Origin of the sequence: Hyunsoonleella pacifica (assembly GCF_004310335.1) — a bacterium.
GTDB classification, from domain to species: domain Bacteria; phylum Bacteroidota; class Bacteroidia; order Flavobacteriales; family Flavobacteriaceae; genus Jejuia; species Jejuia pacifica.
The window spans coordinates 1-57,671 of sequence record NZ_SIRS01000004.1 but is presented as its reverse complement, the minus strand read 5'-3'; the positions used below and the strand labels follow the sequence as shown (position 1 = coordinate 57,671).

50 protein-coding genes and 1 tRNA gene (1 of these 51 running past the window's edge) are annotated in these 57,671 nt (G+C 32.9%); 19 read left to right on the top strand and 32 right to left on the bottom strand.

The genetic code is table 11. The features are described 5' to 3' along the window. The 4 genes from cysS to EYD46_RS18060 all read right to left on the bottom strand — a co-directional run. On the bottom strand, positions 1 to 932 hold the 5' portion of the coding sequence (gene cysS, locus EYD46_RS09435; protein ID WP_130936842.1) for a cysteine--tRNA ligase. The gene continues 550 nt to the left of window position 1, outside the view; the window shows 932 of its 1,482 coding nt (coding positions 1-932); its start codon is at positions 930 to 932; its stop codon lies off the left edge, out of view. 43 nt (positions 933 to 975) lie between these two features. Further along, complete coding sequence (gene folE / locus EYD46_RS09430; RefSeq protein ID WP_130936841.1) at positions 976 to 1,650, bottom strand: GTP cyclohydrolase I FolE; 675 nt, start codon at positions 1,648 to 1,650, stop codon at positions 976 to 978. Between the two features lie 316 nt (positions 1,651 to 1,966). Then, complete coding sequence (locus tag EYD46_RS09425; RefSeq protein ID WP_130936840.1) at positions 1,967 to 3,490, bottom strand: OmpP1/FadL family transporter; 1,524 nt, start codon at positions 3,488 to 3,490, stop codon at positions 1,967 to 1,969. Between the two features lie 133 nt (positions 3,491 to 3,623). After that, positions 3,624 to 4,880: a hypothetical protein gene (locus EYD46_RS18060; protein ID WP_130936839.1), complete on the bottom strand. Its 1,257-nt coding sequence runs from the start codon at positions 4,878 to 4,880 to the stop codon at positions 3,624 to 3,626. 129 nt (positions 4,881 to 5,009) lie between these two features. On the opposite strand from EYD46_RS18060, the gene proS reads away from it, so the two are divergent. The 3 genes from proS (at position 5,010) to rpsT (ending at position 6,946) form a co-directional block, all read left to right on the top strand. After that, positions 5,010 to 6,488: a proline--tRNA ligase gene (gene proS / locus EYD46_RS09415; RefSeq protein WP_130936838.1), complete on the top strand. Its 1,479-nt coding sequence runs from the start codon at positions 5,010 to 5,012 to the stop codon at positions 6,486 to 6,488. Positions 6,489 to 6,601: 113 nt separating this feature from the next. After that, positions 6,602 to 6,673: transfer RNA gene (locus tag EYD46_RS09410), tRNA-Glu, on the top strand. A gap of 21 nt (positions 6,674 to 6,694) precedes the next feature. Further along, on the top strand, positions 6,695 to 6,946 hold the full coding sequence (gene rpsT, locus EYD46_RS09405; RefSeq protein WP_130936837.1) for a 30S ribosomal protein S20: 252 nt from the start codon (positions 6,695 to 6,697) through the stop codon (positions 6,944 to 6,946). A gap of 91 nt (positions 6,947 to 7,037) precedes the next feature. Here the strand turns inward: rpsT and EYD46_RS09400 are convergent, their stop codons facing one another. From EYD46_RS09400 to EYD46_RS09355, 10 genes are all read right to left on the bottom strand, one after another. Beyond that, the gene (locus EYD46_RS09400) at positions 7,038 to 8,015 is read right to left on the bottom strand and encodes an MBL fold metallo-hydrolase (RefSeq protein WP_130936836.1); all 978 of its coding nucleotides are present in this window, start codon (positions 8,013 to 8,015) and stop codon (positions 7,038 to 7,040) included. 22 nt (positions 8,016 to 8,037) lie between these two features. Beyond that, positions 8,038 to 9,060: a M28 family metallopeptidase gene (locus EYD46_RS09395; protein WP_130936835.1), complete on the bottom strand. Its 1,023-nt coding sequence runs from the start codon at positions 9,058 to 9,060 to the stop codon at positions 8,038 to 8,040. A 26-nt stretch (positions 9,061 to 9,086) separates the two neighbouring features. Then, the gene (locus EYD46_RS09390; RefSeq protein WP_130936834.1) at positions 9,087 to 10,139 is read right to left on the bottom strand and encodes a M28 family peptidase; all 1,053 of its coding nucleotides are present in this window, start codon (positions 10,137 to 10,139) and stop codon (positions 9,087 to 9,089) included. Between the two features lie 117 nt (positions 10,140 to 10,256). Continuing rightward, positions 10,257 to 10,592 carry an FUSC family protein gene (locus EYD46_RS09385; protein ID WP_130936833.1) on the bottom strand — a complete coding sequence of 112 codons (336 nt, stop codon included), beginning with the start codon at positions 10,590 to 10,592 and terminating at the stop codon, positions 10,257 to 10,259. 11 nt (positions 10,593 to 10,603) lie between these two features. Further along, positions 10,604 to 11,371 carry a DUF3108 domain-containing protein gene (locus EYD46_RS09380; protein WP_130936832.1) on the bottom strand — a complete coding sequence of 256 codons (768 nt, stop codon included), beginning with the start codon at positions 11,369 to 11,371 and terminating at the stop codon, positions 10,604 to 10,606. Between the two features lie 187 nt (positions 11,372 to 11,558). Then, on the bottom strand, positions 11,559 to 14,972 hold the full coding sequence (locus EYD46_RS09375) for a 4Fe-4S binding protein (RefSeq protein ID WP_206662891.1): 3,414 nt from the start codon (positions 14,970 to 14,972) through the stop codon (positions 11,559 to 11,561). Between the two features lie 97 nt (positions 14,973 to 15,069). Further along, positions 15,070 to 15,624: an OsmC family protein gene (locus tag EYD46_RS09370; protein WP_130936830.1), complete on the bottom strand. Its 555-nt coding sequence runs from the start codon at positions 15,622 to 15,624 to the stop codon at positions 15,070 to 15,072. A 222-nt stretch (positions 15,625 to 15,846) separates the two neighbouring features. Next, a complete protein-coding gene (locus EYD46_RS09365; RefSeq protein ID WP_130936829.1) occupies positions 15,847 to 16,404 on the bottom strand; it encodes a hypothetical protein in 558 nt (185 codons plus the stop codon). Between the two features lie 124 nt (positions 16,405 to 16,528). Beyond that, entirely contained in the window at positions 16,529 to 17,398 is an 870-nt protein-coding gene (locus tag EYD46_RS09360) for a helix-turn-helix domain-containing protein (protein WP_130936828.1), read from the bottom strand. 14 nt (positions 17,399 to 17,412) lie between these two features. Continuing rightward, the gene (locus tag EYD46_RS09355; protein WP_130936827.1) at positions 17,413 to 19,245 is read right to left on the bottom strand and encodes a sigma 54-interacting transcriptional regulator; all 1,833 of its coding nucleotides are present in this window, start codon (positions 19,243 to 19,245) and stop codon (positions 17,413 to 17,415) included. Positions 19,246 to 19,336: 91 nt separating this feature from the next. On the opposite strand from EYD46_RS09355, the gene EYD46_RS09350 reads away from it, so the two are divergent. The 3 genes from EYD46_RS09350 to EYD46_RS09340 all read left to right on the top strand — a co-directional run bounded on the left by EYD46_RS09350 (position 19,337) and on the right by EYD46_RS09340 (position 22,405). Continuing rightward, positions 19,337 to 21,382: an adenylate/guanylate cyclase domain-containing protein gene (locus EYD46_RS09350; RefSeq protein WP_130936826.1), complete on the top strand. Its 2,046-nt coding sequence runs from the start codon at positions 19,337 to 19,339 to the stop codon at positions 21,380 to 21,382. Positions 21,383 to 21,453: 71 nt separating this feature from the next. Continuing rightward, the gene (locus EYD46_RS09345) at positions 21,454 to 21,795 is read left to right on the top strand and encodes a DUF4870 domain-containing protein (protein WP_130936825.1); all 342 of its coding nucleotides are present in this window, start codon (positions 21,454 to 21,456) and stop codon (positions 21,793 to 21,795) included. A gap of 202 nt (positions 21,796 to 21,997) precedes the next feature. Further along, positions 21,998 to 22,405: a hypothetical protein gene (locus EYD46_RS09340; protein WP_130936824.1), complete on the top strand. Its 408-nt coding sequence runs from the start codon at positions 21,998 to 22,000 to the stop codon at positions 22,403 to 22,405. Positions 22,406 to 22,675: 270 nt separating this feature from the next. On the opposite strand, the gene EYD46_RS09335 is transcribed toward EYD46_RS09340, so the two are convergent. The 5 genes from EYD46_RS09335 to EYD46_RS09315 all read right to left on the bottom strand — a co-directional run bounded on the left by EYD46_RS09335 (position 22,676) and on the right by EYD46_RS09315 (position 28,909). Further along, the gene (locus tag EYD46_RS09335) at positions 22,676 to 23,779 is read right to left on the bottom strand and encodes a hypothetical protein (protein ID WP_165454364.1); all 1,104 of its coding nucleotides are present in this window, start codon (positions 23,777 to 23,779) and stop codon (positions 22,676 to 22,678) included. Between the two features lie 158 nt (positions 23,780 to 23,937). Further along, positions 23,938 to 25,056, bottom strand: a complete 1,119-nt coding sequence (gene dnaN / locus EYD46_RS09330; protein WP_130936822.1) for a DNA polymerase III subunit beta — start codon at positions 25,054 to 25,056, stop codon at positions 23,938 to 23,940. A gap of 165 nt (positions 25,057 to 25,221) precedes the next feature. Then, on the bottom strand, positions 25,222 to 27,606 hold the full coding sequence (gene gldG, locus EYD46_RS09325; protein ID WP_130936821.1) for a gliding motility-associated ABC transporter substrate-binding protein GldG: 2,385 nt from the start codon (positions 27,604 to 27,606) through the stop codon (positions 25,222 to 25,224). 133 nt (positions 27,607 to 27,739) lie between these two features. Continuing rightward, entirely contained in the window at positions 27,740 to 28,036 is a 297-nt protein-coding gene (locus tag EYD46_RS09320) for a putative quinol monooxygenase (protein WP_130936820.1), read from the bottom strand. A 6-nt stretch (positions 28,037 to 28,042) separates the two neighbouring features. Further along, on the bottom strand, positions 28,043 to 28,909 hold the full coding sequence (locus EYD46_RS09315) for an SAM hydrolase/SAM-dependent halogenase family protein (RefSeq protein WP_130936819.1): 867 nt from the start codon (positions 28,907 to 28,909) through the stop codon (positions 28,043 to 28,045). Between the two features lie 156 nt (positions 28,910 to 29,065). On the opposite strand from EYD46_RS09315, the gene EYD46_RS09310 reads away from it, so the two are divergent. After that, positions 29,066 to 30,019 carry a PhoH family protein gene (locus tag EYD46_RS09310; protein WP_130936818.1) on the top strand — a complete coding sequence of 318 codons (954 nt, stop codon included), beginning with the start codon at positions 29,066 to 29,068 and terminating at the stop codon, positions 30,017 to 30,019. Between the two features lie 150 nt (positions 30,020 to 30,169). Beyond that, the gene (locus EYD46_RS09305; protein ID WP_130936817.1) at positions 30,170 to 31,117 is read left to right on the top strand and encodes a phosphoribosylaminoimidazolesuccinocarboxamide synthase; all 948 of its coding nucleotides are present in this window, start codon (positions 30,170 to 30,172) and stop codon (positions 31,115 to 31,117) included. 5 nt (positions 31,118 to 31,122) lie between these two features. On the opposite strand, the gene EYD46_RS09300 is transcribed toward EYD46_RS09305, so the two are convergent. Continuing rightward, positions 31,123 to 31,770, bottom strand: coding sequence for an HAD family hydrolase (locus tag EYD46_RS09300; RefSeq protein WP_130936816.1), 648 nt, complete (start codon positions 31,768 to 31,770; stop codon positions 31,123 to 31,125). 334 nt (positions 31,771 to 32,104) lie between these two features. Here EYD46_RS09300 and EYD46_RS09295 point away from each other — a divergent pair, with 334 nt between their 5' ends. The 3 genes from EYD46_RS09295 (at position 32,105) to acs (ending at position 36,241) form a co-directional block, all read left to right on the top strand. Further along, the gene (locus EYD46_RS09295) at positions 32,105 to 32,362 is read left to right on the top strand and encodes a DUF4212 domain-containing protein (protein WP_130936815.1); all 258 of its coding nucleotides are present in this window, start codon (positions 32,105 to 32,107) and stop codon (positions 32,360 to 32,362) included. Further along, positions 32,352 to 34,133: a sodium:solute symporter family protein gene (locus tag EYD46_RS09290; protein ID WP_371870117.1), complete on the top strand. Its 1,782-nt coding sequence runs from the start codon at positions 32,352 to 32,354 to the stop codon at positions 34,131 to 34,133. Before EYD46_RS09295 ends, EYD46_RS09290 begins: the two co-directional genes overlap by 11 nt. A gap of 200 nt (positions 34,134 to 34,333) precedes the next feature. After that, positions 34,334 to 36,241 (top strand): acetate--CoA ligase, encoded by a 1,908-nt coding sequence (acs, locus tag EYD46_RS09285; protein ID WP_130936814.1) that lies wholly within the window; start codon positions 34,334 to 34,336, stop codon positions 36,239 to 36,241. Positions 36,242 to 36,244: 3 nt separating this feature from the next. Here the strand turns inward: acs and EYD46_RS09280 are convergent, their stop codons facing one another. Next, positions 36,245 to 36,859, bottom strand: a complete 615-nt coding sequence (locus EYD46_RS09280) for a fumarylacetoacetate hydrolase family protein (protein WP_130936813.1) — start codon at positions 36,857 to 36,859, stop codon at positions 36,245 to 36,247. Between the two features lie 121 nt (positions 36,860 to 36,980). Here EYD46_RS09280 and EYD46_RS09275 point away from each other — a divergent pair, with 121 nt between their 5' ends. Further along, positions 36,981 to 37,499 (top strand): DinB family protein, encoded by a 519-nt coding sequence (locus EYD46_RS09275; RefSeq protein ID WP_130936812.1) that lies wholly within the window; start codon positions 36,981 to 36,983, stop codon positions 37,497 to 37,499. 13 nt (positions 37,500 to 37,512) lie between these two features. On the opposite strand, the gene EYD46_RS09270 is transcribed toward EYD46_RS09275, so the two are convergent. Next, entirely contained in the window at positions 37,513 to 38,709 is a 1,197-nt protein-coding gene (locus tag EYD46_RS09270) for a multidrug effflux MFS transporter (protein ID WP_130936811.1), read from the bottom strand. A gap of 232 nt (positions 38,710 to 38,941) precedes the next feature. Here EYD46_RS09270 and EYD46_RS09265 point away from each other — a divergent pair, with 232 nt between their 5' ends. Then, positions 38,942 to 40,546, top strand: a complete 1,605-nt coding sequence (locus tag EYD46_RS09265) for a tetratricopeptide repeat protein (protein WP_130936810.1) — start codon at positions 38,942 to 38,944, stop codon at positions 40,544 to 40,546. 320 nt (positions 40,547 to 40,866) lie between these two features. Here EYD46_RS09265 and EYD46_RS09260 read toward each other — a convergent pair whose 3' ends face one another. The 4 genes from EYD46_RS09260 to EYD46_RS09245 are packed head-to-tail and all read right to left on the bottom strand — an operon-like array spanning position 40,867 to position 44,964. Continuing rightward, entirely contained in the window at positions 40,867 to 42,417 is a 1,551-nt protein-coding gene (locus EYD46_RS09260; protein ID WP_130936809.1) for an acyl-CoA carboxylase subunit beta, read from the bottom strand. Positions 42,418 to 42,424: 7 nt separating this feature from the next. Beyond that, a complete protein-coding gene (gene accC, locus EYD46_RS09255; RefSeq protein ID WP_130936808.1) occupies positions 42,425 to 43,867 on the bottom strand; it encodes an acetyl-CoA carboxylase biotin carboxylase subunit in 1,443 nt (480 codons plus the stop codon). A gap of 2 nt (positions 43,868 to 43,869) precedes the next feature. Further along, positions 43,870 to 44,355 (bottom strand): acetyl-CoA carboxylase biotin carboxyl carrier protein subunit, encoded by a 486-nt coding sequence (locus EYD46_RS09250; protein WP_130936807.1) that lies wholly within the window; start codon positions 44,353 to 44,355, stop codon positions 43,870 to 43,872. A gap of 57 nt (positions 44,356 to 44,412) precedes the next feature. Next, on the bottom strand, positions 44,413 to 44,964 hold the full coding sequence (locus tag EYD46_RS09245) for an NUDIX hydrolase (protein WP_130936806.1): 552 nt from the start codon (positions 44,962 to 44,964) through the stop codon (positions 44,413 to 44,415). A gap of 149 nt (positions 44,965 to 45,113) precedes the next feature. Between EYD46_RS09245 and pyrR the strand changes: the two genes are divergently transcribed. Genes pyrR through EYD46_RS09225 form a run of 4 tightly spaced genes read left to right on the top strand, consistent with a single transcriptional unit; the run spans position 45,114 to position 47,841 of the window. After that, positions 45,114 to 45,653 carry a bifunctional pyr operon transcriptional regulator/uracil phosphoribosyltransferase PyrR gene (pyrR, locus tag EYD46_RS09240; protein WP_130936805.1) on the top strand — a complete coding sequence of 180 codons (540 nt, stop codon included), beginning with the start codon at positions 45,114 to 45,116 and terminating at the stop codon, positions 45,651 to 45,653. 7 nt (positions 45,654 to 45,660) lie between these two features. Beyond that, on the top strand, positions 45,661 to 46,590 hold the full coding sequence (locus EYD46_RS09235; RefSeq protein WP_130936804.1) for an aspartate carbamoyltransferase catalytic subunit: 930 nt from the start codon (positions 45,661 to 45,663) through the stop codon (positions 46,588 to 46,590). Positions 46,591 to 46,593: 3 nt separating this feature from the next. Then, positions 46,594 to 46,926, top strand: a complete 333-nt coding sequence (locus EYD46_RS09230) for a ribonuclease Z (RefSeq protein WP_130936803.1) — start codon at positions 46,594 to 46,596, stop codon at positions 46,924 to 46,926. Positions 46,927 to 46,932: 6 nt separating this feature from the next. Further along, on the top strand, positions 46,933 to 47,841 hold the full coding sequence (locus EYD46_RS09225) for a ribonuclease Z (protein ID WP_130936802.1): 909 nt from the start codon (positions 46,933 to 46,935) through the stop codon (positions 47,839 to 47,841). Here EYD46_RS09225 and EYD46_RS09220 read toward each other — a convergent pair. Continuing rightward, positions 47,834 to 48,247, bottom strand: a complete 414-nt coding sequence (locus EYD46_RS09220; RefSeq protein WP_130936801.1) for a hypothetical protein — start codon at positions 48,245 to 48,247, stop codon at positions 47,834 to 47,836. The two genes, EYD46_RS09225 and EYD46_RS09220, sit on opposite strands and share 8 nt — an antisense overlap. Before the next feature lie 108 nt (positions 48,248 to 48,355). Here EYD46_RS09220 and pdxH point away from each other — a divergent pair, with 108 nt between their 5' ends. Together pdxH and EYD46_RS09210 are read left to right on the top strand one after the other, a co-directional pair. Continuing rightward, positions 48,356 to 49,003 (top strand): pyridoxamine 5'-phosphate oxidase, encoded by a 648-nt coding sequence (gene pdxH, locus EYD46_RS09215; protein WP_130936800.1) that lies wholly within the window; start codon positions 48,356 to 48,358, stop codon positions 49,001 to 49,003. A gap of 166 nt (positions 49,004 to 49,169) precedes the next feature. Then, complete coding sequence (locus EYD46_RS09210) at positions 49,170 to 49,664, top strand: CAP domain-containing protein (RefSeq protein ID WP_130936799.1); 495 nt, start codon at positions 49,170 to 49,172, stop codon at positions 49,662 to 49,664. 193 nt (positions 49,665 to 49,857) lie between these two features. Here EYD46_RS09210 and EYD46_RS09205 read toward each other — a convergent pair whose 3' ends face one another. The 5 genes from EYD46_RS09205 to EYD46_RS09185 form a co-directional block, all read right to left on the bottom strand. Then, the gene (locus EYD46_RS09205; RefSeq protein WP_130936798.1) at positions 49,858 to 50,355 is read right to left on the bottom strand and encodes a DUF5063 domain-containing protein; all 498 of its coding nucleotides are present in this window, start codon (positions 50,353 to 50,355) and stop codon (positions 49,858 to 49,860) included. 50 nt (positions 50,356 to 50,405) lie between these two features. Then, positions 50,406 to 52,346: an OmpA family protein gene (locus EYD46_RS09200; protein WP_229731344.1), complete on the bottom strand. Its 1,941-nt coding sequence runs from the start codon at positions 52,344 to 52,346 to the stop codon at positions 50,406 to 50,408. Between the two features lie 65 nt (positions 52,347 to 52,411). Then, positions 52,412 to 54,334 carry an OmpA family protein gene (locus EYD46_RS09195; RefSeq protein WP_229731343.1) on the bottom strand — a complete coding sequence of 641 codons (1,923 nt, stop codon included), beginning with the start codon at positions 54,332 to 54,334 and terminating at the stop codon, positions 52,412 to 52,414. An 18-nt stretch (positions 54,335 to 54,352) separates the two neighbouring features. Continuing rightward, entirely contained in the window at positions 54,353 to 55,273 is a 921-nt protein-coding gene (locus EYD46_RS09190) for a PorP/SprF family type IX secretion system membrane protein (RefSeq protein WP_130936797.1), read from the bottom strand. A 10-nt stretch (positions 55,274 to 55,283) separates the two neighbouring features. Beyond that, a partial coding sequence (locus EYD46_RS09185) for an HYR domain-containing protein (RefSeq protein ID WP_130936796.1) occupies positions 55,284 to 57,671 on the bottom strand: 2,388 nt, incomplete at its 5' end.

The window sequence follows — 57,671 nt, the reverse complement described above, 5'->3', positions numbered from 1 at the left end:
TTACTAAAGAATTTATTATCTCCTGAAAGCAATTCATTAGGATTAACGGTGTTTCCTGTAGATTTAGACATTCTTGCACCATTTAATTCTAACATATTAGCGTGCATCCAATAGTTAACAGGAGAGCACCCTTTTGCAGCCTCATTTTGTGCAATTTCACACTCATGGTGCGGAAACTTTAAATCCATACCTCCACCATGTATATCAAACTTGTCTCCTAAATATTTAGTACTCATTGCAGTACACTCTAAATGCCAACCTGGGAAACCATCACTCCAGGGTGACGACCATCGCATAATATGTTGCGGTTCAGCTTTCTTCCAAAGTGCAAAATCTTGAGGATTCTTTTTATCACTTTGTCCATCCAAAGTGCGAGTATTGTGTATTAAGTCTTCAAGAACTCTTTTGCTAAGTTTCCCATATTTACTGGTTTCATTAAACTTGTGTACATCAAAATATACAGAACCATTTACTTCATACGCAAAACCATTATCTATAATTTTACTTATCAATTCAATTTGTTCAATAATATGTCCTGTAGCTGTAGGTTCTATACTTGGAGGGAGAAAATTAAACGTTTGTAATACATTATGGAAATCTACAGTATATTTTTGTACAACTTCCATTGGTTCAATTTGCTCTAAACGTGCTTTTTTAGATACTTTATCCTCTCCAGCATCTTCATCGTTTTCTAGATGACCAGCATCTGTAATGTTTCTAACATAACGCACTTTATAGCCTAAATGCTTAAGGTAACGAAACACCATGTCAAAAGACATAAAAGTTCTTACGTTCCCCAAATGCACATTACTGTAAACTGTGGGACCGCAAACATACATGCCAACGTGGCCATCATTTATAGGTTTAAAAACTTCTTTTTGTCCAGTAAGAGAATTGTATATTTTGATTTGGTTTGTTAGATATAACTGCATTTTTTTGGTTGAATGATGAGTTATTATTTGGAGCTAGTATTGGTTAAAACTGAGTATCTAATTGAATGTAGTCTAAAAACTCACGACGCGTTGCCATATCCTTAAACTTTCCGCCAAATTCAGAAGTTACCGTGCTGCTTTCAATATCACGTATACCTCTAGAATTTACACATAAGTGTTTCGCATCAATAACACAAGCAACATCTTTAGTATTTAAAACGCTCTGAAGTTCTTTTACAATTTGAATCGTTAAACGTTCCTGCACTTGTGGGCGTTTAGCAAAATAATCTACAATACGATTCATTTTAGACAAGCCAACAACTGTACCGTTAGAAATATAAGCAACATGTGCTCTACCAACAATAGGTAATAAGTGGTGCTCACAAGTTGAATACACTGTAATATTTTTTTCAACCAGCATTTCGCCATATTTATATTTGTTGTCAAAAGTAGAGGCATTAGGTTTTTTCTTAGGGTCTAAACCACCAAAAATCTCATTAACAAACATTTTAGCTACACGGTTAGGCGTACCGCTTAAGCTATCGTCCGTTAAATCTAAACCAAGTGTTTCCATAATATGGCGCACATCGTCCTTTATAATGTCAATCTTCTCTTCGCTTGTAAGCTTAAAGGCATCACTACGCATTGGTGTATCCTCCGAAGTACCAATGTGTTCGTCTCCTAAAGCATCAAACTCTTCTAAATTGTCAAATTTCATAATAAATAACTGAAAATTTAATTTGCAAAGATAAGCATTTCTCAATTTTAGCTTATACACGCAATGTTAATAATAAGTGATAAGAAATAATCTATATATCTCTTATAATTTGGGCGTTACCATAAGGGTCAGGCTTTCACTAGTCGCTCCTCCTTAGGTCGGGAGCTCCACATACCGTTCAATCCTTAACGCAGCTCCGTTTGTTTATACTATATTGTACTACTATGGTAAGTCCCTTTTTGTTTAAAACAATTACAAAAAAGCCTGAACTTTAAAGAGTTCAAGCTTTCAATTTATAGTATCTAAAATTTAGAATTTAAATATTAAATCCTAAAGTTAATGTGATGTTGGAATTTTCTCTGTTAATAGTTGCAGCGTCAATTAAGCCAACATTAAAAAGCGGAGTTTGGTCTGTACGCTCCCACTTGTCGTATGTAATGTCTAATCTTGTGTTTCCAAAATTGTATCCAAAACCTAAAGAAAAACCAGTTAAGTCTCCAACAGTAACACCATCTACATAAGGGCTTTCTTCAAATCTGTAACCACCTCTAAAGCTAAATTGTTTATGTTTGTACTCACCACCAAGTCTATAAGTAGAGGCAGTAGTTAATAGGTCACTTATGTCAGCATTTAAACCTGTAAAATCATTTTCTGGTCTAAACTTAGTAGCACCATAATTTTTAGTAGAATAATCAAAACTTATTAGACCCTTTTGTCCAAATATATAAGCAGCACTACCAGTAATTCTAGCAGGTGTTTGTAATCTGTAAGACGGGAAAATATTGGTAACTTGTGGATTAATAGTAACGCTAAATGGTTCTCCATCGTTTCCAACCGTACCTAAAAATTGCGAAGTTTCCTCTTCAATAGTATACCAAACAGGTGAGTCATAAGTAAACCCTACTCTAAATTCATTGGTTAATTTTAAAATTCCACCCAATTGAAATGAAAACCCAGACCCTCTTGTAGATAAATTATTTTCAAACTCTACATCCGAGATTATGGACCCCGCATTATTATTATCTTCAAATAGTAAGGTAGAACGATCATAATCAATAAAATGAGAATTAAAATTTGCTCCTAGATATAAATCGTCTCCATATTGTGCAGCAACATTTACCCCAATTTTACCGTTATAGCCAGTAGATACAAATGTATAGTCGTGATTAAAATTACCTTCTGCTACATTAAGTAAGTAGTTTGTATTATTATCGGCATTATTTTCTGGATCTAATATAAAAGATTCAAACCCTAAAAAGCCTTGTTGATGCGCAAAGCCAAGATCATTACCAATATTAATGTAAGCATCATCTAGCGATTCATTTGGAAATGCTGAGATTTCATCTAAACGTAATCCATTTGCGTAATCAAAGAAATAGCTTCCAATAGTATTATTAAAGTTGTTACTATTGGTATTAGTTCCTACTGCAAACCAACTATCGTCAAAATTGTTTGTTCTATCATAAGCTACACCAATGGTAAACTTCTTCCAAGGCGAGTTACTTGTACTTTTAAAAACAAAAGCAGCACCACCTTGCGTTAAATCAAAATTAGAATCGTTGGTGTTTCCTGAGCCATTAAAGTACTGTGTACTATTATTTAACTCAGAATTAGTTAATGAAAATGATGCGTGACTTTGACTAAATACAGCAGAACTCGCAGGATTTATGCTTACTGCACTCATATCTCCTCCTAAGGCACCAAAAGCACCGCTTAAAGCTCTAAAACGAGCTGTTCCTTGAATATTATCTTGAGAATAACGTAAAGCATCGCTTATATCTTGACTATAAATAGTAGAGATAGATAAAAGTGCTATGCAAAATAATTGGAGCTTTTTCATATGTTCAATTTTTTGTTATTTGTTGAGCAAAAGTAACCTAAGTATGTTTAAAATAATCACTGCTTTATAGGCAATAAGATTATTTTAAACATATCTTTAGATCATATTAAATTCTATTGATTTTTACAGCGTATTAACGTCTTCTTCCGCCAGAAGAGCCTCGTGAACTTCCAGAACTTCTAGAGCCTCCTGATGATCTAGAGTAAGACCCTGAACTTCTTGATGAAGATGACCTTGAATATGAGCCACTGCTACTTCTACTACTTGAAGAACTTCTACTATAATTAGAGCTTCTGCTAGAGCTACTTCTTGACGATGTAGCTGATGAGTTTCTTCTAATAGGAGTAGAGTATCTACTATTACTTCTAGAGTTAGATGATGATCTATTAGGAGAATAAGAAGGCTGTCTTGAGCTACTTCTTCTCACTGTTGAATTTCTATTTATAGTATTAGGAGCATTAGAACGTCTTACTTGAGATGATGTTCCATTGTTTACTCGAGCACTACTATTTCTTCTAGCTGTACTATATCTTGATGTAGCATTATTGTTACCTGTAACATTGGTTCTACGAGATGTATTATTATTGCTCGCAATACTGGTTCTACGAGACGTGCTGTTGTATCTTCTATTAGCTGTCGATGTTCTCGCTGTAGTAGAAGAAGAACGTCTTGTGCTAGCAATGCTACTTCTTCTCAAAGTATTATTACTTCCAGTTGTATTTCTACCATATACTATGTTGCCTCTTCTTGAGTTATTAAAGGCTAAGTTGTTGCCAAACCTGCTTCCAGCATAAAAACGATTACCATAAAACCCTGGAGGGCACCATGCATTCCAACCCCAACCGAAGCCACCGCCCCAGCCAAAGCCGCCATTAAACCATGGGTCGTTCCATCCCCATCCGAAGCCACCGCCCCAACGGTTCCAGCGATTCCAACCCCAGTTATTCCAACCCCAACCGAAGCCGCCGCCCCAGCCAAAGCCACCATTAAACCAAGGGTCATTCCACCCCCAACCCCAGTTGTTCCAACCATTGTCGATGTAGTTTATAGTAACGTTATCATTAGTTTGTCCCCATCCAGCATAACCCTGGTAATCATTATAAATAGTATCATTTACAGCAAGGTTTTCATTACCACTGCTATAGCTATCTATATCTGTGAAGATTGCACCATTATCCGTAGCAATTTCGTATTCTTGAGCTTTGTTTTTAAAGTAATTCTCATAGTAATCATTACCTTCTGCATTTTTGCTTGCATCAACAACTCTTACTTGATTCTGCTTATTATCATTAGTTCCACCATAAATACCATCATTGTCAACACCCACATATTGGTAAGAACCGCAAGATGCTAATCCGAATAACAACCCAAGGATTGCAACGAATTGCATTTTCGATTTTAAGTAATTATTAATTTGCATATCTCTATAATTTAATTGTTGAACATAACAAAAATAGTTAGTTTTGCGCAACTATTTTTTTATTTAACATAGTCACAATATTTGTGCCAAAAAAGCGATATGGGAAAAAAATTGACGAGTAGGGCAGAAGATTATTCAAAATGGTATAACGAATTGGTTGTCAAGGCAGATTTGGCGGAGAATTCGGCAGTAAGAGGTTGTATGGTTATTAAACCGTATGGTTATGCTATTTGGGAAAAAATGCAGGCAGAATTAGATAAAATGTTTAAAGAAACAGGACATCAAAATGCCTATTTTCCATTATTTGTGCCCAAAAGTTTGTTTGAAGCTGAAGAGAAAAATGCAGAGGGTTTTGCCAAAGAATGTGCTGTTGTAACGCATTACAGGTTACAATCTGATCCTGATAAAGAAGGAAAGTTACGAGTAGACCCACAAGCAAAACTAGAGGAAGAGTTAGTTGTGCGTCCAACAAGTGAAGCTATTATTTGGAATACATATAGAAACTGGATTCAATCTTACAGAGATTTACCTTTATTGATAAACCAATGGGCTAATGTTGTACGTTGGGAAATGCGTACACGTTTGTTTTTACGTACTGCAGAGTTTTTATGGCAAGAAGGGCATACGGCGCACGCAACTAAAGCGGAAGCAATTGAGGAAACGAAATTGATGAACGGTGTGTATGCGAAGTTTGTAGAGAATTTTATGGCTATTCCTGTGGTACAAGGTGTAAAATCTGAAAGTGAGCGATTTGCAGGAGCTGAAGACACCTATTGCATAGAAGCACTCATGCAAGATGGAAAAGCATTACAAGCTGGAACCTCACATTTTTTAGGACAGAATTTTGCAAAAGCATTTGATGTAAAGTATGCTAATAAAGAAGGTAAACAAGATTATGTTTGGGCTACCTCGTGGGGGGTTTCTACTCGCTTGATGGGAGCTTTAATAATGACTCATAGTGATGATAATGGTTTGGTATTACCTCCAAATTTAGCACCATATCAAGTAGTTATAGTTCCTATTTATAAAAATGAAGAACAATTTGATGCCATAGCTAAAGTAGCTGATGACATTATTAGTGATTTAAGAGATAGAGGTATCTCAGTTAAGTTTGATAAAAGAGATACGCTTCGTCCAGGGGCTAAATTTGCACAACATGAGTTGCAAGGTGTGCCTGTGCGTATTGCAATAGGACCAAAAGATTTAGAAAACGAAACTGTTGAGGTTGCTAGAAGAGATACTTTAAGTAAGCAAACTGTAATTTTAGATAGAGTTTCAGTAGTTATTGAAGATTTATTAGAAGACATTCAAAAAAGTCTTTTTGATAAGGCTTTAGCATTTAGAGAATCTCATACTACAACTGTTGACACGTTTGGTGAATTCAAAAATGTTTTAGAAGCCAAAGGCGGATTTATTTCTGCGCATTGGGATGGTACCAGTGAAACTGAAGATAAAATAAAAGAGTTAACTAAGGCTACAATTCGTTGTATTCCTTTAGAAAGTAAGGAAGAGAATGGTGTTTGTGTTTATTCAGGAAAACCATCTAACAAACGTGTTTTATTTGCAAAAGCATATTAGATTAAATTTTTTTGAAAAAAGTTTCATCTACTGTTGCAACATTTAAAAATAGTTGTATTTTTGCATCCGCAATGGAAACGTTGTAGGTTCATTTAAATAATAAATAACCAAATGGCCCGTTCGTCTATCGGCTAGGACGCCAGGTTTTCATCCTGGTAAGAGGGGTTCGATTCCCCTACGGGCTACAATTAAATTAAGAAAAATAAATGGCAAATCATAAGTCAGCTTTAAAAAGAATTAGAAGTAACGAATCTAAGCGTGTGTTGAATAGATATCAACACAAAACTACGCGAGGTGCAATTAAAAGGTTACGTGAGTTAACAGACAAGAAAGAAGCAGAAGCGATGTTTCCTTCAGTTGTTTCAATGTTAGATAAGTTAGCTAAGAAAAATGTTATTCATGCTAACAAAGCAGCTAACATTAAATCTGGTTTAGCAAAACATATTGCTGCTCTATAGTAGTAAAACAATAGTTATATAATATTAAGACCACTCTACTTAGAGTGGTTTTTTATTGGAATAAACTTTTTATTGAATTGTTTATTATCGCTTAAAGTTCAAATATATCTAGCTGTTTAGCAATCTTAAACCCTGCTTTTAAAACAAGATTACTTTCTTTACTTTCTGGATTTAGAAGAGGGTTTGTATGATTAAAATGAATAAAAATAATTCTGTTTTTGTCTTGTATGTCTAGATTCTCAAACTTTTTTAGACTTTCAATTACAAAAGGGTGCGGAATCTCAGAAATATCTCTATTATTTATTTCTTTACCACTATAAAATGTAGCGTCTAAAAAAGCATAATCTACTTTTTTAATTTCTTCTACGATATCTTTACTCCATTTTTCCCATTTGTCTATATCTGGAATAAATAAAGCTGTTCTATTAGGGCCTTTTATTTTATAACCAACAGTTTCTGAAAATTCATCTCTATGTGGTACTAAAAACGGAGTTACTGCTATACTGCTTGATAATTCTATAGACTCTTCATGTTTTATGTTGTGTAATGTAATATTTTTATTTTCTACTAATTGAGACCAGGGTCCATTCTCTTCTAAAAATAGTTTCATTTTTGGCATCACATAAGTAGGTGTTTTGTAAGTGTTTGTAGCTTCCTTTCCTAAAAACATTAAACCAGTATAATGTCCAATATGTGCATGCGTAATAAAAATACCATCTATCAAAGTGTTGTGTTTACCAATTTTTAATTGATCCAATATTCTAGTTTGATCTCCAATATCAGGAGTGGCTTCGAAAAGATAAGTTTTATTGTTTTTAGTATCCAATAACCCCAGAGATACTACATTTTTAACATTATTCTTAGGGTTATTAAATAAATTGGAGCAACATGTTTTGTTGCATCCTATTTGAGGAGCTCCAGCATCTTGAGTTGTTCCTAATACAACAATTGAAGGAGTATTGATGGCAGGAGTATTTTGAGTTGTTGTTGGGGAAGAAGAATTTTTTTCTACACAACTAAAGGTGGAGAGTAGAATAAGCGTTAGGTAAAAGATTTTAGAATATATCATGCCAATAAGGAATTCAATGCTTCTAGTCTAATTCAATTCTTTCTTTACGATTTGCTAATTCCCAGGCTGTGTAAAAAATTAGTTGAGTTCTAGCTTCTAAAAACTCGTAGTTTATTTTATCTGGAGTATCACTAGGTTTATGATAATCAGCATGGGTTCCGTTAAAATAAAAAATAACAGGAATATTATGCTTAGCAAAATTGTAATGATCAGACCGGTAGTAAAATCGATTTGGGTCATTTTTTCTATTAAATGTATAATCAAATTCTAAATTCAAGGTGGCTTTATTTATAGAGTCCGAAACAGTATGTAATTCTTTACTTAACCTATCAGAACCTATTAAATATAAGTAATTAGACTTACCTTCATGTTTTTCATCCACACGGCCAATCATATCAATATTTAAATTAGCAACAGTATTCTTTAAAGGAAAAATAGGATCTTCATCAGCATAATATCTAGATCCAAATAACCCTATTTCTTCTCCCGTAACATGTAGGAATGCAATGGATCGTCTTGGTGCAAATCCATCTTTTTCAGCAGCTTTAAAAGCTTCAGCTATTTCTAAAATGCCTACAGTGCCAGAGCCATCATCGTCAGCACCGTTATTAATTTCTCCGTCTTTTGAAATTCCTATATGATCTAGGTGAGCTGATATTACTAAAACTTCATCAGGCTTTTCATAACCCTTAATATATGCTATTACGTTTTCAGAAGCATGATTTGCTCTATTTTTAAAATATTCCATAGGAATTTCTTGGAAATAGTCGCCTTCAGCGATAGGGGATAAGATGCCATTGTTAATATACTGTTGTTTAATGAAATTAACTGCTTTTTTTTGTCCAACCTCTCCTGTTTTTCTGCCTTCAAATTCATCTGAAGCATATGTGTAAAGCATTTCCTTTAGTTCGCTGGCAGTTATTGTTTTTGCATAAATTTCTGGATTAACAGTTCTTCTGGTACTGGTACTTTTATTAGCTTTTTTACAGTTAATTACTAGAAATATTAAACACACTGATATTATGAAGAAATTTATCTTTTTCATGATTTATAATTTTAGAGCAGCTAAAATTAATTTAAAAATATACTATTTTCATCAATTGCAACACGTTTATCTTGATTTACCAATTGCCATGTTGTTGCAAAAATTAGTTTAGTTCGTTTTGCTAATAACTCATAATTTATTTTATCTGGAGTATCTGTAGGCTCAGAATAATCTTCATGTACACCACTAAAATAGAAAATTACAGGAATACCTTTTTTAGCAAAGTTGTATTGATCTGATCTGGTGTAATAATTATTGTGGTCGTTTATTGCATTAAACTTATAATCTAAGTTAATGTCTACATAGGCTTTTTGAACAGCTTCAGAGGTATAATGTAATTCTTTACTCAGTCGGTCAGAGCCTATTAAATAGATGTAGTTATCATCTTCTTCAGAGTGTCTGTCATCAACTCTACCAATCATATCAATATTTAAATTGGTAATGGTATTTTCTAAAGGAAAAACAGGGTTTTCAGTATAAAATTCTGAACCGTATTTACCAATTTCTTCAGCAGTAAAATGGGCAAATAGGATACTTCGCTTTGGTCGGTAGCCATTTTTGGCGGCCATTTTAAAAGCTTCAGCTATTTCAAGTAGAGCTACAGTTCCAGAACCGTTATCATCTGCTCCATAATATATTTTGCCTTTTTGAATTCCTTCATGATCTAAATGAGCTGATAAAACTAAGATTTCTTCTGGTTTTTCAGATCCCTCTATATAAGCCAAAACATTTTCAGATGCTTTTATGTCTTTAGGAAAATAAGATTCTGGAATTCCTTGATAATAATTGTCGCTTACAAAAGGGGAGGGAATACCTAAGTTAATGTAGTAAGATTTTACAAACTCAGCAGCTAACTTATGGCCAGGTTCCCCTGTCATTCTACCTTCAAATTCTTTTGAAGCAAATTTGTATAGGTGTTCTTTAAGTTCTTCAGAAGTAATAGTCTTTGAATATTTCGTGACCAAACTACTGTCTATAATTTTGATACTAGACTTTAAATTTTCAATCCTAGCTGTATATTTTGGAGTGGCACAAGTACCAACAAGTGTTAATAGAGAGAGGGTAATAATAAATTTCATGCTTTTTCTTTACCAAAAACGAATGCCTCTATAAAACTCTATGAGAGAAAAACTACATATTTGCATTGTTTTAAAACAATGCAAATATACTAAATTGTAAAAATTTAACTACCATTCTTATTCGATATCTTCTATATCTAATTCTTCTAGTTCTCCAATAGCTTCTTCTTTAGATTCTGCTTCTTTTTCAACTAGAGCTTCAGTATTCCCTACTTCGGTAGTACTAAAGATAGCTTTGTAAGTAGTAATGCCTAGAGCCATGACTGTGAGTAAAAATGAAAATTGAATAATTTTTTTAACCTGTCCAGCTTTTTTTGATAAATAAAAAGCTATAAGTCCAAAAATTAATGCTGATACACTTGGGAAAATGGATAAATTTGAGGCAGGTAAAACAGATAGAATAATAGCAATAAAAGAAGCGATAACTGCTAGGATAGTAAATAAGCGTTTCATGATGATTTTATTTAATTTTTTAACCCGGTTGCAGACTGTATTTTTAGTTCTCCACTACCTACTGGGATTTTAAATTTGCCGTAAACCATTATTTTATTGGTATCAGCTGTGAGCCATACTAGATTATCTCTATTGTTTTTTATCACATTAGACTCATTACTACCTATAGCAATTTTATAACAAGTTTTATTGCCAATAGCGGTGTTTATAGTTTCTTTTCCTAAGTAAGTAATTTGAGCATTTATTTCCTTTCTGTCAAAAATAACCGTAAATGATTTTTTTGTTCCCTCATTCATAGACTCATAATCAAAAAGTCTAATTTTATATAATGTAGAAACAATATCCTTAGTTCCAGAATTAATTTTTATACTTTTCTTCTCAACCCAATCATTCTTTTTTGTCTGTACAGATTTTACAGTGTTAGTTTTATGACTAAAGGTGTATTTCATATTTTTAAAATAGCCGCCTTCATTTATGTCACGTTTATACAAGTACGGGGTTAATGTTTTTGGATTAACATAACTTTCGTATAAGTCTCTTATTTTAAAGAAATTATCCCATTTTTTATAAGTTACTGCTTTGCATTTTAAATGTAGAAGTGTGGCTTTTGACGTCTTTACATTACTAGTTTCTAATGTTACTTGGGCAATATTATTAAGTACACCAGACATGTTATAGGATGCCGTGTATACCAGTTTTTCGCCAGCAGCAATTGCTGTATTTTGTGCAGAGGATATAAAAGTCCCTAAACATAGTAGAAGAATAAGGAGTTGTTTCATTTACTTGATTTTAGTATTTATAACGAAAACGTTATCATTTATTGTGCCGAAAATACAATGCCAAAAATTATTATGCTAATTTGAGATTAACAATTAGTTCTTTTCTGTAAAATGATAAGGTAAATTCCGGTTCCTTTATAAAGCTTTTTTAATCGTTTTGTCTAAACTGCGATATGCTTTTAGTGTTTTACCCTGAATAGGTTTTATGAGGTATATTATTTGAAAGTGTCTTATACTTTTTTAATCTAATATTAATTTGTTTTTGAATATCATCTATGTTAGTATTTACCTCATTAGAATTTATATGTTTTACAAATCGTTGTTCTAATTTCATATAATCCTTAATTTTAATTGAAGGTGTATTTGAATCTAACTGTAAAGGAGGTAAATTTTTCTTTAAGCGTCTAGGATCGTTTCTATATAACAACCATTGTCCAGAGTTTACTGCCGCTTTATGATACTTGCTTGGATGTTTCATATCAATACCATGAGAGTCACTGTGGCAATATGCTATAATTATTGAAGGTCCATTAAAACTTTCAGCTTCATTAAATACTTGCAATGTTTGTTCTTGATTTGCTCCAATAGCAACCGATGCCACATAAACATTATTATAGGTCATTGCTAAAGCGCCCAAATCTTTTTTTTGTTTATGTTTACCATTGAAAGCAAATTTTGCTTCCGCTCCAAACGGCGTAGATTTCGATGCTTGCGCACCTGTATTGTCATAAACCTCATTATCTAAAACTAAAATGTTTACGTTTACTCCTAAAGCTATGACGTGATCTAAGCCTCCAAATCCAATATCATAAGCCCAACCGTCACCACCAACAATCCATACACTTTTTTTAATAAGATACTCTGATAAATTTAAAAGCTGTTTGGCTTCTTTGGAATTGATTTTAGATAATTTATCATTTAGCAGTTCAATATTTTTCCGTTGTTCGTCTATTTCAGTTTCGTTACATTGTTTTGCATTTAAAATTGAATTAACTAAATCAGGGCTTAGTTTAGGGTTTAAAGTTTTTAGGAGATGTTTAGCATATTTTTCCTTTTGATTTAAAGACATTCTAAAACCTAAACCAAACTCAGCATTATCTTCAAATAGTGAGTTTGACCAAGCAGGACCTTGTCCATTTTTATTTTTTGCCCAAGGTGTTGTGGGTAAAGCGCCTCCAAAAATTGAGCTGGCTCCAGTTGCATTAGCTATTAATAGTCTGTCTCCAAATAGTTGAGACATCAATTTAAGATAAGGCGCCTCTCCACAACCTTCAACACCACTTGAATATTTAAATAGAGGTTCTTGTAATTGTTGTTGACTAACTTTTGAAACATCGATTTTTACTCGGTTAAATTCAGGTATGGTTGCAAAGTAATTCCAGTTATTTTTTTCGTCTTGAGTATTTTCTCTTTTGATAAGTTTCAATGCTTTTACAGAACATGCATCTACACAGTTATTGCACCCATTACATTGTTCTGGATGTATTTGAATAGTGTAATTCATTAAATTGAAATCTTTAGAAATTATGGATTTTAAAGTTTTTGGAGCATCATTCTTATATGTGCTGTCGTAAACTTTAATTCGTAATGCCGCTTGAGGACAAGCCATGCTACATGCACCGCATTGTGAGCATAAATCTGTATTCCAATTTGGTACGTATGTATTACTTTGAATTGGGTTATATTGTGATGTGTCCGTTGGAAAAGTACCATCTACAGGAAGTAGACTTACAGGAATATCATTGCTTTTATTTGATAGTAATTTTCCTAGTAGACCATTATTTAAAGTATTCTCAAATGGTATTTTTTTATGTACCGCTTTGGATGTAGTAGTGTTTACTTTATGAATGAATTCATTTAAATGTGTGAAATCATTGTCTGTATGGATATCTTTTGTTAAGGCTAAAAAGCAAGCATGAAATTCAGATATAGAATGATTTGTTATAACTCGATTTGCCTTGAGTTCGTTTATATTTACTATAAATACATCAATATGTTTGTTAATTATAAGTTTTTGGTGTTCAGCTGATAAAGACTTCCAAAAAGCTTTAGGTGTTTGTGAAGAATTAATTAATAATTTTCCCTTAACACTCAGTTTATTTAATATATCGTCGTTTAAAGTAGAGTATGCGTTTTGAAAACCTATAAAATCAGCTTGGGTTATAAGATATGGTGCTTTAATAGGCTGATTATCTATTCTTAAATGAACAATATGATATGAATTTGATTTTTTATAATTGCATTCGGTATATCCTTGAATATAAGTGTTTTCTTTGCTGCCAATATGTTCTAGGGTATTAGAAAAGCTATCATTAACTTCTTTTTCCTGATAAAAAATAGCTTGATACATATTGTTTTTTAAGTTGAGGTTTTCAGTGTACTCTAAGCTTAAATGGTTTACATCATCGTTAATACCGATAGTGAAGTTGTTTTTAGGATGGTCTAGTTTTAGATTATTGAATATGGCATTAACCATTGCAGGCGTGAATTCTTTTGAAGATAAGCCATATCTACCACCAATAACTTTAGGAAAAATGGCTAGTTGGTTATTTTGAAATGCCTCTGAAATAGATTTAAGTACATCTAAATATAAAGGCTCTCCTGCAGAACCTGGTTCTTTTGTTCTGTCTAAAACGGCTATGGATTTTACTGATTTTGGTAAAGCAGCAAGAAGGTGTTTTGTGCTAAAAGGCCTAAATAGTCTAACTTTTATAAGCCCTAGTCTTTCTCCTTGTGTATTGAGTTGATTTATGGTGGTTTCAATTGTTTCAGTTGAGGATGCTATTGAGATGATTATCTGTTCAGCTTTTAAATGACCAACATAGTCAAATAGCCTATAATGCCTTCCTGTTAATGTGGCGAACTGATTCATAATATTTTCAACAGTATCAGCGCATACGTCATAAAAAGGATTGATAGCTTCTCTACTTTGAAAGAACACGTCTGGTCCTTGGGAAGTTCCTCTTAAAACAGGAGTATTTGGATTTAAAGCCCTATCTCTATGCTGTTTAATTTTATTTTGACTTATTATAGATTGAATCAGGTCGTCATTGATAATTTCAATATTGTTGATTTCATGAGAAGTTCTAAAACCATCAAAAAAATGAATAAAAGGAATTGAAGATTCTAAAGAAGTTGCTTGTGAGATTAAAGCAAAATCATGAGCTTCTTGAACTGATGCGCTACCTAACATCGCGTAACCTGATTGTCTTACTGCCATGATATCACTATGGTCACCAAAGACAGATAGCGCATGTGTTGCAATACTTCTTGTAGTTACATGAATAACGTTTGGCGTGAGTTCTCCTGCAATTTTATACATGTTTGGGAGCATTAATAGTAAGCCTTGGGATGCAGTAAAAGTTGATGATAAACTTCCTGTTTGTAATGCGCCATGCATTGCGCCAGCAACACCAGCTTCGCTTTGCATTTGAAATACAGAAGTGTTACTGCCAAAGATATTCTTCTTGTTTTCAGCACTCCATTGTTCTACCAACTCACTCATTTCTGAAGTAGGTGTGATTGGGTAAATAGGAAAAACCTCATTTGTTTTGTATGCAATTTGAGCTACAGCCTGGTTTGCGTTTAGGGTACTTTTCATGAAAGCTTTCATTATTTAGGTGGTGTTGTTAATGAAATATTTGAAATGAAAAAAGGCTACTTCCATAACTTTGGAGTAGCCTTTTCTAAATGAGACTCTACTGTTTTACTATTTCAATTGAAATAGGAGTAGGGTTGCTAATCATATCAAATACAGGAGAGAACTTAGCAAAGTTTTCTAATTGCTCTGCTGTAGCATCAGATTTTACACGTAATTTGAATTTGATGCCATCAAACCCCATACGTACTTCAGGATCAAGTCCTAAGAAGCCATGTAAATCCGCGTTACCTTGAATGCTAGATTCTGCTCCCTCAATATCAACACCGTTTGCAGCGGCATGATATACCATTGCCCCAGTTAAACAAGAGCTTAATGCGTGTAATAAAACTTCTGGTGGAGTTGCAGCTTCGTCAGCTCCTAGTAATACTTGTGGGTGGCTGCATTCCATAGTAAAGGTCTCTTCTCTAGTGGTGTCTTCTTGTCCTGCACCATAAAAACTTTTAATACTAGATACACAATGCCCTCCATCAATCCAGTTATTTTTAGCTCTAAATTCAAATTTTGCTAATTCTGGTTGCTCTTGAATGTGGTTGATAGTTTCAACTAATTGATCTACGTTTACTCCGTTTTTTACATTTGCTGTTGTAATCATGTTTTCTAATTTTTAAATTGATTAATATTTGATTTTTTTAAATGTTTGACTTGTATAATGCTATTGGCGTGCCAAAAACTATAAGTTACTGAATTTCATGTGTTTAATTTTTCATTTATGATGTTTTTAAGTAACTATTATTCGTGTATTAACGAGATGTCGTTAGTTTTTTAATGAGATCTCGTAAATGTTTATACGAGGTATATGTTCTATCTGTAATTCTTAATGGGATATGAGGTTTCCGTTATATTTTATAGACTTTCTATACTTGCCGTTGTCGATTTGTACAATGTAATAGTCTTTCGAAACACCAGTCTTATAGTTGTATTTAGTATGATAAGTGTTTTTTACAAATGCGTAATTTGGATACATTTTTGATATGCGAATTCTAAGTGCTAGAGGTAGTTTGATGTTTTTATAGGTTTCCTTAGTAGATAGCAGCTTACCATTATTGTTGTAAATAGCTAAAATATTTACCTGTTTGTTTTTATAAGTAATTTGATAAGTAGATTTCTCAGAATCATCAAATACGACACTGGTTTTTAAATTATAGTTAACTAATCGAGATTTCCATGATTTAACAATATAGGGTAATTCTCTAGAAGAAGATTTTTTTAGGTAATCTGAATTAATAGGAATTAACTTGGGAGTATCATCACTAAATGAAGTGTTCTTAAATACAGTTGCTTCTAAATCAAAAAGTGCTAATTTGCTTTGTTGAGCACTTAAAAAATTAAAGGTAATTAAGAAGGATACAATTGATACAATTAAAGTTCTCATAATATTTTGATGTTTAATTATTATGAGCCAAAAGTATTATGCTTTTAGAGTAATGAATTGCCGCTAAAGTTCAACTTTATTGCTAGAAAGTTCAAGAGGCGTATTAAGTCTAAAAAGTTGAAAATTATTTATTTATAAATAGTTTACGATATTGATTTGGAGGATATTGGTATTTCTCCTTGAAACTGCGATTAAAATGAGCAACATTTTTAAATCCACTTTCAAAGCATACATCATTAATGTTGAGTTCTGGATTTTCAAGTAGGGTTTTAGCGTATTCTAGACGTTTTGTGTTTAGCCATTTTCTGGGAGTTTCGTTATAATAATTTTGGAAATCTCTCTTGAAAGTTGATAGGCTTTTTCCGTAGATACGCGCATAGTCTTCAAGTTTTAAATCGCAATGAAAATTCTTCATCATAACATCATTTAATAATGTTTTTTCTGTATGCGTAAGAGATTTAAAAAAGCTTATTAAATTTTGGTTGCTAGGGTTTAAGGCAATATTAAATAGTAACTCCCTGAATTTTATTTCTACTAAGTCTTTAGGAATATTATTGCCTTGATTCATGTAATTAAAAACAGAAAGGAATAATGAATTTAATGAATCTTCTACTTGTATCGGGAATATTTGCGCCTTAGGATTATTTGTAATAGGTGTTTTTAGAACATCTTTATTGGTTTTAACAAAACGTCTGATAAAATCATCTGTAATAAAAAATAGCATAACGCAATAATCTACTTCAAAATATTGTTTGGTATTATACACCCCTTTATTAATAAATAAGGCTTCTCCTTTTTTTATAGTATAAGTACCTTCTAGTGCTGTCCAATCTTTTTGTCCACTAATAACGTAAGTAATAAAAGGCGTATCTGTCCATAATTTAAAATTCTCTACTTCCAATGGGCATTTATACTCAACCAACAAAAAGTCATTACCTACAAGCTTGTTATAACGTGGATGTTTTAAAAAATGATTGTAAACATCAATAGCCATTTTAAGAGTTCGTTTTAAATTGGTCGTTCTATTTTTAGTGCTTTAATTCTAGAAGCTAATGTAGTTGGAGGAAGCTGTAACAATTCAGCAGCTCCATTTGAGCCAGAGATTTTCCATTTGGTTTGTCTTAGAGCCTTTAAGATATTCTCTTTTTCTAAAGAAGCTAATTCTTTAGAAGTCAATATTCTATCTTTTTGAGCTTCTCTTTGCATAAAGTTAGTCTCAGAATTATCAGGAATTATAGTCTGCCAATTAGTTTTTCCATGTTTGGATACAATTACAGCACGTTCCACTAAATTTTGAAGCTCTCTAACATTTCCTGGCCATTTGTAGTTATTTAATAAGGATTTATCATTGTCTGTTAAAGCAATAATTTGTTTATTAAGTTTTTTAGAAAACTGTTGTATCATTTCTTGAGCTATCGAACAAATATCACTCCCTCGTTCTCTGAGCGCAGGGACTTCTATCGGAAATACGTTTAATCTATAATATAAATCTTCTCTAAACTTTCCTTCTTTAGAAAATTTAAAAAGATTTCTGTGAGTAGCAGCAATAATTCTCACATCAACTTTAATAGTTTCCGAACTTCCAACAGGATCAAATTCCCCTTCTTGAATAATGCGCAATAATTTAGGCTGTAACTCTAAAGGCATTTCCCCAATTTCATCTAAAAATATAGTGCCCTTATCAGCTAATAAAAATCGTCCTTTTCTGTCTACGTTAGCACCAGTGAAAGCTCCTTTTTTGTGGCCAAATAATTCACTTTCAATGAGATTAGATGGAATTGCGCCACAGTTAATGCGAATTAATGGCTTGTTGTTTCTATTACTTTCCTTATGTATAGCTCGAGCAACTAATTCTTTACCAGTCCCCGTCTCTCCATGAATTAAAACAGTAGCGTCAGTTTTAGCTACTTGATGGATAAGATTTAAAGTAGCTTTCATTTTTTTGTTTTCAGCTATAATGCCATAACTACTGGTAAGCTCATTAATTTCTTTCTCCAGATATTCTGTTTGCTTGGTAAGTAAACTAATTTTATTCTCCGCAATCAGGCGCTCTTCAATATTTCTTAAAATTAATGTGTAAAATGGATTAGTATCTAAACCGTATTTACTAATTGTACCTTCGTTTAAAGTCTCAGTATTATTAGAACCAATAACCTTAATGATATTCGGTAAATACGTGTTTACTGTATTGTTGTTGTCCTCTGCATTTACAATCCTTTCAATTATATCAGCACTTTCAGCATCAAAAAAGAAAAGTACATTACGTTGTAATACATCTTCATTTTCTAATAGTTTATTTGCTGAAGGGTTAGTGAGTATAATTCTAAAATTAGTATTAAACATAATAATAGCATCCATAGCGCCATTAACTAGACCGCTTAATTTACTATTGGCATTTTCAATTTCAATTTTAGAGGAAGCGAGTCGTTCTTGTATGGTATCTAATTCACGATGTCTCTTTATCATTACAGATAAAATACCTTGAGCAAAACCGCTGTCATGTTGTAGCAAATCCAAAAAATCATCACGTTCAATTTTTAAAACTTTGGTTTTTTCTAAAGCAGTTACAGAGGCAGAACGTGTGTCATTATCAATAAGTGCATATTCTCCAAAGCAGTCCCCTTTAGATAGTGTATCGTAAATGTGATTTTTATAGTGCACTTTTACCTTGCCTTCTAAAACAGCATACATTGAATTTCCAATGGTGTTTTTCTCAAAAATAATTTCACTTTTCAGAAAAATTTCTTCGGTAGTATTATCACATAAATGTTGAAGCGATTCTTTTGAAACTTCAGAGAAAAATGGAATATCAGATAAGAATTCTATAAGGCTTTCTGTCACTTTCAATATAAGATTTACTATTCAAAGCTAAAGATATTAATTATTTTAAGAGATATTTATTTAATTTAGTGCACCTAACGCTATTATCAAAATGTCATCCAACCGGCAACTCGCAGCAATTATGTTTACCGATATAGAGGGCTATACCTCTTTGATGCAACATAACGAAAAGGAAGCTGTAGCAATACGAAAACGACATAGAAATACTTTTGAAATTACTACTGAGGCGTATAATGGCAAAATTATTCAATATTTTGGAGATGGTACTTTAAGCATTTTTAAAAGTACGGTAGAGGCTGTAGACTGTGCTATAGAACTTCAGCAAGCATTTCTGCAAGAACCCAAAATTCCCGTTCGTATAGGTATTCATGTTGGGGATATCATTCAATCTGAAGATGATATTATTGGAGATGCTGTTAATGTAACTTCTAGGATAGAATCTTGTGCAGTTTCCGGTAGTGTTTTAATTTCTGATAAGGTACATGACCAAATAAGGAGTCATCAACATATTAAAACTAAATTTTTAGATGCTTATGAGCTTAAAAATGTTGATGACGCTATGCCTCTTTTTGCTATTGCTAACGATGGGTTAGTTGTGCCTAAAAAAGAAGAGATAAAGGGTAAGCTTAAGTTAAAAAAAGAAAAATCTAAAACACCATTCTTTAAGAAGAAACGAAATGTTGCTATTATAGTAGCACTTGTTGTCTTTTTAGCATTTGTGCTAAATATAGATTCTGTAAAATTCACGGTTAACGATAATACTCCTAAAGACCTATCTATTGCTGTATTACCTTTTGATAATTTAAGTTCAGAGAAAGATTCAGAATTTTTTAGGGATGGGGTTACTGAAGATATACTCACGCAACTCTCTAAATTAAAAAACCTGCGTGTTATTTCTAGAACCTCTGTAATGCAGTATAAAAATACTCAAAAAACAATTCCGGAAATAGCCAAAGAACTTGATGTATCTTATATTCTAGAGGGTAGTATTCGTAAATATGGAGACGATATTAGAATAACTGCACAGTTAATTGATGCATCTAACGACGAACACCTTTGGGCCGAAAACTATGATAAAACACTTACAAGTATATTTGGGTTACAAACAGAAGTTTCTAAGGAAATTGTAGATGCACTTCAAATTAATTTATCCTTTGAAGAGCAGCAAGAATTGGCAGAAATACCAACTAAAAACATTGAAGCATACAAACTGTTTTTAGAGGGTAGAAATGAAGCAGATAAGCGAAATAAAGAAAGTTTAGCAAAAAGCATTATACTTTACAAGGAAGCCATTACGTTAGATCCAAATTATGCTGAAGCCTATGCAGAAATTGCAAATTCCATATATCTAGAAACATATTATTCACGTAGAAACCCTAATGAAGCTTCACAATCTGCTAGGGAATACCTTGCTAAAGCAGAAGCTATAACCGACAAAATCTCTAGAATTTACTCAGTTAAGGGACTTATAAATAATATTGAAGGGAACTATGAAGCAGCCGAAACAGCATTTCAAAGAGCAATTCAACTCTCCCCCAACGATTTAACAGCAAGGCATCAATACTCCACATTTTTTATGTATACCAGTCAACATGAAAAGCAACTTGAGCAAGCAGAAATAGCATATAGGTTAGACCCACTGTCTTTTCCAACAGCCAATAGTTATGTTAGAGCATTAATGGCAAATAAGGAATACGATAGAGCAAAAGCAATACTAGATAAAACCCAAAAGCAACATGGTAAAAGCAATCAATTTGTTATAGATAGATCCTATTTTAATTTGTACATCTCACAAGAAAAATATAGTAAAGCTATACCTTATTTAAAAGAAATGGTAAAAAAGCAAAACGTGTTTAATCGCTTCTTGGGATATAGTTATGTTAAGGTGGGCGATACGCTTTTAGCATACAGAATATTAGATTCCATTCGTAAAAATGCACACCCAAGAGAGAAAAGCCATCAATTAGCAGTTGTTTTTTCAGCCTTAAAACAAACAGATAGCGTATTATTTCATTTAGATACTATTAGAAATAAACAAACCCGAACCTTTAGAAGGGAACAGTACGATTTTTTTGGTTATTTAAAAGATAATCCAGACTTTAAAAAAACACTTGAAGCCCATGGTATTTCAGATTAAATATTTTTATCTGTAACAATTCTTCAAAAGATGCGTCATATAAATATCAATCAAAATATTTAGTTACCATCATGAAACGACAAGACAATCAATTAATTGTTATTACCCATTTAAGCCAGTTAATATCATTGGTAACAGGTTTTGGTAGTTTAATAGTACCATTAATTTTATGGGTAACACAAAAAGAAAAAGTACACCAAATGGACGAGCATGGCAAAAATATCATAAACTTTCAGCTAAGTTTAATCGTGTATTGCCTTATCTGTATCCCATTAATTTTATTATTTGGTTTGGGCATTGTAGGTTTAATAGTTTTAGGAATAATATCAATACTTTTTCCTATTATAAATGCAATTAGGGCTAATAATGGCGAATCTCCAAAATACCCTTTATCTCTTAATTTTATTAGTTAGTGAATTCCTGTCTCTCGACTACGCTCGAGATAAACTCCACAGGAATCTTTTAAGGGTAACCTTATTAGAAGTATGAGATAAAATTAACGCTCACTTTACAGTGGGCGTTTTTTTATGGCTTATCATAACATTCTTATAACAAAACTCTAACTTTTAAAATAAGTATGCTATCTATTTTTATGTTGTAATGAAATCAATACACATGAAACATATTTTACTTCTTCTAGGATTCTTTTCAATTATCATTATTCATGCCTTTTCAAGTATAAAAATTCCAAACAAAACCAATAAAGATATTTTGTTGGGAAAATGGGAACTATGGGAAAAAGGATATGGAAACATAGAACCTCCCATAAATTACTGCTGCGAGTTTATCGAGTTTAAAAAGTTAAACAATTCAGAAGGTATAGCTTTCAATTATCTTGTTGAAGAGGCCGTTAACACTAGTGGTATGTTTTTCTTAAATACTTCTAAAAATGAAATGATACTTAAGAACGATAACGGTAAATCCAGTGCTTACAATTACGATGTAACTTCTAATGTTCTTGAGATATCCTACACGTTGGATAACAATGTAAGGCATTGGATCAGGTTCAAAAAAGCAGATTAGGTTAAATATTTTCCTTTGTTGAACATTAATATTTTGAGCGCCTGCATGCCGGCAGGCAGGCTACCCTCGATTTAACTTTTTAATGTTTTAGGACACAGCCATACTCGGGTCGGGCTTTACGCTATATCTTTTTAAAAACTACGGTCATTGCGAGGCGTTTACGACGTAGCAATCTTAAACACCCATTATAAACTTAAGCTTTTCAATGTTTTAAAAAGGATGCCACTGCAATCCCTAACGCTAACGCGGTAAACTATTAAAACCCATCTTCTAACTTAATTTACGCCTGATCAACCTAAATAATTTTGGTAGATTAATATTAAAACCTTTACCATCAAACTCTTTTATGGTTACTATTTCGTTAAGAACTTTTTCTTCATTTGAAGGGTTGTTCTCTGCGTCTGATAATAAAAGTTTTTGTTGAAAATTTAGAAGCTGTAGATTCTCAATTGTAGTATTTTTTGCTTGTATTATAGATTGACTTAGTAATAATTGAGATTTTAAAAAATGAACATTCGATATCAGTTGATTTACTCCCAAATCTTGTAATCCAATTGCATAGTTGTCTAAATTATTTATTGTAGGTATTTTAAGATATATGTCTAGAGCATCACGAATCTGAGATAAAGCTGTAGAAGGCTCTTTTGGTGTAACAGTAAATAATACGCTCTTTGCTTCTTCTTCAATAGTAGTTAAAGCTTCAATGCCAATGTCTGCTAAAAACTTGGAAAAATACACTAAATATTGCTCACAAGGTTCTTTAATTTCTTCAGGGAATTTAAAAACGCTTCTAACCGAATTTTTTCTTAATTCTATTTGACAATTTTGTATGGTATTGATAATAATTTCTGTGAATTTATCAATAGTTTCATTATATATCTCATCTATCTTCACATTAGGTTCAAAAGTTATTGAAATACCAAAACCAGAGCTTATAAAGTCAAAATCATTTCTAATGCAATTTACATTTTCTAGGCTCTTACAAAAACTTTCTAAATGGCTAGCAAAATTTTTTAATGAAAACTTTTTGAGCCAATTGTCCATATCGGGATGGATAATGACTTGACTGATGACTCCGTTGACATTTTCATATTCTTTTCTAACTATTATATTAACAGATAAAGGTTTGAACATCCAAGAAGAGTCTAATTTTTCATCTAATTCAAAAGAACATAATATATTGAAAATACTATCAGGAAAATCCGAGATTGTATAATTCAAAATCTTTTCTAAATGCTTCTTGTAAGGTTTGAATTGATAATTATGACCATGTCCATTAAACCCTATTATTTCTGCTTCACCGATTTGTTCATCATTAATAAATGCTCCATAAATTAGTGAGTTCGTATTCATCATTTTTATAGTTATTCCCATTGGTGTTTAATTGTGTCTCTAATTTATGTTAATAAGCGATTTTAATATAAATTCAAAATGAATTAAAAAAGCAGCAACCCGAAAAAAATAGATTACTGCTTCTTCAATATATCTAGATGCTGAAACAAGTTCAGCATGACAAGACCTTTTGTCTATGACTAGCTATTCAACATTACTGGCATTACCAGCATTGTAATTTGCTCCCCTTCATCTAAACCATCCACAGGTGTTAAAATACCTGCACGATTAGGCATGCTCATTTCTAATTGTACATCTGTAGACCCTAGATTATTTAACATCTCAGTTAAGAAACGAGAATTAAAGCCTATTTGCATATCATCTCCTTGATAGTCACAAGTTAAACGCTCTTCGGCTTTGTTGCTGTAATCCACATCTTCCGCTGAAATATTTAACTCAGCACCAGCAATTTTTAAACGTATTTGGTGCGTGGTTTTGTTAGAGAAAATACTAACACGACGTACAGAGTTTAAAAACTGAGTTCTATCAATCGATAGTTTGTTAGGGTTTTCTTTTGGTATTACAGCCTCATAATTTGGATATTTCCCATCTATTAAGCGGCAAATTAATTCAGAATTTTCAAAAGTAAACTTAGCGTTAGAATCGTTGTACTCAATAGTAACCTCATCCTCGCTAGCAGCTAGAATACCTTTTAATAAATTTAAAGGCTTTTTAGGCATAATAAATTCTGCTACTTGGCTAGCATTAACATCTTCTCTTGTGTATTTTACTAACTTATGCGCGTCAGTAGCTACAAAAGTTAAGCCTTCTGTAGAAAATTGAAAAAACACACCACTCATTACTGGGCGTAAATCGTCATTTCCAGCAGCAAATATGGTTTTGCTGATAGCAGTAGCTAAAATATCTCCTAAAATTACTGTTTTACTTGGATTTTCCAAAGCAACAGCTTTAGGGAACTCTTCTCCACTGGCATAGGCCAAGGCGTATTTACCATGGTTAGAGCTAATTTCAACTGTATTGTTATCTTCAACAACAAAAGTTAATGGTTGCTCTGGGAATGTTTTTAAAGTATCTAATAATAAACGTGCAGGAATAGCAACGCTACCTTCGCTATCACTTTCCACATCTAGTGTAGAAGACATAGTGGTTTCTAAATCACTAGCTGAAACCGTAAGCTTAGTATGATCTAACTCAAATAAAAAATTATCTAAAATAGGCAAAGTGTTAGAACTATTGATAACACCACCCAATACCTGTAATTGTTTTAAAAGGTAAGTACTTGATACAATAAATTTCATTCGTTTTTTATGTTTTAAAAGTCTGGAGTTGTTTACGATTAGCGTGTTAGTTGGTTTATTCTAACCCATCGTAAAAAAACCATGTTTAATGTCTTATAATTTAGAAAATCGTTACCTACAAATATATCTTAAAGCAACGTTTTATCGAAACAAACTTATTAACAGTTAACTAGCGTATTTTCTCTTTCTAAAGTAGTTAAAGCTAAAACCAAATAGTGTAAGTAAAGCTATTGGTAATCCAATGTTTAGCAGTTGCCAACGCGTTTTTTCTTTGGCTATTTTTTCTTGATTTAAAAAGGCAACTTTAATTTCTTTACTTCGAATGTTTATAAGTCCATTATCGTCAAGTAGATAATTTACCGAATTGAGTAAAAATTCCTTGTTACCATATAATTTTCCAGTCCATCTATCAAACCCTAGTTCTTGAGGTCTGTTACGTACTACATCATTTTTAATCAGATCGCCATCAGCAATTACAATCATTTTTGTGTTTGTACTACTTTCTTTTTTGTTAGTGATTTTAAATGGTTTAATACGATTTGCAAAAGCCGATTTAAATTTACCTTCCAGCAACACAGCAAGTGTTTGCTTTTCATTTTTAAAAGTTTTGGGATCTATAGGTTTAGTTACTAAATCCAAACTTATTTCTCGTGGTGTACCTTCTAACCTTGAGATTGGAGCAGTTTCTAAAAGAATAGTCTTTTTTGTATTGTTTTTAAGTGTATCAATAGGGTTTGCAAAATCAAAACGTACTAGGTTTAAATTATTAGTAATTGGGTGGTTGCTATCAGAATTTGATAGAGGCGAGTAAGGCCAATTTAAATGTTGAAATTGGGAGTTGCTTCCATCTCCTATGGCTAGAGTAATAGGAGCAGAGTATGGTGTTGCCACCATTACGGGATTGATGCGAACACCATAGTTAAAAAAGAAATCCGTCAGGTTTAAATCTCTACTTATGGCATAATTTTTACCAGCGTCGTTATACAAGCTATCCTTTTCTATAGCTACAGCATCAATTAACCACAAGCTTTTACCACCTTTCATGTTGTATTGGTCTAAAACATACTTTTCTTCCTCAGTGAAAGTCTCAGTAGGTTTTGCAGAAATAACTAAATCGTAATTGTTTAAATCTTGTAATGTTTTTTGAGGGTTACTAGAAACACTATCCAATGTAAATGGCGCAATAAAATAGTATTCGCCTAAGGTTTTAGCGAAATCTGCAATGTATTTATCTTCCAATTGCGAATTGCCTTTTAAAACAGCTATTTTTTGATGTTTAGGCGTTACAAGTTTTTTAAAACCGTTAGCAAATGCATACTCTAGGTGTTGTACAGAATTGGTTACTAATTCTTGTTGAGAGGCTCCAATTTTTGTTTTTACTAAAGGGATAATTACGGTTTGCTCGTTATAACTTGCCAAAGCCCATGGAAAAATAACTTCTTGAGTAGATTTTCCGTTTTCTTTTACTTCCAGTTGCATGGGAGTTAAACCACGCTGCGTCATTATTTGTATTGTTTGTTCGCGAGATGCTTCGTTTTCTAAAGGGTTAATAAAAGCAAAGTTTATATTGTTATTTTCATTAGAAAATTCTTCGAGTAACAGTCGTGTTTCACGTTGTAATCGTCTAAATTCTGAAGGGAAACCTTCGCCTTTTAAAAAAACATCTACAATTATTGGCGAATTTGCTTTACCTACAATAGTCTTGGCCGAATCACTTAAAGTGTAGCGCTTATCTTTAGTTACATCTAAACGTTGATATACGTAACTAGAAGCAATATTTATAACTAATAAACCAGCTAATAGTATGGTAACCTTGGTGTAATCTTTGTTATTAAATGTGTCAGTTTTAATCCCCAAGCGTGTTAATAAAATAAAAAAGAGCACCACACTTAAAAAATAAATAACATCTCTGGAATCAAGTACACCGCGACTCATGTTTTTGTAGTGGTAATTCATTCCCAATTGCTCTATAAAGCTACTGGAAGTTAATGCTGTAATGCCTTCAAAACCCAAGAAAAAGAATAGACAAATACAAATCGACGCAATAAATGCCACAATTTGATTATTTGATAAAGTTGAACAAAACATACCAATTGCAGTATAAGCAGCAGCTAAAAAAAGAAGACCAATGTAAGATCCAAATGTACTGCCTAAATCCAAATTACCAGCAGTACTACCTAATTGATATACTGAATATACATATAATAATGTTGGCAATAAGGCCATTAAAATCAAAATAAAAGCTCCAAAAAACTTGCCTAAAACAATATTGAGATGTGAGATGGGTTTGGTAAGTAGTAATTCTAGAGTGCCTTGTTTTTTTTCATCAGAAAAACTACGCATGGTAACAGCGGGAATTAAAAACAATAAAATCCAAGGAGCTAGTAAAAAGAATGCTGATAAATCTGCGAATCCATAATCTAGGATATTAAATTCGCTTTTAAATACCCAAAGCAATAAACCATTTAATATTAAAAATATAGCAATAACCATGTAACCAATTGGAGAAGCAAAAAATGTGTTTATTTCTTTTTTAAGGATAGCTAGCATTAATTTTGTTAGTTGTTAGTTGTTAGTTGTTAGTTGTTAGTTGTTAGTTGTTAGTTGTTAGTTGTTAGTTGTTAGTTGTTAGTTGTTAGTTGTTAGTTGTTATGTTGTAGAGTTTTTATAGTTAAATTATTGTCTATTCTAAACTTTCCAATTTATCAACACTCCAAGCTTCAGGTTTAGCATTAAACAAAATTTTGGTTTTACTCCAAACGCTTTTAAATATATCAGAGTTTCTGTAAAGCTCTAAATCAGTTTCAGAATTCCAATAACTATAAGTGAAAAATATATTAGTATGCAGTTTATCTCTGTATAATTCTAAAAAGGCACAACCTTTAAACCCTCTAATTAACGTTTTGTTCTCTTCAAAAATATCAAGGAAATTACCAACAAACTCAGGTTTAAAACTCATTTTTACAATTCTTACCAGCATAATGTTTTAAAAAATATCTTGGTTTTGTGGTATTACAGAAACTGTGGTAAAATCAATACCAATAGTATCTCTCACTTCTAATCCCATTAGAGTGGCAGCGCTTCCATGTTTTTTTGAGTCGCTTTTATACATTGCAATTTCTAAAAAACCACCAGAATTAAAAACTACTAAACCTTTCCCTTCATCTTGTCGTTTTTCTTTTGGAGTATTAAAGTTTACAACATCACTGTACTTTTTGTAAATAGTTTTAAATTTATATTGGCGTGCAGTAATTTCAAACTTGCGTCCTTTTTGTATGGTTTCAAAAAATTGCTTTCTAACGTTGGTTACTACATTTCCATAGTTGTCAATATAAATAACACTACCAATAATTTTGGTTTTTTCCTCATTTACATAAGGTTTTAAATTGTTTATAGGTTTAATGTTATTTATAGGTTTTCCAATAACTTCTAAAGTGCCGCCACGTGCAATATGGCAAGCCACCTTAACAAAAACATCTAATACAGGAAAACTGGTTTGAATTTTATCATGAATATTTATTTCAACAATTTTCTCTGGAGCAATTTCAGAACAAATCATACTCATAATACCATTATTAGCACAAATAAAATAATGATCGTCCAATTTCATGGCAATATGTTTGTTCTCTTCATTTAATTCAGCGTCTATACCAATAATATGAATAGTGCCAGCAGGAAAACTATTGTATGCGTTTTGGATGATGTAAGCAGCTTCAGGAATATTAAAAGGAGAAACACTATGCGAGATATCAACAATATTTACATTAGGAAGTTCACTGTAAATGGCGCCTTTTGTTGCGCCAGTAAAGTGATCTTTCTCACCAAAATCGGTTGTTAGTGTTATAATTGCCATGGGCAAATTTGTTGATATGTTTTTAAGGTTAACTCCTCTAAAATTATGTATTTTTGGATTCAGAGAGGATGATGTACAAAACTAATAAATCATTTTATCTCACGATACATTATTTTAATTAATGTTTTAAACCCAAACTATATTAAATAAACGCTTTTGAACGAAATTATTTTAGAACTCGAAGAAATATCTCCAAAGGAGTTTTTTGGAGCACAAAACGCTAACATAGAACTTCTTAAAAAGTACTTTCCAAAATTAAAAATTGTAGCACGCGGTAATAAAATTAAAGCTTTTGGTGATGAAGAATTACTAGAAGAATTTGATAGACGCATTACCATGCTTTTAAAACACTTTGGAAAGTATAATAAACTAGACGAAAATGTAATAGAACGCGTGCTTACGAGTCAGAGCAGTGATGATTATACCACCTCAAAAGCAAGTGGAGAAACCATAGTACATGGTGTTGGAGGCAAATTAATAAAAGCCCAAACAGCAAATCAACGTAAGTTGGTAGAAAGCATGCATAAAAATGATATGGTTTTTGCCATAGGGCCAGCAGGAACAGGAAAAACATATACAGGTGTAGCTTTAGCAGTACAAGCGCTTAAAAATAAAGAAGTTAAGCGTATTATTTTAACACGACCAGCTGTAGAAGCGGGAGAGAATCTTGGTTTTTTACCTGGAGATTTACAGGAAAAACTAGATCCTTACATGCAACCGTTATATGATGCCCTACGCGATATGATTGCGCCAGAAAAGCTAGCAAATTATATAGAAAAAGGCACCATACAAATAGCGCCATTGGCATTTATGCGTGGTAGAACGCTGGATAATGCGTTTGTGATTTTAGATGAAGCTCAAAATACAACCCATGCACAAATGAAGATGTTTTTAACACGTATGGGTAAAAATGCAAAGTTTTTATTAACAGGAGATCCGGGGCAAATAGATTTACCGCGTCGCACTATTTCAGGGTTAAAAGAAGCGCTTTTAATATTAAAAAATGTAGACGGCGTAGGCATCATATTTTTAGATGATAAAGATGTTATAAGGCATAAACTTGTCAAGAAAGTAATAGAAGCTTACAAGAGTATAGAAAATAGAGACTAATTTTTTTAGGAGTTATATCCCGCTTTCCGCTATATCTTTTTTGCAGAAAAAGCAAAAAAGGATGCCGCTGCAATCGGGGCTAAATCATCAGCCAACTTGGTGCTTAACTTTAAAGAAAATAACAAATCAACTCATAAATAGGTTTAAAAAATGAGTAATACCATAATAGATACCAACTTTAATTTTCCAAATCAAGAATCAGTTTACAAAGGAAAAGTTAGAGAAGTTTATAATCTTAGTAATGAGCAATTAGTAATGATTGCTACAGATAGGTTGTCGGCATTTGATGTGGTAATGCCAAAAGGTATACCATATAAAGGGCAGATATTAAATCAAATAGCTACAAAAATGATGGCGGCTACAGAAGATTTAGTCCCAAATTGGTTAACAGCAACACCAGATCCAAATGTAGCAGTTGGGCATTTATGCGAACCTTTTAAGGTAGAAATGGTAATTCGTGGCTATATGTCAGGCCATGCAGCACGAGAGTATAAAGCAGGTAAACGCATGCTGTGTGGAGTGTCTATGCCAGAAGGTATGAAGGAGAATGATGCATTTCCAGAGCCTATTATTACACCAGCTACAAAAGCCGAAATGGGAGATCACGACGAAGATATTTCTAGAGAAGACATCTTAGCAAAAGGTATAGTTTCAGAAGAAGATTATATTATTCTAGAAGATTATACAAAAAAACTATTCCAAAGAGGTTCTGAAATAGCAGCATCAAGAGGTTTAATTTTAGTAGATACTAAATATGAATTTGGTAAAACAAAAGATGGTAAAATAGTACTAATCGATGAGATTCATACGCCAGATTCTTCAAGATATTTCTATGCTGAAGGATATGAGGACAGGCAAACAAAAGGCGAACCGCAAAAACAATTATCAAAAGAGTTTGTGCGCCAGTGGTTAATTTCAAATAACTTTCAAGGGTTAGAAGGACAAACGGTGCCTTACATGAGCGACGAATATATTGAAACAGTCTCAGAGCGTTACATAGAACTTTATGAAAATATTACAGGCGAAACTTTTGTAAAAGCTGATGTTAGTAATATTCAAGAACGTATAGAAACAAACGTTCTGGACTATCTAAAATAAAAATGCTATAAAATTTTGAGTAAATCTGCTGGGGTATTTAGTATATAATCTGCACCAGCTTTTATAAGTTCATCTTTATCCCGAAACCCCCAACTTACACCCACGGCGAACATATTGGCATTTTTGGCTACCTTAATATCAACATTGGTGTCTCCAACATAAATACTATCTTCAGGTTTTACTTTTAACGTATTACATATTTTAAGTAATACCTCTGGGTTTGGTTTTTTTAAGCGCTCTTCTTTTAAGCCTATTGTTGGATTTACATAATTAGGAAGTAGACTAGTGACAACTTTTTTTGTTAAAGAATCTTCTTTATTAGAAAGTACACTCAGTTTAACATTTTTAGAATGTAATGTTTCTAAAAGCTCTAAAACACCATCGTAAGTCTTAGTCTTATTGGTGCAAACCTCACTATAAATAGCCATCATATCGTTAAGGCATGCTTCAATCAATTCATCATTAGTATCTTTTTCAGGAACGGCTTTTATAATTAAGCTTTTCACACCATGACCCACAAATGTTTTGTAGGTTTCGTAATCAAATGTTTTATACTTGCGCTTTAAAAGTACTTCGTTCATAGCATCCGCTATATCATATATAGAGTTTACTAGCGTTCCATCTAAATCAAAAATTACAGCCTTATATTTCATGCGCCAAATCTAGTAATAATATTGAATAAGTCTACTGTTTCAATTATACTATAATGTACAGGAGGTGTTTCTCTAAAGTAATCTCAATGTTAGATGCTTAACACAATGTATTCCATTATTGAAGAATTATTACTTAAAGGTGTATTTGTTTTTCTGTATATAAACATTACATAAATTATTAAAAATGATATCTTACATGCGTTTATGAAGCTGTTATTTCATTATTTAAAGAATATAGATGTTTAACTATCATCCATATTTTAAATAATTTAACACATGGATACTATACCAAATAGCTCTAATTTTAATTTTTTAACCAACTCAACTAAAATTTATGAAAAGTCATAAAAACGCCATTGCTTATTGGAAGGAGAATATAAAGTATTTGTTTTTGCTTTTAACAATATGGTTTCTGGTTTCCTTTGGAGCAGGAATATTACTCAAAGACACATTAAATGCCATAAGTATTGGAGGCTTTAAATTGGGATTTTGGTTTGCGCAACAAGGATCTATGTACGTATTTGTGATTTTGATTTTTGTATATGTACGCATTATGAATAAACTTGATAAAAAGTACGGTTATGATGTATAGTTTATTAATTGAAGCCGGTATAGGCGTACAGAATTGGACTTATATTTTAGTTGGTATTACGTTTGCTATTTATATAGGTATCGCTATATGGTCCAGAGCAAGTTCCACCAAAGAATTTTACGTAGCAGGCGGAGGAGTTTCTCCTTTGGCTAATGGCATGGCCACTGCTGCCGATTGGATGAGTGCAGCGTCTTTTATTTCTATGGCGGGGATTATTTCGTTTGCAGGTTATGATGGCGCAGTGTATTTGATGGGATGGACTGGCGGATATGTATTGTTAGCGTTATTACTAGCACCTTATTTACGGAAATTTGGAAAGTTTACTGTACCAGATTTTATTGGAGACCGTTACTATTCTAAAACAGCACGTTTCGTTGCTGTTTTGTGTGCGCTTTTAGTGTCGTTTACTTATGTGGCGGGACAGATGCGTGGCGTGGGTATTGTATTTTCTCGATTTCTAGAAGTGGATATTAATACAGGTGTAATTATTGGGATGCTTATTGTTTTATTTTATGCTGTTTTAGGAGGTATGAAGGGTATAACTTATACACAAGTAGCACAGTATTGCGTGCTCATTTTTGCATTTATGGTACCTGCTATTTTTATTTCGATTCAGATGACGGGAAATCCTATTCCGCAATTGGGCTTTGGAGATACCCTGTCTGATGGTTCAGGAACATATTTGCTAGATAAATTGGATGGATTAAGTACTGAATTGGGTTTTGCTCAATACACCGAAGGTTCAAAGTCAATGATTGATGTATTTGCCATTACCCTTGCACTTATGGTAGGTACAGCAGGTTTACCACATGTAATTGTGAGGTTTTTTACTGTAAAACGGGTAAAAGATGCTAGAAAATCGGCTGGTATTGCATTATTACTTATTGTAATTTTATATACCACCGCACCTGCAGTAGCAGCTTTTGCAAGAACAAATTTAATTGAAACTGTTTCCAATAAACCCTATAACGAAGTGCCAGAATGGTTTAGTAAATGGGAAGAAACCAAATTAATAAGTTTTACAGATAAAGATAGTGATGGAAGAATTAAATATATAAAGGGAGCTGCTTATTTAAAGGATGAAGATGGCAAAGTAGATTTTACCAAACCAAACCCAGATAGTAAGAATGAGCTTTATGTGGACAGAGATATTATGGTTTTGGCAAATCCAGAAATTGCGAGATTACCAGACTGGGTAATTGCGCTGGTTGCTGCTGGTGGTTTGGCCGCGGCATTATCTACTGCTGCGGGATTGCTGTTAGTAATTTCTTCATCTGTATCTCATGATTTGATTAAGAAAATTATAAAGCCATCAATCTCTGAAAAAGGTGAGTTGATTGCGGCGCGTTTATCGGCAGTAGGTGCCGTTTGTATTGCAGGTTATTTTGGTATTAATCCTCCAGGGTTTGTGGCTGCTGTTGTGGCATTGGCTTTTGGTTTAGCAGCAGCTTCGTTTTTTCCTGCCATTATTTTGGGTATATTCTATAAACGTATGAATAAAGAAGGTGCAATTGCAGGTATGGTTGTAGGTATTACCGCTATGTTACTTTACATGATAAAATATAAATTGGGGTGGTTTGATGAAACATTACCTGATAAAAGTGAATGGTGGTTTGGTATTTCACCTGAAGGTTTTGGTACAGTGGCTATGATATTAAATTTTGTGGTTTCTGTAGTGATTATGAAGTTTACGCCCTCACCACCTGAGGATGTACAGGAAATTGTTGAGCATATTCGCATACCAAGTGGTGCTGGGGAGGCCACACATTAGTGTATTATAAAATTGCTTTTTGGGTTCGCCCCGCGTTAGGGATAGAACGGCATGTTTGAAATCCCCGACGAAGGAGGGATTGAGTAGTGAAAGCCCGACCTGACGATAGGAGGGTAACGCCCAAATTGAAAATCAAAAAAAAATAATAAAACGTGCTTTAATTTATTAATTTAGGCAATCAAAATAAATCAGCAGATTACATGAGTAATTACCATATAAAGCATCTAGAAGAATACTATCAAGTTTATCGAAAATCGATACGCGAACCTGAACAATTTTGGGAGGAAGTGGCTGAAGAACATTTTTTGTGGTATAAGAAGTGGGATAAAGTGTTGTCTTGGGATTTTTCTAAGCCAGAGGTAAAGTGGTTTGAAGGTGCGAAGCTAAATATTACGGTAAATTGTATTGACCGCCATTTAACGACGAATGCCAATAAAACGGCTATTTTGTTTGAACCAAATAGCCCTGACGAGTCTGCGGAACATATTACTTACAAGCAGTTGCATGAGCGTGTGTGCCAGTTTGCGAATGTGCTAAAGGATAAAGGTGTTGAAAAAGGGGATAGGGTTTGTATTTACTTACCGATGATACCAGAATTAGCTATTGCTACTTTAGCTTGTGCACGTATTGGTGCGGTACATTCTGTAGTTTTTGCTGGCTTTTCTGCCACGGCTTTAGCTACGAGAATTAATGATAGTGATTGCAAAATGGTAATTACTAGTGATGGGTCTTATCGTGGCGCAAAAACGATTGATTTAAAAGGAATCGTTGATGAAGCACTAAAAGAGTGTCTTTGTGTGGATACTGTTTTGGTAGCAAAGCGAATAGATTCTGATATAGATATGGTTGAGGGACGTGATGTGTGGGTGCAACCTTTACTGGAAAATGCTAGTAAAGAATGTGAAGCTGAAATTATGGATGCAGAGGATCCGCTATTTATTTTATATACTTCTGGTTCTACTGGAATGCCAAAGGGGATGGTGCATACTACTGCAGGTTATATGGTCTATACGGCGTATACGTTTAAAAATGTGTTTCAATATAAAGAAGGTGATGTATATTGGTGTACAGCAGATATTGGTTGGATTACAGGACATAGTTATATTGTTTACGGGCCTCTAGCAAATGGTGCTACTACCGTGATGTTTGAGGGTGTACCTAGTTACCCAGACTATGGACGTTTTTGGGATATTGTAGATAAGCATAAAGTAAATCAATTCTATACTGCACCTACTGCTATTCGTGCTTTGGCCAAGGAAGGTTTAGGGTTGGTAGAAAAGTATAGTTTATCCTCTTTGAAGGTTTTAGGCTCGGTTGGAGAACCTATAAATGAAGAGGCTTGGCATTGGTACAACGATAATATTGGTAAGAATAGAAGTCCTATTGTAGATACATGGTGGCAGACAGAAACAGGAGGTATTATGATAACCCCTATACCTTTTGCTACACCAACAAAGCCAACCTATGCTACGTTGCCATTTCCTGGGATACAGCCTGCGTTGATGGATGAGCATGGAAATGAGTTAAAAGAAAATCAGGTTGATGGGCGACTGTGTATAAAATTTCCATGGCCTAGCATGGCAAGAACCATTTGGGGAAATCATCAGCGTTACAAAGACACGTATTTTTCTGCTTTTGAAAACAAATATTTTACAGGAGATGGTGCGTTACGTGATGAGGTAGGGTATTACAGAATCACTGGTCGTGTTGATGATGTTATTATAGTTTCTGGTCATAACCTAGGTACTGCACCTATTGAGGATGCTATAAACGAACATCCTGCTGTGGCTGAAAGTGCTATTGTTGGTTTTCCGCATGATATTAAAGGGAATGCACTTTATGGTTATGTTATTTTAAAAGATGTTGGAGAGACAAGAGATCAAAATAACTTACGCAAGGAAATAAATCAAATTATCACAGAACATATAGGGCCAATTGCAAAGTTGGATAAAATTCAGTTTACCAAAGGTCTGCCCAAAACGCGCTCTGGAAAAATTATGAGACGTATTTTGCGTAAGATTGCTAGTAATGATACTAGTAATTTAGGAGATACCAGCACACTACTAAATCCTGAAGTGGTTCAGGATATTATGGATAATGTGTTGTAAATTTTATATCATCTTAAAATCTAAAAGTAATTCGCCCTCAATAGACGCTTGGAGGTGGTCGCCTTTGTAAATGAGTCCTGTACCAGATGCTGGTGTTCCTGTGAAAAATAAATCTCCAGGATTTAAGGTCATAAATTTTGAGACATAAGAAATGATTTCTGCAAAATTATAAATCATCTTAGATGTGTTGCCTGATTGCTTTTGTTCGCCATTAATTTTAAGGTCGAAATTGATGTTGTTAAGATCAGGAAAATCAGAAATCGATTTAAATTTTGAAATAGGTGAGGCACCATCAAACCCTTTTGCTAAAGCCCAAGGCCATTTTAATTCGCGGTTGGCTTTGAGAATATCGGTTGCGGTATAATCTATTCCAACTGCTATTCCACTAATATGGTAGGCGACATCTGCTTCAGCAATATTTTTACCTGTAGTTCCTATCTTAGCAACAAGTTCAACTTCATAAACAAGTTCATTGGTAATATCTGGGTATGATACATCACTACTACCTGTAACTATAGTGCTGTCAGCTTTGAGGAAAATAAGTTGCTGCCCGTTTTTTAATGCTGCTATTTCGGCTACATCATTTACATAATTCTTTCCAATACCTAAGACTTTCATTTTAATTTGTTTTATAAAGTTGCTGTGAAATTATAAAAATATCAAGGAAGATTAAAACTAAAAATGAGCAATTTTAAAGCTAGCAAAAATTTATATTACTTTAGCATTAAAGTAATAGTAAATGATTAAAAGAGACGTCACATCCGAAGAATACAATTCGTATTATGAAGTGTATTTAAATATGGTGTCAGATAATATAATGTTATCTGAGGGGTTTTTAGATGGAAAGAAAGCTGTAGTTAATTTTTTTACTTCAATACCTGAAGAAAAGCATAATTATGCTTATGCGGAAAGTAAATGGACAGTTAAAGAAGTATTGCAACACTTAATTGATACTGAGCGTGTATTTATATATCGTTGTTTTCGTATTGCAAGGAGAGATGCAAGCCCATTAGCAGGGTTTGATCAAGATGATTTTATTAAAACTTGTAATTCTAATTCTAAATCTATAACCTTATTACTCGAAGAATTTATCTCTGTAAGAGATAGTTTTATTGTTTTATTAAAAACTTTAAAGGAATCCGATTTAAAATTTATTGGAGAAGCGAGTGGTTTTCCTGCCTCTGCTAGGGCTATTGCTTTTATTAACCTAGGGCATTGCTTATGGCATATAGATGTGATAAAAGAGCATTATTTATAAACTAAACTACTAATTAAGAGTAGTTGTTTTTTCTCATCAATATAAAAACACCTACCGATAGAAGGCCAAATATTGAGAAACCTATAAATAAGGGTAATACTGAAGTAGAAACAAAACCACCTATATAATTAGCAATTGGCACTGCTAAAACTGTGCTTAAAAATCCATTAATTGCTGCTCCAATCCCAGCAATATGCCCTAAGGGTTGCATTGCTAAAGCACGTAAATTTCCAAAAAGAAATCCTACAGCAAAAAACTGTAAAGCAAAAAAGCTTATTACTACGAATATACTTGGATTATTTCCCGAATTAAAGAGTATTACATATATAATGGAAATAATAGAATATGAAATTGCAGCAGTATAAGCCATGCGCCACATTCCAAACTTTTCAACTAATCTACTGTTTAGGTAGGTTGCTAGCCCTACAGATATCGCTAAACTTGCAAAAATATAAGGAAAAAGATCTGCTAAATCGTATTGTTCTTGGAAAATTTGTTGCGAAGTGCTAAGGTAAACCAAAAAGGATCCTGTAATGAATCCAGAAACAAAAGTATAGGCTACCGCATCCTTATATCTAAAAAATTCTTTCGTACCATTTATAAAAAGAAGCGGACTAAATTTTATACGTTTTTCCTTGGGAAGAGTTTCTGGTTGGCGTAGCCAAAACCAAAACATAACAGCTATTCCAAAAATAAGATTGAAATAAAACACAGATTGCCAGTTGAAAATTGTGATTAACCATTGTCCTAAGGTTGGTGCTACAACTGGTACAAGAATAAAAAACATAACTATGATAGACATAACTTTAGCCATATAATCGCCATCAAATAAATCCCTAATCATAGATAAAGCAATACTTCTTGGAGATGATAAACCAATACCTTGTAGTACACGTCCAATTACCATGACTTCAAAGCTTTTTGTAGTAACACAAATGATACTAGCAATAATAAATAAAGTAAAACCAGTGTAAACAACAGGTTTTCTTCCAAAACTATCAGATAAAGGACCAAATACGAGCTGCCCAAAACCAATGCCTAAAAAAATCATTGTGATGAGAAGTTGGTTATTATTGGAGTCAATCACACCCAAATGATTGCCTATCTCAGGAAGTGCTGGCAACAAAGCATCTATTGATAAAGCTACAATAGACATTAGAGATGCCATTAGAGCTATAAATTCAAACTTAAATTCTTTTTCTTTTTGCATCCTGCAAAAGTATAATATTTAACCCCTTTATTAATGATTTTATAATAAAATGGATTGTAACTAAGTTTTTAATATAATTTGTATCATAATTAAATGGGTAATGTGTAGGTATTTTGTCATTTTTCAAATAAAGTATAAATAATTTAAGTATTTTTTAGTAAAAAAAGATAAGGATTGAGTTATATTAATTTGTAGTGAAATTATAAATTAATAGTTTTATGAATATATATCTATGAATAAAGTATATAACAAAATAGTAATTAATCTATTATTTCTTTTTATCTCTCAACTTTCTATTGCCCAGGAGAGATCACACTATGTAGATTACATATTCGAAGCTGGTGATAATTTGCAAATTTCGCAAAATGCTCAAGTTTTTCTAGATTCAATACCACGTCCCTTGGAAGATTATATTGATGGGTATATTGCTGACTATTATATAATTCAGGGGCTTATTCATGGTTATGACAACAACAGCATTAAGGCTATTCAAAGTTTTAATAAAGCGCTAAGTTATGCTGAAAAGGATAATGATTATTTTAATGCAGGTTACGCATATATACAGTTATTTAGAGAATTGTATGATCCCTCTGTAGATAATAGCTTGGCCTTAAGTTATTTGGGTAAGGCAAAAACGTGTTTTGAGACTTGTGATAATACTATTTGGCTATACGAGGTTGGGCTTCTAAAGGCACAAATGGCTTTTTTAGATGGCCAATTTGTAGAAGCGACAAATATGATCCTGCCAAATTTAGATAAATATAAACAGGTACTTGAAGAAGATGCTTATATATATATGGACGCCACTGCACAATTGTCTTTAGGTTATATTGAAGTTGACAGTATTGATAAAGCTCGAAAGTATTTTAAGGAGTTTAAAACTACTTCAGAAATACCTAGCGCGCCAACTAGTAATTACAAAAGCTTTGAAGCTACCATAAATACTAGTTTGGCAGATTATTTTTTGGATGAACAACAATTGGATTCATGTAAATTTTATTTGTTACAGGCTAGAAAAGAATTAGCTCATCTTGACCAAAGTTATGTAATTAAATACTATAACACTTGTGTCGATTTACATAGGATTATTAAAGACTATGATATGGCTGATGTCTATTTAGACTCACTCAGAAATTATGAAGACGAAATGTTACAAACACAATTGATCGCAACAACAGATATTAGCCGATCCATGAGATTATCAGAAGATGAGTTGAATACGGAGCGTACAAAAAGAAAACGTAATGTGGTTTTGGTTCTTGTATTGCTTATGGTTTTAATACTTTCAAGCCTGATATATTTTGTGTTTTACAAAAAACAAAAGAAAAAATTACACAAAGTTTCAAACGAAGTTGATAATTTATCTTTCATAAGGTCTAACAATGAACAGCTGGCTCTAAAAATGCACGGACTTGAAGAATATTTGAAGCATTTAAAAAATGAAATTAAGGATATAGCCACGGAAAATTCACTTGAGGATCAAAAAACGAGAATAAAAAATCTTTATACGGATATTCGTGTTAATTCGTCTGCTATTATAGATAAGGGCGAAGGACATTTTGATTTAGTAAATGATTTGAATAGTAAATTTTTTAGTGAAGTTAAAAAGCTACATCCAGAATTAAATAAAACAGAGATTATTATCTGTTATTATGTTTATGTAGGGTTCACTAATAAGGAAATTTCTGTGTTTCTTAATAGTTCAATTCGATCAGTTGAAAGTAGACGCTATCGCATTGTAAAGAAAATAGGATTTAATAGGGAAAAATTCACGCTTATTGAATATTTGTGTAGTACATTTTCTGAAAAAACAAACACGGGAAACTACAGTGTTTAGGTTTTTTTCACACAAAAAATAACTTTGCGTACTAAATGCGTAGTGAAAAATTAATGATTACCTCTGCTTTTTTTAGACATTTGTGCAAATGCTATTATCAATGTTAATTAATTTGGGAAAGGCATCTTACAGTTTCTATTAGGGAGAATTAAAATAGAAATTAATATGCAAGGGTTGGTTATTAATTCATTTTAATTAAAAGTAAGATTGTTTAATTAATTACTTAAACTGCTCAAAAAGTAGTTTATTGATTACAGCTAGAAAAGGGGTTTATTTTTAAACTCCTTTTCCTGTTTATATGGTTTAGTGATGATAATTAATTAAAGTGGAATATTACCGTGCTTACGTTTGGGACTATTTATTTGTTTATTTTTTAAACTAGCAAATGCTTTTAATAATTTTCTTCTGGTATGCTTAGGAAGAATTACTTCATCAATAAATCCACGTTTTGCAGCACGATAAGGATTTGCAAATTTAGTAGCATATTCTGCCTCTTTTTCAGCTAATTTTTCCTTTGGATTTTCAGCCGCAGAAATTTCTCTTTTAAAAATAATTTCACTTGCGCCTTTTGCACCCATAACAGCAATTTCTGCTCCTGGCCATGCAAAATTAAAGTCTGCACCTATATGTTTAGAGTTCATTACATCATAAGCGCCTCCATAGGCTTTTCTTGTAATAACTGTAACTCTTGGTACTGTAGCTTCACTCAAAGCGTATAATAATTTAGCGCCATGCACAATAATACCGTTCCATTCTTGATCTGTTCCCGGTAAGAAACCTGGAACGTCAACAAGTACAAGTAGCGGAATGTTAAAACAGTCGCAAAAACGTACAAAACGTGCTGCCTTTTTTGAGCTATTAACATCTAAAACCCCAGCAAAAGCCATTGGTTGGTTTGCGACTATACCAATACTTTGACCTCCTAATCTTGCAAAACCTACTATAATACTTTCAGCATATTCTTTATGAATTTCATAAAAAGAATCTTCATCAATAATACCAGTAATAACCTCATGCATATCATAAGGTTTGTTTGGGTTATTAGGTACAATGTTTGATAAAACATCTCTAACCTCATCTTTCAAGGGGTAGTTAACCTGTTTTGTAGTTTGTGTGTTGTTTTGTGGTAGATAGCTAAGCATACTTTTTATATCTTCTAAGCATTCCACATCATTAGAAGATATCTTATGAGCTACACCAGATTTAGTAGCATGTGTTTGGGCACCACCTAACTCTTCACTTGTTACTTCTTCATTAGTAACAGTTTTTACAACGTTTGGTCCAGTTACAAACATATAACTTGTTTGTTCTACCATAATAATAAAATCCGTCATAGCGGGTGAGTATACTGCTCCACCTGCACAAGGTCCCATCACAGCAGAAATTTGAGGAATTACACCCGAAGCTTGTACATTTCTGTAAAATATATCAGCATAGCCACCTAAAGAGCGTACACCTTCTTGAATACGGGCTCCTCCAGAGTCATTCAGTCCTATAATGGGTGCACCTACCTTTAAAGCCATATCCATAACCTTACAAATCTTTTCAGCATGGGTTTCGGATAATGAGCCGCCAAAAACTGTAAAATCTTGAGCATAAACATAAACAAGTCTGCTATTTATAGTACCGTAACCAGTAACTACACCATCTCCATAAATTATTTGATCCTCCATCCCAAAATCAGTAGATCTGTGCGTTACTAATGCTCCAATCTCTTCAAAAGAACTTTCATCTAAGAGATAATCAATACGTTCTCTGGCTGTAAGCTTTTTGTTAGTATGTTGTTTATCAATACGTTTTTGCCCTCCTCCAAGTTTTGAGAGTGCAATACGCTCATTGAGTTTATCAATTTTATCTTGTTTTGAATCCATAAGAGTTTTAGTTGGTAGGTAAACGAAGTACTTTTTTATCTTCTAGATATTGTTTTACAGCAATAAAGGCAGCAATTTTGGCTTCAGTCACAGTTATTGTTTTCAAAACATCAGGAGAATAATAGTTTTTTACAAAGTGCGTATCAAACTTTCCTGAAGTAAAAGCGTCATGTTCGCAAACATATTTGCCGAAAGATAGTGTAGTTTCTACTCCTTTAATTTTATAATTATTAATAGCTTCAACCATAAGCATAATGGCTTCTTCTCTAGTAGCTCCATATGTAATGAGTTTGGATAGCATTGGATCATAATAAATTGGTATATCCATGCCAGCTTCATAACCATTATCTACGCGAATACCTTGTCCAGCTGGGAGATTGTAGACCTCTAAATGACCTATGCTTGGAAGAAAATCATTCAAAGGGTCTTCGGCGTAAACTCTTAATTCTAGAGCGTGTCCCTCTATTTTTAAATCTTCTTGTTTAAGGTTAAGCTTTTCTCCTCTAGCGACTTTAATTTGGAGTTCTACTAAGTCTACTCCTGTAATAATTTCAGTTACAGGATGCTCAACTTGTAGTCTTGTATTCATTTCTAGAAAATAGAAATTATGATCTGCATCCAATAAAAACTCAACAGTACCTGCACCAAGATAATCACAAGATTTAGCGACTCTTACAGCTGCTTGTCCCATTTTTTCACGCAAATCAGGAGTTAATACAGATGATGGTGCTTCCTCAACTACTTTTTGATGACGTCGTTGGATACTACATTCTCTTTCAAAAAAATGGAGAATATTGCCATGGCTATCAGCCATCACTTGAATTTCAATATGCCTAGGAGAACTAACATATTTCTCTATAAATACTGAGCCATCTCCAAAAGCAGAAATGGCTTCACTGATGGCACGATTCATTTGAGATTCTAAATCTTTTTCTTTTTCAACAATACGCATCCCTTTTCCTCCGCCACCTGCTGAAGCTTTTATCAAAATAGGAAAGCCTATTTGTTTGGCAATTTCCTTGGCTTTTGCAACATCTGTAATAGCCTCATCAATTCCAGGTACCATTGGGATACTATATTTCTTAACAGCTTCCTTAGCGGCAAGCTTACTCCCCATAATTTTGATGGCTTTAGAACGAGGTCCTATAAAAATGATATTATTCTTCTCACATAATTCAGCAAAATCAGCATTTTCACTTAAAAAACCATAACCAGGATGAATACCATCAACATTTAAGCTTTTAGCAACTTCAATAATTTTACTACCTCTTAGATAAGATTTATTTGAAGGTGCTTCTCCTATACAAACAGCTTCATCAGCAAATTTTACATGTGGAGCGTTTCTATCTATTGTTGAAAACACTGCAACAGTATTAATACCCATTTTTTTTGCAGTTTTCATCACACGTAGTGCTATTTCTCCTCTGTTAGCAACAAGAATTTTTTTCATATTTATTCAAATTCTATAATTAGTTGACCTTTTTCTACAGCATCTCCTTTTTTTGAGTGAATAGCTTTTATTATACCGTCAATTGGTGAGGTAATACTGTTTTCCATTTTCATAGCTTCAAGTATAAGTAATGTGTCGTTTTCTTTTATTTCTTGTCCAACTTCAATATTTATTTCAAGTATTAAACCTGGCATTGGTGCAGTAATTGAAGAAATTGTTTTTTTAGATTCAATAGAAAACCCCATCTCCTTTATAAGTGTATCTAAATCATTAAAAAGTTCTACATTATATAATGTATTATTTACTGAAACTTGATATGTTTTTTCACTAAAATCAGAACCAACAATATCACAATGAAATGATTTGTTGTTGTGAAGTAGATGATAATTTGAGTTAGAAAGTTTAGTAATATCTAGGTTGGAAACATCATCTAAATTAATGTCAAATTCAAAATCAGTATTGACTTTAGCTTTTAAATTCTCACTCATAAGTATCTTGCTTTCTGTAAATATAAGCAAGATTTATGTTTTAAACTAGAGTGAAAATTAGACGATTTGCATTCTTATTTTTTGATATACTTCTTGATAATATGCTTTATTGATTGCTACAAAATGCATGTCTTTACCAATATGTTCTAAAAAGTATTCAAATTCTTTAAATGATACTAGTTTAAGTGCTTCAACTTCGTCTTCTTGAGGTGTTAATTCAGGTAAAGGTACTTTTAATTCGCCAATAAAAGTGTTGTGAAACTCATTGTCAATTAAGCCGTTATCGTAGTTTTGAAAGCATTTAAAAATGCCAATTAAATTTAAGTCGTTTTCTATAAGTTTTAAGCCAATTTCTTCTAGCGTTTCCCTAATAGCTGCTTGTTTCGCTGTTTCTCCTGCATCAATATGCCCAGCCACTGAAACATCCCAAAGCAATGGACAAATGGATTTTTTAGATGATCTCTGTGCTAAAAGAATTTTTTTGTCTTTAGTATATAACCAAACATGAGCTGTGTGATGATATAGCCCTTCTTTATGAATAATAGATTTTAATTCACGCCTTCCAGTTAATTTCCCATCTTTAGTTACAACATCAATAAATTCATCCATACTATTCATAATTATTATGCACCCATACAAAATTAATGCAATACCATTTAAAAACTAAATCAATAATGTGGTTTTTATAAAACAAGTTAAACTCTAGGCATTATAAATTTTTGCATTACCTTTGTACTCCAAACACGTTTGGGTAGTATATGAGTCAGAAAGTTTTACTTAACGCAAAAGAGGTAAACATCATTCTTCATCGATTGGCTTGTCAACTAATTGAAAAACACAACGATTTCTCTAATACAGTTTTAATAGGACTGCAGCCTCGTGGTATATATTTAGCTGATAGAATTGCAAAAATTCTTAAGGATGATTATAGTGTAAAGGACATAAAGTTAGGGTACTTAGATATTACATTTTATCGTGATGATTTTAGAAGAAGCGATAAACCACTTGAAGCTAATAAAACAAAAATAGATTTTTTGGTTGAAGATAAGAACATCGTTTTTATTGACGATGTATTGTATACGGGAAGAAGTATTAGGGCAGCTTTAACTGCAGTACAATCTTTTGGTAGACCAAATGAAATTGAATTACTAACATTGATAGATAGACGCTTTAGCAGGCACTTACCAATTCAACCTGATTACCGAGGTAGGCAAGTAGATGTTATAAATAGTGAAAAAGTAAAAGTAAACTGGGAAGAGCATGATAAAGAAGACTCAGTGTACTTAATTGATAAATAAAAATTAAATGAGCGAATTAAGTGTAAATCACTTACTGGGAATAAAATATCTTAATGAAGAAGATATTCAACTTATTTTTGAAACAGCAGACCACTTTAAAGAGGTTATTAATAGACCAATAAAAAAAGTACCTTCCTTAAGAGATATTACTATAGCTAATTTATTTTTTGAAAACTCTACAAGAACTAAACTTTCTTTTGAACTTGCAGAAAAGCGATTATCTGCTGATGTGATAAATTTTTCATCAAGTCAGTCTTCAGTAAAAAAAGGAGAAACTTTAATAGATACAGTGAATAATATCTTATCTATGAAAGTTGATATGGTAGTGATGAGACACCCTAATCCTGGTGCAGGCGTATTTTTATCAAAGCATGTTAATGCCAGCATTATTAATGCTGGAGATGGCGCGCATGAACACCCGACACAAGCTTTATTAGATTCTTATTCTATTCGTGAAAAATTAGGTAAAGTTAAAGGAAAGAAAGTGGTTATAGTTGGAGATATATTGCATAGTAGAGTGGCGCTTTCTAATATTTTTGCATTACAACTACAAGGCGCAGAAGTAATGGTTTGCGGACCTAAAACTTTAATTCCAAAGTATATTGATAAATTGGGGGTAAAAGTTGAAACAAATCTGATAAAAGCGCTTAATTGGTGTGATGTAGCAAATATGCTTCGTGTACAAAACGAGCGTATGGATATAAGTTATTTTCCATCAACTAGAGAATATACCCAGCAATATGGTGTTAATAAAGAGTTACTGGATAATTTAAATAAAGAAATTACTATAATGCATCCAGGTCCGATAAATCGTGGAGTAGAAATTACTAGCGATGTGGCAGATTCTAAACAAGCCATTATACTAGATCAGGTGCAAAATGGAGTTGCAGTTAGGATGGCTGTGATTTATTTATTAGCTTCAAAAATAAAACAGTAAACCATGATTATTGATAAAAGAGGTAATATAACCATTATAACTCAAGAAAAGGTTACAGTTGTTGAGTTGGTTAAAAAGCTCGAGGCTTTATATCCTAAATTTAAAAACGGTAATATAATTACTGTGCTTACTTCTTTAGAAAAAATTAATATAGCTGATATTACAGAGTTTCTTCAAATTTCAAATATCCATAGAGGTAAAAAGCATTCATTTGTCATCGTTTCTGATAAAATTGATTTAGATAAAATTCCAGAGGAACTTATTGTAGTACCAACACAACAGGAAGCTTTTGATATTATTGAGATGGAAGAAATGGAACGTGACTTAGGCCTTTAATAAATTATGAGATTAACCATTTTAGGCTGCTACAGTGCAACACCAAGAACTTTAGGAAATACTACTGCTCAAATTCTAGAAATATGTAACCATATGTTTTTAATTGATTGTGGAGAAGGTACACAGGTTCAGTTACGTAAGCATAAGGTTAAATTTAATCGCATTAAGCATATTTTTATTTCTCATTTGCATGGAGATCATTTTTATGGTTTAGCAGGTTTGGTATCTACATTTCGGCTGTTAACACGAGAAGCAGATTTACATATCTATGGGCCAAAAGGCATTAAGGAAGTGATTACATTACAAATGAAGTTAGCAGACTCTTGGACGAATTATAAGTTGTGTTTTCATGAATTGTCTTCTACAGAGTCACAATTAATTTTTGAAGATGATAAAGTAGAAGTTTATACTATTCCTCTTGAACACCGTATTTATACAAACGGTTACTTGTTTAAAGAAAAGAAGGGAGATAGGAGGATAAACATTGATGCAGTACAAGAAGCAAATATAAATACGGCTTATTTTCGAAAGCTAAAACAAGGTTTTGATGTTACTAATGAAGATGGTGTTTTAATTAAAAACGAAGCTGTAACTTTTGCACCTAAAAAAGCAAAAAGCTATGCCTTTTGTAGCGATACTATTTATAGGGAGGCTATAGTGCCTATTATAAAAAATGTTGATGTCTTATACCATGAGTCTACTTTCTTAGAGGCCCATGCACACCTTGCTCCTAAAACTAAACACTCAACTGCCAAGGAGGCTGCTAGCATAGCAAAACAGGCAAATGCAGGTACGCTTATTCTAGGTCATTATTCGTCCCGTTACCCAGATTTAGAAATGTTTAAAACTGAAGCTAAAACTGTATTTACAAATGTGAAGCTAGCTGAGGATGGGAAGCATTTTCATTTTAGTTAAACTCTTTCAAGTTTGTAACCCAATCTAATGCTTCGTCTAGTGAAAGACACCGTTTAATACTCTTTTGAGTAAAATGTTTTTCTAAAGAAGCATTGATATATGATGCTTTATTATAAACTACTATAGCACTAGCAATCAAAATATCAGATTCTTTTTCAATTCTTAACCAGTTTTGAGGATCAATAGAATAGGCATTTATTCTGTTTGCGATATAGCAAACTTTAGCTTTTTTGCCATAATGGTTATGGATTTCTGATATTAAGATTTTTGCCATACTCCAGTTAAAATGAGTTCCTTCAAATAATTCTCCAATAACTAGATTTTTGCAGAAATAATAATTGCCAAAGACGAGTTTTAATTTATATGGCTTATAGATCTCAAAATAGGGAGACTTTTCGAATTCCATTGGGTTGATAATGAATTTAAATTAAAAATTTTGAGAGATACCCCAAGTTAAGAAGTTTATCTTAATTTTCTTATATATGAAGGATTAATTTTTCATTAATTTCGTAATATGGAAAATGATTTAAGTAATTATAGAAAATCTTACGAGAAGGGAGAACTCTTATTGGTTGATGTTCCAGAAAATCCTTTAGAGTTATTTCAAAAGTGGTTTTACGAGGTAGATAAGCATTTCCCTGAACAAGAGAATAATGCTATGACTATTTCTACTATTGGACTAGATGGGTTCCCTAAGAATAGAGTAGTGCTACTAAAAAAGTTTACTCACGAAGGATTTATATTCTATACTAATTATAATAGTGAAAAAGGAAAGGCTATAAGTAAAAATCCAAATGTGTGCTTGTCTTTTTTTTGGCATAGCGCAGAACGTCAAGTAATTATTAAGGGAAAGACTGAAAAAATTGCTCCTAATTTGAGCGATGGCTATTTTGAATCCAGACCCAAAGGAAGTCAATTAGGTGCTTTAGCATCTAATCAAAGTAAAGAAGTGCCAGATAGAGCATTTTTAGAGAAGCAACTAAAAGCCATAGAAACTCAATACGAAGGAAAGGAAGTAGCAAGGCCATCGCATTGGGGAGGTTATATTGTAAAACCTGTAGAGCTAGAGTTTTGGCAAGGAAGACCCAATAGACTTCATGATAGGATAAGATATCGTCTTCAAAGCGATTTTACTTGGAGAATTAATCGATTATCTCCTTAAAAAATACTACGAAATACACTTTTACTTACTTTAAAATGTATTTCATCGACTAAAAACATTTTAATTCGATGAAATACATGTTTTTAATCGAATTTAACATTTCATTAACGCTCATCCCATGGTTTAGAAAGTAGATTTATAATCCCAAATCTAAATTTACTTAACCATGAAGTTGCTAACCAAATTGTCCCTAGCGACAGCTATAGCCTTGAGTTTGTTTTCCTGCTCTCCTGAATCTTTGGATGATAAAGCAGATGCATTAATCGTTAACGAAGCTATTCCAAGTGATAAGACTATTGAAATAGAAATTTTAGAAATAATTAATAATCATAGATTATCTGAAGGCCTAAAACCTTTACAGAGTATGAAAATTATTAAGTCTACAGCTTTTACCCACACAGATTATATGGTGGATACGCAAACAGTATCTCATGCTAATTTTTTTACAAGAAGTAATTATTTAAAGAGTAATGCAGGAGCCAAAAATGTATCAGAAAATGTAGCGTATGGATATTCATCAGCAGAGTCTGTAGTAAATGCATGGATGAGAAGTGATGCTCATAAAAAAAATATAGAAGGAGATTTTACTAATTTTGGTGTATCAGCAGAGAAAGATATTAATGGTAGATGGTATTTTACCAACATTTTTATAAAAAAATAATTGTATTTGCATACAATAAAGATATAACCTGTTTAAATACTGATTAATAGCAAAATTAGATTTGATGTTTAATTTGAATTGGTCATAAGCAAGGTTATTAATGATAACTTAGTCGTTATTAAATTTAGCTTTAGGAATAAACCCTTTCAGAAATGAAAGGGTTTAAGCTTTATATTATATTAAGCAGTTTATTTCATGATTTAAGGTCTTTTGCATATTTTAGAAAATCCACTAAATGCTGTTCGCAATGGTATTGCATTAAAAATTTAAATAACCATAACCCGTTTTGGAAACTCTCATTTTCCATCGCCCATTTTATGTCCATCATATCTTTAACGATATCCGTCAAATCATCGATTTTATCTCCAATAGCTAACTCCTCATCTTCCTTACATTTATGGGAATTTGATAAAGAATGATACCAACCATAGTTTGGGAAATTAATTGCTACAAATTTTCTAACATCTTCATATCTAAACTCAGGAGTATTATCACAAGTCTCACTATCAAGTTCTTGATAATCCATTTTTAAGTATAAACAATACAACTCAGTTAATAGTACTAGTATTTTAGATTCATTTTCATTAAAATTCAATATTGGTTTGCTTCCAAACTCAACTAACTCGTCAATACTATTTTTTAAATTTTTCAAATTGTAAGATGTTGTGATAGCGTAAATATAAAAAACCATCAAAAGTAACTCTTGATGGTTTTTAATTATTATTAAACTAAGCTTTGGAATTATTTCACTTTTACAACTATAAAATTAGTACGTCTGTTAAGCTTGTGCTGATCTTCGGTACAATGTTTAGTACCATCACAATCATTAGTTAGGTTTCGTTCGCCATAGCCTTTATATTCTATTATTCTTGATGCATCAACACCTTTAGATATTAAATAACTATACGTGGCATTTGCTCTCCTAGTTGACAAAATATCATTATATGAAGCTGGACCTCTAGAATCTGTATGGGATTCTATTTTAATAGTCATTTCTGGATATTTGTTTACCATAAGGTCTACAATTCTGGCTAACTCGTTGGAATCATCAGATCTTATTTTAGCACTATCAAAATTAAAGTATATAGGACCAAGATCATCTATTATTACCTCGGGTTCTATATCTTCTTCAACAGCTTCCTGTATTGGGCTTATCTCGAAATCTACTGTAATAGATTTTATAGTATTATCTAAACCTTTAGTTGTAACAGAAGTAGTGTATTCTGGATACCCTTGTTTATTTGCTGTAACAACATAATCAGTATCTCTATCTATGTTTATTTGGTATTCTCCATTTTCATCTGTTTCAACAAAAGCTATTTTGTTTCCATCACTATCTAATAGTGTTACAATAGCATTTTGGACAGGAGTGTTCCCAACAGAATCTATAACTGTACCTTCAATTTTTAGGCGAGGAATTCGATTATATGCGTAAATATCATCATCTCCTTTTCCGCCATCTCTATTTGAAGCAATGTATCCAGTAATTCCATCATCATTCATAAAAAATGAAAAATCATCTTTGTTTGAATTTACTGGAACTCCAAGATTTACAACATCAGAAAGCGTACCGTTTTCATCGTAAACTGTTGCGAATATATCCAGTAGGCCTAATCCGAAATGCCCATCAGATGAAAAGAAGAGAATATTTTCAGTGTTTATAAAAGGGAATAATTCATTTCTTTTGGTATTGATGATATCTCCTGCATTTTGAGGTTTTCCATAGTTACCATTCTTTTCTATATCTACATAGTAAATATCAGAACCTCCTAAACCACCTGGCATGTCTGAAGCAAAGTATAATTTAGTTTCATCATTATTAAGACTTGGGTGACCAACGGAATAATCATCACTATTAAATGGTAATTCTTTAATATTAGTCCATTCTCCACCTACAAGTGATGCTTTATATGTTTTAAGGTTACTTATACCATACTTGTCTTTTCCCAGTTTTTTATCGTTAAAATTGTTTCTGGAAAAATACATGGTTTTCCCATCTTTTGTGATAACAACAGGGCCGTCGTGATATACAGAGTTTACATCTCCTTTTAGTTTTGATAAATGATGAATAATGGTGTCAGTATCTTTTTCTGTAACGTAAACGTCTAAAAAAGGCTGTTCATTCCAAGCATACAAATGCTTTGTAGATACACCTTTATCAGCTGAAGATGTGAAATAAACTTGACCATCCTTTTCAAATGCTCCAAAATCACTTAATTCAGAATTAAAGTTAGTGTCTTTTAAAGAATATTGATGTTTAGCATTAAATACTGCGGTTATAAAGTCGGGGTCTTTAGTAATTTTATTTTTATCAATTACGCCTCCAACTTCTTCAAATTTTTTCAACCAAATTCTTGATGTTTTATAGTCTTTTATACCTCTTAATGCTTGAGCATACTTGTAATAATATTCAATAGGAACGTTTTCTTGTGAAACTGCTTTTTCATAGTATTTAGATGCTTTTTCTGGATTACGCATGTAGGCGTAACAATCCCCTAATTGTCTAGTGGCATAGGCAGCATTATAATTCTTTTCTACTAATTTTTTGTAGGTGTTTGCTGCATCTACAAAAGCAAATTTATTGAAAAGACTATCTGCTCTTTTTTGTAAACCTTGTTGGGCATAAATACTTAACGAAAGTATGCATGAAGCAAAGATTAATAAGTAGCTTTTTGGTTTCATGGGGTCTTGTTTTTTATTAAAACAATAGTTTTATAATAATTGTACAAGTAATTAGCTTGTTATTTCTATTCCATCTGAACAACTATAAATTGTGTCCTACGGTTAAGTTGATGTTGTTTATCTTCACACTTTGCACCATCCTCACAACCATTAGTAAGTCGTCTCTCTCCATAACCTTTATGTTCTGTAATACGATTTGGATCTATACCATTTGAAATTAAATAGTCGTAGGTTGCATTTGCCCGATCTATAGATAACCTATCATTATAGGTTAATGAACCTCTGGAATCGGTATGTGATTCAATTCTGATAATCATTTCTGGATAATCGTTGTTCATTAAATTAACTATTTTATCCAGTTCTTTCTTAGCATCTTCACGAATATTATGCTTATCAAAATCAAAGTAAATTGTATTTAAAGATAAGTCTGCCAATACTTCAACATTTTGAACAGGATTCAAAATTAAGTTTGCTACGATTACAGATTCGATACTAGATATATTTTTTGATGTAAATTCTCTATAATCATCAATATATTTATCCAAACTTGCTACTATTTTATAGTCTTTATTTCTATCTATATTGATATTATAGTAGCCATCTTTATCTGTAACCATGTATGCAATTTTATTGCCGTCGGCATCAAATAAGTTTATTTCCGAATTAGGAATAGGTTTACTATTAATAGCATCAACTACTTGACCTTGAACGTTTAATAAAGGTTTACGGTAATATTCATAAATATCATCATCTCCTCGCCCCCCTCTTCTGTTAGAGGAAAAGTAGCCTGTTAAACCGTCTTGATTCATAGTGAAGGCAAAATCATCCTTTTCAGAATTTACAGGAACTCCTAGATTCACTACATCAGTAATCGTATCATTTTCATCAGTAACAGTGCCGAAAACATCTAATAGGCCTAAGCCCAAATGTCCATCAGATGAAAAGAACAATATCCCTTCATTATTAATAAATGGCGTTCCTTCAGCATCTTTTGTATTTACTACTTCTCCAACATTTATTGGAGTTCCAAAGGTGTCGTCTGTGTTAATATCTACATAGTAAATATCAGAACCACCATAACCACCTGGCATATCGGATGAAAAATAGAGGCGAGTATTATCTTTATTTAAAGCAGGGTGTTGAGTTGAATATTCATTACTATTTATAGATAGTTTTTCAACATCAGTCCAAAGGCTATCTTTAAGAGTAGCTTTGTAAATATTTATAGTACTAACTCCCTTTTTATCATTTTCTTTACCATATTTGTTGGCAGCATTTCTAGAGAAATACATTGTCTTTCCATCTTTGGTAATAACTACAGGACCATCATGATAAATAGAATTAACATCTCCTTTAAGTTTGTGAGTATGGTTTACACTGCGTTTACCTCCTTTTTCTGTGACATAAACATCAAGAAAAGGTTGTTCATTCCAGCCATAAAGACGTTTTACAGAGACGCCTTCATCTCTTGAAGAAGCAAAATAAACTTTTCCATCATGCTCTATAGCGCCAAAATCGCTGAATTTTGAATTAATTCTTGTTCGTTTTAAAAAGTACTGTTTCTTTGAGCTAAATACATGTGCCATAAATATCTGGTCTTTTTCAAAACTATTAGTATTTGTAACACCACCAGAATCTTTAAAACGCTGCATCCATTCTCTTGATTCCTCATATTTTTTTATACCTCTTAATGCCTGAGCATAGCTATAATAATACTCAATGGGTACATTATCTTGTTCTACAACACGTTTATAATATCTCGCTGCAGCAGATGGATTTCTTAAATACGCATAACAATCAGCAAGTTGCCTTGTTGCATAATCTTTATTATAGTTGTTTTTTATAAGATCTTTATAAACTTCGGCAGCCTTAACAAAAGAAAATTTATTAAATAGAGTATCAGCTCTTTTCTGTTTACCTGGTTGAGCAAACGCTACGGATACCATTAATAAAGCTATAGAAACTAATATGTAAGTTTTTAATTTCATAATGAATACTTGCCGTTTTTAGAAATATCTAGGAGATTTTAGTTTAGAACTTAAGAATTTAAATTCGTATATCAACAATACTTCGTGAGTACCGCTAGTGTAGTTTCTAATTTCAGAAATAGGTTTTTCATAAGAGTACCCTACACGTAATTGTCTTGATACTTGAATATCTGCAAAACCGCCAAAAGCTCCTGTGTCTTGATTAAGTCTATATGACGCACCCAACCAAAACTTCTCATTGAATAAAAAGTTAGCTGTGAAATCAAATGATAAAGGTGCACCATTTGTTGCTTTCAATAATGTAGAAGGCTTAAATTTAATAGATTCGCTAAGGTCAAGAACGACACCAGCAATAGCATAATAACTCAATCTTTCAAGAGCCTCAAAACCTTCGTCAGTATTTCTATCAGTATTCAAAACTCTGGGAGCAGAAGCACCAATGTAGAATCTATTGGTATGGTAAAATAAACCTAAACCTATGTTTGGTGTCCATCTGTCTTGAACACCTCTAATGGAAGGATCAAAACTTTGTGAATTTCTAAAGTCGGGATCTAAACTGTAACTAGTAAATCCGCCTTTAATTCCAAAAGCTAATTTACCAGTTGTGCCTACAGGAAGTGTATATGAAAAATCTCCATATAAATATGTGAAGTTTTCTGGACCTAAGTCATCTTCTATAAAAGATAATCCTACACCTATTCTATCGTTTCTTAAAGGGGAATGTATAGAAAGAGTTTGCGTAATAGGGCCACCATCAAAACCAACCCATTGACTTCTGTGTAATCCAACAATGCTTAAAGCTTCTCTACTACCAGCATAAGCTGGGTTTATAGAAATTGTGTTATACATGTACTGTGTAAATTGAGGCAATTGCTGCGCAACTCCAACAGTACAACTAAATAACGCAAAAGCAATTATGTAATGTTTAATAGGTTTCATAGGTTACGTTTTATTTGGTTCCGATGTAGATAGGGCCAGTGTAAGGTGGTAATCCACTATTTTCTAAGTTAATAATGTAATAGTATGTTCCGTTAGGTACTTTACCTGCAGATCCTACAGAAGATTTATGAGCACTTCCTTGCCATGAACCTTGAGCTTCTCCCAAGGTGTAATTACTAGATTCATAAATTAGTGCTCCCCAACGGTTGAATATTTTAACATTAGCGGTAAATCCACATAGTTCAATTCCCATAATATCAAAACTATCGTTAAAACCATCTCCATTAGGTGTAAGTGCTTTGGAAATTACAACATCTGTATCTCCACATGGTAGTACTACACAATCAGGATTTATTGCCATGGTTACTTCTGTGATATTGATGCAGCCAGCATCTAATCCTGTATATCTGAAGACGTAGGTAATGGCATCTCCATTATTAGGTAAAAAGTCTAAGGATGGTTCTAGAGTTGTTGGATCAAATATATTGCCATTTAACTCTGCTTGCGTGTTACCTTCAACCAATTCCCATGTGCCTTCTTTGTTTTCGGAAGTTAAGAACTCATTTAAGTCAACAGTACCATCGTCGAAACATCTATCAGGACCATTAATTTCTGTAATAATTTCATCTAATAATACATTTAATGTTTGTGTATATGTTGCTTCATTATTACAAGCATCTTTAACTGTCCAAGTTCTTACTATTTGATAGTCTTCAAATACTGTATCATCAAATCCATTTACTTCATTAAACACTTCTACAATATCTGTGGAACAATTATCTTCAAATTGAATTTCTGGAACTTCAGGGATATCTGTACAACTTACAGTTATATTTTCTTCAATAGTTGTTACTGGAGCAGGTGCTGTTGTATCTTCTACATTTATGGTTTGAGTATAAGAAACGGATAGACTACATTCATCTGTCGCGGTATATATTCGTTCAATTGTATATGTTCCAACACATGACCCTTCAATAATTACGTCATCTGTTGTAACGGTTGCTGAGCTACAGTTGTCTGTAGCAGAAATATCTTCTGCTGCAGGAATGGCATCACACTCCACTGTAATATCTTCTGGTAATCTGTCAACAAAAGAAGGAGGTGTAGTATCTTCAACCGTAATGGTTTGCGTATGTACAGTCGTTAAACCTGCTTCGTCAGTAGCAGTCCATGTACGTTCTAATATATAATTAGAAGTGCAAGAACCATCTATTCTAACTTCATCAAAAGTAACAATAGCATCACTACAATTGTCAGTAGCCGTTAGTGTTTCTTCAGTTGGTACATTATCACACTCTACAGTTATATTTGTTGGAAGCGCTTCTACAAAAGTTGGTGGAACATTGTCCTCAACAGTTACAGTTTGCTCGCATGTATCTGAATTTCCTGCTAAATCTGTAACCGTCCATGTTACAATGGTGTTTCCTAATGGGAAGGTAGAAGGAGCATTATTGGTAATGATAACATCAGTACAGTCTTGCACATCCATATTACCTAAGTCTACATTTGTGGCTTCACAAGTCCCAGGGTCAACATTTATAGTAATTGCAGGAGGACAAATTATCTCAGGTAATTCTCCATCTACAACAGTAACAATTTGCTCACAAGTAGCTGTGTTTCCTGAATCATCTGTAACAGTCCATATTACTGTCGTTTGACCTAAAGCAAATGGTTCTAGAGTATTATTCAATACAGTTGCTACACCACAATTATCATCAGTTAGGGGAGTTCCTAAGTCTACGTTTGAAGCAGAACATAAACCAGGATCTGCATTAACAGTAATGTCTTCTGGACATGTAATGGTTGGGTCTTCGTCATCAATAACGGTAACGGTTTGTGTACAATTAGCAGTATTACCACTATCATCAGTCACAATCCAAGTAACAGATGTATCTCCTAACGGAAATTCAAAAGAGGCAGGGTCGATATCTGCACCATTTACTTGAGCGACAACAGAAGCTACAGAACAATTATCTGCAGTAGTAGGTGTACCTAGTGAAACAGTAGTGGTACAGTTACCAGTTGTATCATCAGAAGTATTAGCTGTTACATTAGCAGGACATGTAATGGTTGGGTCTTCATTATCAGTTACCGTTACATCAAAGCTACAAGTAGTAGTATTACCAGAAGCATCAGTAACTTCAAACGTATTAGTTGTAGTACCAATTGGGAATAAAGAACCAGAAGGTAATCCAGCAATTTGGGTAGTAACAGCACTTGTAGTGTTATCAATTCCTACTGGAGTAGTATATGTTACAATGGTTCCACACTCATTTGCATCAACATTTACGTTAATAGGCGCAGGACAGTTAATGGTTGGGTCTTCATTATCAGTTACCGTTACATCAAAGCTACAAGTAGCCGTATTACCTGCTGCATCAGTAACTTCAAACGTATT

Coding starts and splice junctions, on each gene's coding strand:
- folE (WP_130936841.1), bottom strand. CDS start 1,650: ATGAAATTTGACAATTTAGAAGAGTTTGATGCTTTAGGAGACGAACAC.
- EYD46_RS09425 (WP_130936840.1), bottom strand. CDS start 3,490: ATGAAAAAGCTCCAATTATTTTGCATAGCACTTTTATCTATCTCTACT.
- EYD46_RS18060 (WP_130936839.1), bottom strand. CDS start 4,880: ATGCAATTCGTTGCAATCCTTGGGTTGTTATTCGGATTAGCATCTTGC.
- proS (WP_130936838.1), top strand. CDS start 5,010: ATGGGAAAAAAATTGACGAGTAGGGCAGAAGATTATTCAAAATGGTAT.
- rpsT (WP_130936837.1), top strand. CDS start 6,695: ATGGCAAATCATAAGTCAGCTTTAAAAAGAATTAGAAGTAACGAATCT.
- EYD46_RS09400 (WP_130936836.1), bottom strand. CDS start 8,015: ATGATATATTCTAAAATCTTTTACCTAACGCTTATTCTACTCTCCACC.
- EYD46_RS09395 (WP_130936835.1), bottom strand. CDS start 9,060: ATGAAAAAGATAAATTTCTTCATAATATCAGTGTGTTTAATATTTCTA.
- EYD46_RS09390 (WP_130936834.1), bottom strand. CDS start 10,139: ATGAAATTTATTATTACCCTCTCTCTATTAACACTTGTTGGTACTTGT.
- EYD46_RS09385 (WP_130936833.1), bottom strand. CDS start 10,592: ATGAAACGCTTATTTACTATCCTAGCAGTTATCGCTTCTTTTATTGCT.
- EYD46_RS09380 (WP_130936832.1), bottom strand. CDS start 11,371: ATGAAACAACTCCTTATTCTTCTACTATGTTTAGGGACTTTTATATCC.
- EYD46_RS09375 (WP_206662891.1), bottom strand. CDS start 14,972: ATGAAAAGTACCCTAAACGCAAACCAGGCTGTAGCTCAAATTGCATAC.
- EYD46_RS09370 (WP_130936830.1), bottom strand. CDS start 15,624: ATGATTACAACAGCAAATGTAAAAAACGGAGTAAACGTAGATCAATTA.
- EYD46_RS09365 (WP_130936829.1), bottom strand. CDS start 16,404: ATGAGAACTTTAATTGTATCAATTGTATCCTTCTTAATTACCTTTAAT.
- EYD46_RS09360 (WP_130936828.1), bottom strand. CDS start 17,398: ATGGCTATTGATGTTTACAATCATTTTTTAAAACATCCACGTTATAAC.
- EYD46_RS09350 (WP_130936826.1), top strand. CDS start 19,337: ATGTCATCCAACCGGCAACTCGCAGCAATTATGTTTACCGATATAGAG.
- EYD46_RS09345 (WP_130936825.1), top strand. CDS start 21,454: ATGAAACGACAAGACAATCAATTAATTGTTATTACCCATTTAAGCCAG.
- EYD46_RS09340 (WP_130936824.1), top strand. CDS start 21,998: ATGAAACATATTTTACTTCTTCTAGGATTCTTTTCAATTATCATTATT.
- EYD46_RS09335 (WP_165454364.1), bottom strand. CDS start 23,779: ATGGGAATAACTATAAAAATGATGAATACGAACTCACTAATTTATGGA.
- dnaN (WP_130936822.1), bottom strand. CDS start 25,056: ATGAAATTTATTGTATCAAGTACTTACCTTTTAAAACAATTACAGGTA.
- gldG (WP_130936821.1), bottom strand. CDS start 27,606: ATGCTAGCTATCCTTAAAAAAGAAATAAACACATTTTTTGCTTCTCCA.
- EYD46_RS09320 (WP_130936820.1), bottom strand. CDS start 28,036: ATGCTGGTAAGAATTGTAAAAATGAGTTTTAAACCTGAGTTTGTTGGT.
- EYD46_RS09315 (WP_130936819.1), bottom strand. CDS start 28,909: ATGGCAATTATAACACTAACAACCGATTTTGGTGAGAAAGATCACTTT.
- EYD46_RS09305 (WP_130936817.1), top strand. CDS start 30,170: ATGAGTAATACCATAATAGATACCAACTTTAATTTTCCAAATCAAGAA.
- EYD46_RS09300 (WP_130936816.1), bottom strand. CDS start 31,770: ATGAAATATAAGGCTGTAATTTTTGATTTAGATGGAACGCTAGTAAAC.
- EYD46_RS09295 (WP_130936815.1), top strand. CDS start 32,105: ATGAAAAGTCATAAAAACGCCATTGCTTATTGGAAGGAGAATATAAAG.
- EYD46_RS09290 (WP_371870117.1), top strand. CDS start 32,352: ATGATGTATAGTTTATTAATTGAAGCCGGTATAGGCGTACAGAATTGG.
- acs (WP_130936814.1), top strand. CDS start 34,334: ATGAGTAATTACCATATAAAGCATCTAGAAGAATACTATCAAGTTTAT.
- EYD46_RS09280 (WP_130936813.1), bottom strand. CDS start 36,859: ATGAAAGTCTTAGGTATTGGAAAGAATTATGTAAATGATGTAGCCGAA.
- EYD46_RS09275 (WP_130936812.1), top strand. CDS start 36,981: ATGATTAAAAGAGACGTCACATCCGAAGAATACAATTCGTATTATGAA.
- EYD46_RS09270 (WP_130936811.1), bottom strand. CDS start 38,709: ATGCAAAAAGAAAAAGAATTTAAGTTTGAATTTATAGCTCTAATGGCA.
- EYD46_RS09265 (WP_130936810.1), top strand. CDS start 38,942: ATGAATAAAGTATATAACAAAATAGTAATTAATCTATTATTTCTTTTT.
- EYD46_RS09260 (WP_130936809.1), bottom strand. CDS start 42,417: ATGGATTCAAAACAAGATAAAATTGATAAACTCAATGAGCGTATTGCA.
- accC (WP_130936808.1), bottom strand. CDS start 43,867: ATGAAAAAAATTCTTGTTGCTAACAGAGGAGAAATAGCACTACGTGTG.
- EYD46_RS09250 (WP_130936807.1), bottom strand. CDS start 44,355: ATGAGTGAGAATTTAAAAGCTAAAGTCAATACTGATTTTGAATTTGAC.
- EYD46_RS09245 (WP_130936806.1), bottom strand. CDS start 44,964: ATGGATGAATTTATTGATGTTGTAACTAAAGATGGGAAATTAACTGGA.
- pyrR (WP_130936805.1), top strand. CDS start 45,114: ATGAGTCAGAAAGTTTTACTTAACGCAAAAGAGGTAAACATCATTCTT.
- EYD46_RS09235 (WP_130936804.1), top strand. CDS start 45,661: ATGAGCGAATTAAGTGTAAATCACTTACTGGGAATAAAATATCTTAAT.
- EYD46_RS09230 (WP_130936803.1), top strand. CDS start 46,594: ATGATTATTGATAAAAGAGGTAATATAACCATTATAACTCAAGAAAAG.
- EYD46_RS09225 (WP_130936802.1), top strand. CDS start 46,933: ATGAGATTAACCATTTTAGGCTGCTACAGTGCAACACCAAGAACTTTA.
- EYD46_RS09220 (WP_130936801.1), bottom strand. CDS start 48,247: ATGGAATTCGAAAAGTCTCCCTATTTTGAGATCTATAAGCCATATAAA.
- pdxH (WP_130936800.1), top strand. CDS start 48,356: ATGGAAAATGATTTAAGTAATTATAGAAAATCTTACGAGAAGGGAGAA.
- EYD46_RS09210 (WP_130936799.1), top strand. CDS start 49,170: ATGAAGTTGCTAACCAAATTGTCCCTAGCGACAGCTATAGCCTTGAGT.
- EYD46_RS09205 (WP_130936798.1), bottom strand. CDS start 50,355: ATGGTTTTTTATATTTACGCTATCACAACATCTTACAATTTGAAAAAT.
- EYD46_RS09200 (WP_229731344.1), bottom strand. CDS start 52,346: ATGAAACCAAAAAGCTACTTATTAATCTTTGCTTCATGCATACTTTCG.
- EYD46_RS09195 (WP_229731343.1), bottom strand. CDS start 54,334: ATGAAATTAAAAACTTACATATTAGTTTCTATAGCTTTATTAATGGTA.
- EYD46_RS09190 (WP_130936797.1), bottom strand. CDS start 55,273: ATGAAACCTATTAAACATTACATAATTGCTTTTGCGTTATTTAGTTGT.